46 protein-coding genes and 1 pseudogene (2 of these 47 cut by a window edge) are annotated in these 57,671 nt (G+C 71.9%); 17 read left to right on the top strand and 30 right to left on the bottom strand.

The genetic code is table 11. The features are described 5' to 3' along the window. Positions 1-565 carry the start of a S41 family peptidase gene (locus tag IE178_RS27095; RefSeq protein WP_318280266.1) on the bottom strand. Its footprint begins 1,292 nt before the window's first position, so 565 of the gene's 1,857 nt are visible here — the first part of the coding sequence; it begins with the start codon at positions 563-565; its stop codon lies off the left edge, out of view. 305 nt (positions 566-870) lie between these two features. Then, the gene (locus IE178_RS27100; protein WP_193514109.1) at positions 871-1,572 is read right to left on the bottom strand and encodes a hypothetical protein; all 702 of its coding nucleotides are present in this window, start codon (positions 1,570-1,572) and stop codon (positions 871-873) included. A gap of 517 nt (positions 1,573-2,089) precedes the next feature. Here IE178_RS27100 and IE178_RS27105 point away from each other — a divergent pair. Next, positions 2,090-2,869 carry an AfsR/SARP family transcriptional regulator gene (locus tag IE178_RS27105; RefSeq protein WP_438874416.1) on the top strand — a complete coding sequence of 260 codons (780 nt, stop codon included), beginning with the start codon at positions 2,090-2,092 and terminating at the stop codon, positions 2,867-2,869. Positions 2,870-2,962: 93 nt separating this feature from the next. Here IE178_RS27105 and IE178_RS27110 read toward each other — a convergent pair whose 3' ends face one another. After that, complete coding sequence (locus tag IE178_RS27110; RefSeq protein WP_193514110.1) at positions 2,963-5,161, bottom strand: endonuclease; 2,199 nt, start codon at positions 5,159-5,161, stop codon at positions 2,963-2,965. A gap of 329 nt (positions 5,162-5,490) precedes the next feature. On the opposite strand from IE178_RS27110, the gene IE178_RS27115 reads away from it, so the two are divergent. Further along, positions 5,491-5,676: a hypothetical protein gene (locus tag IE178_RS27115; RefSeq protein WP_193514111.1), complete on the top strand. Its 186-nt coding sequence runs from the start codon at positions 5,491-5,493 to the stop codon at positions 5,674-5,676. Here the strand turns inward: IE178_RS27115 and IE178_RS27120 are convergent, their stop codons facing one another. The 6 genes from IE178_RS27120 to IE178_RS27145 form a co-directional block, all read right to left on the bottom strand. After that, positions 5,677-7,536, bottom strand: a complete 1,860-nt coding sequence (locus IE178_RS27120; protein WP_193514112.1) for a peroxidase family protein — start codon at positions 7,534-7,536, stop codon at positions 5,677-5,679. Positions 7,537-7,582: 46 nt separating this feature from the next. After that, positions 7,583-7,978, bottom strand: coding sequence for a hypothetical protein (locus IE178_RS27125; protein ID WP_318280267.1), 396 nt, complete (start codon positions 7,976-7,978; stop codon positions 7,583-7,585). Positions 7,979-8,070: 92 nt separating this feature from the next. Further along, on the bottom strand, positions 8,071-9,234 hold the full coding sequence (locus IE178_RS27130) for a catalase family protein (protein ID WP_184765771.1): 1,164 nt from the start codon (positions 9,232-9,234) through the stop codon (positions 8,071-8,073). Beyond that, the gene (locus IE178_RS27135; RefSeq protein WP_318280268.1) at positions 9,231-10,658 is read right to left on the bottom strand and encodes a Dyp-type peroxidase; all 1,428 of its coding nucleotides are present in this window, start codon (positions 10,656-10,658) and stop codon (positions 9,231-9,233) included. Before IE178_RS27135 ends, IE178_RS27130 begins: the two co-directional genes overlap by 4 nt. Before the next feature lie 31 nt (positions 10,659-10,689). Then, a complete protein-coding gene (locus IE178_RS27140) occupies positions 10,690-11,961 on the bottom strand; it encodes a hypothetical protein (protein WP_193514149.1) in 1,272 nt (423 codons plus the stop codon). A gap of 65 nt (positions 11,962-12,026) precedes the next feature. Continuing rightward, a complete protein-coding gene (locus tag IE178_RS27145) occupies positions 12,027-12,485 on the bottom strand; it encodes a hypothetical protein (protein WP_184765770.1) in 459 nt (152 codons plus the stop codon). Between the two features lie 402 nt (positions 12,486-12,887). Between IE178_RS27145 and IE178_RS27150 the strand changes: the two genes are divergently transcribed. Further along, positions 12,888-13,139 carry a hypothetical protein gene (locus IE178_RS27150; RefSeq protein ID WP_193514113.1) on the top strand — a complete coding sequence of 84 codons (252 nt, stop codon included), beginning with the start codon at positions 12,888-12,890 and terminating at the stop codon, positions 13,137-13,139. Positions 13,140-13,299: 160 nt separating this feature from the next. On the opposite strand, the pseudogene IE178_RS27155 reads toward IE178_RS27150, so the two are convergent. From IE178_RS27155 to IE178_RS27180, 6 genes and pseudogenes are all read right to left on the bottom strand, one after another. Beyond that, positions 13,300-13,755, bottom strand: a pseudogene (locus tag IE178_RS27155) (TetR/AcrR family transcriptional regulator); the annotation flags it as partial. Positions 13,756-13,786: 31 nt separating this feature from the next. Further along, on the bottom strand, positions 13,787-14,752 hold the full coding sequence (locus IE178_RS27160; protein ID WP_193514114.1) for a YihY/virulence factor BrkB family protein: 966 nt from the start codon (positions 14,750-14,752) through the stop codon (positions 13,787-13,789). Between the two features lie 402 nt (positions 14,753-15,154). Further along, entirely contained in the window at positions 15,155-16,417 is a 1,263-nt protein-coding gene (locus IE178_RS27165; protein WP_193514115.1) for an MFS transporter, read from the bottom strand. 35 nt (positions 16,418-16,452) lie between these two features. Continuing rightward, a complete protein-coding gene (locus IE178_RS27170; protein WP_193514116.1) occupies positions 16,453-16,956 on the bottom strand; it encodes a cyclophilin-like fold protein in 504 nt (167 codons plus the stop codon). Between the two features lie 109 nt (positions 16,957-17,065). Then, positions 17,066-17,476: a (R)-mandelonitrile lyase gene (locus IE178_RS27175; RefSeq protein WP_193514117.1), complete on the bottom strand. Its 411-nt coding sequence runs from the start codon at positions 17,474-17,476 to the stop codon at positions 17,066-17,068. A 71-nt stretch (positions 17,477-17,547) separates the two neighbouring features. Continuing rightward, positions 17,548-18,564: a zinc-dependent alcohol dehydrogenase family protein gene (locus IE178_RS27180; RefSeq protein WP_193514118.1), complete on the bottom strand. Its 1,017-nt coding sequence runs from the start codon at positions 18,562-18,564 to the stop codon at positions 17,548-17,550. 266 nt (positions 18,565-18,830) lie between these two features. Here IE178_RS27180 and IE178_RS27185 point away from each other — a divergent pair, with 266 nt between their 5' ends. The 3 genes from IE178_RS27185 to IE178_RS27195 all read left to right on the top strand — a co-directional run bounded on the left by IE178_RS27185 (position 18,831) and on the right by IE178_RS27195 (position 22,952). After that, the gene (locus tag IE178_RS27185) at positions 18,831-19,724 is read left to right on the top strand and encodes a helix-turn-helix transcriptional regulator (protein ID WP_193514119.1); all 894 of its coding nucleotides are present in this window, start codon (positions 18,831-18,833) and stop codon (positions 19,722-19,724) included. A gap of 534 nt (positions 19,725-20,258) precedes the next feature. Next, on the top strand, positions 20,259-21,128 hold the full coding sequence (locus tag IE178_RS27190; protein WP_193514120.1) for a hypothetical protein: 870 nt from the start codon (positions 20,259-20,261) through the stop codon (positions 21,126-21,128). Positions 21,129-21,218: 90 nt separating this feature from the next. Further along, positions 21,219-22,952: an outer membrane protein assembly factor BamB family protein gene (locus tag IE178_RS27195; protein ID WP_193514121.1), complete on the top strand. Its 1,734-nt coding sequence runs from the start codon at positions 21,219-21,221 to the stop codon at positions 22,950-22,952. A 203-nt stretch (positions 22,953-23,155) separates the two neighbouring features. On the opposite strand, the gene IE178_RS27200 is transcribed toward IE178_RS27195, so the two are convergent. From IE178_RS27200 to IE178_RS27210, 3 genes are read right to left on the bottom strand one after another with little or no spacing between them, the layout of a single operon-like run. Then, on the bottom strand, positions 23,156-24,241 hold the full coding sequence (locus tag IE178_RS27200; RefSeq protein ID WP_193514122.1) for an alkene reductase: 1,086 nt from the start codon (positions 24,239-24,241) through the stop codon (positions 23,156-23,158). Between the two features lie 60 nt (positions 24,242-24,301). After that, on the bottom strand, positions 24,302-24,904 hold the full coding sequence (locus tag IE178_RS27205; RefSeq protein ID WP_193514123.1) for an NADPH-dependent F420 reductase: 603 nt from the start codon (positions 24,902-24,904) through the stop codon (positions 24,302-24,304). Positions 24,905-24,924: 20 nt separating this feature from the next. Continuing rightward, complete coding sequence (locus IE178_RS27210; RefSeq protein WP_193514124.1) at positions 24,925-25,932, bottom strand: zinc-binding dehydrogenase; 1,008 nt, start codon at positions 25,930-25,932, stop codon at positions 24,925-24,927. A gap of 107 nt (positions 25,933-26,039) precedes the next feature. Between IE178_RS27210 and IE178_RS27215 the strand changes: the two genes are divergently transcribed. After that, complete coding sequence (locus tag IE178_RS27215) at positions 26,040-26,648, top strand: TetR/AcrR family transcriptional regulator (RefSeq protein WP_193514125.1); 609 nt, start codon at positions 26,040-26,042, stop codon at positions 26,646-26,648. A gap of 215 nt (positions 26,649-26,863) precedes the next feature. Here the strand turns inward: IE178_RS27215 and IE178_RS27220 are convergent, their stop codons facing one another. Next, complete coding sequence (locus IE178_RS27220; RefSeq protein WP_318280269.1) at positions 26,864-27,196, bottom strand: hypothetical protein; 333 nt, start codon at positions 27,194-27,196, stop codon at positions 26,864-26,866. Positions 27,197-27,646: 450 nt separating this feature from the next. Between IE178_RS27220 and IE178_RS27225 the strand changes: the two genes are divergently transcribed. Beyond that, a complete protein-coding gene (locus IE178_RS27225) occupies positions 27,647-28,195 on the top strand; it encodes a TetR/AcrR family transcriptional regulator (protein ID WP_184765756.1) in 549 nt (182 codons plus the stop codon). A 26-nt stretch (positions 28,196-28,221) separates the two neighbouring features. Then, positions 28,222-30,390, top strand: coding sequence for an MMPL family transporter (locus tag IE178_RS27230; protein ID WP_184765755.1), 2,169 nt, complete (start codon positions 28,222-28,224; stop codon positions 30,388-30,390). Positions 30,391-30,907: 517 nt separating this feature from the next. Here IE178_RS27230 and IE178_RS27235 read toward each other — a convergent pair. After that, positions 30,908-31,525 (bottom strand): TetR/AcrR family transcriptional regulator, encoded by a 618-nt coding sequence (locus tag IE178_RS27235; RefSeq protein WP_184765753.1) that lies wholly within the window; start codon positions 31,523-31,525, stop codon positions 30,908-30,910. Between the two features lie 193 nt (positions 31,526-31,718). Between IE178_RS27235 and IE178_RS27240 the strand changes: the two genes are divergently transcribed. Continuing rightward, on the top strand, positions 31,719-32,297 hold the full coding sequence (locus IE178_RS27240) for a hypothetical protein (RefSeq protein ID WP_193514126.1): 579 nt from the start codon (positions 31,719-31,721) through the stop codon (positions 32,295-32,297). 495 nt (positions 32,298-32,792) lie between these two features. On the opposite strand, the gene IE178_RS27245 is transcribed toward IE178_RS27240, so the two are convergent. After that, positions 32,793-36,077: a GH92 family glycosyl hydrolase gene (locus IE178_RS27245; RefSeq protein ID WP_184765752.1), complete on the bottom strand. Its 3,285-nt coding sequence runs from the start codon at positions 36,075-36,077 to the stop codon at positions 32,793-32,795. 272 nt (positions 36,078-36,349) lie between these two features. Here IE178_RS27245 and IE178_RS36255 point away from each other — a divergent pair, with 272 nt between their 5' ends. After that, complete coding sequence (locus tag IE178_RS36255) at positions 36,350-36,991, top strand: GDP-mannose 4,6-dehydratase (RefSeq protein ID WP_318280270.1); 642 nt, start codon at positions 36,350-36,352, stop codon at positions 36,989-36,991. 306 nt (positions 36,992-37,297) lie between these two features. Here the strand turns inward: IE178_RS36255 and IE178_RS27255 are convergent, their stop codons facing one another. The 5 genes from IE178_RS27255 to IE178_RS27275 form a co-directional block, all read right to left on the bottom strand. Further along, a complete protein-coding gene (locus IE178_RS27255) occupies positions 37,298-39,580 on the bottom strand; it encodes a lantibiotic dehydratase (RefSeq protein WP_193514127.1) in 2,283 nt (760 codons plus the stop codon). A 213-nt stretch (positions 39,581-39,793) separates the two neighbouring features. Beyond that, positions 39,794-40,048 (bottom strand): acyl carrier protein, encoded by a 255-nt coding sequence (locus IE178_RS27260; protein ID WP_184765750.1) that lies wholly within the window; start codon positions 40,046-40,048, stop codon positions 39,794-39,796. After that, positions 40,045-41,055, bottom strand: a complete 1,011-nt coding sequence (locus IE178_RS27265) for a threonine ammonia-lyase (RefSeq protein ID WP_318280271.1) — start codon at positions 41,053-41,055, stop codon at positions 40,045-40,047. The genes IE178_RS27260 and IE178_RS27265 overlap by 4 nt, the downstream gene beginning before the upstream one ends. Further along, the gene (locus tag IE178_RS27270; RefSeq protein WP_193514128.1) at positions 41,052-42,545 is read right to left on the bottom strand and encodes an amino acid adenylation domain-containing protein; all 1,494 of its coding nucleotides are present in this window, start codon (positions 42,543-42,545) and stop codon (positions 41,052-41,054) included. The genes IE178_RS27265 and IE178_RS27270 overlap by 4 nt, the downstream gene beginning before the upstream one ends. Continuing rightward, entirely contained in the window at positions 42,545-44,869 is a 2,325-nt protein-coding gene (locus IE178_RS27275) for a lantibiotic dehydratase (RefSeq protein WP_193514129.1), read from the bottom strand. The genes IE178_RS27270 and IE178_RS27275 overlap by 1 nt, the downstream gene beginning before the upstream one ends. A 261-nt stretch (positions 44,870-45,130) precedes the next feature. On the opposite strand from IE178_RS27275, the gene IE178_RS27280 reads away from it, so the two are divergent. From IE178_RS27280 to IE178_RS27290, 3 genes are all read left to right on the top strand, one after another. After that, complete coding sequence (locus IE178_RS27280; RefSeq protein ID WP_193514130.1) at positions 45,131-45,382, top strand: MbtH family protein; 252 nt, start codon at positions 45,131-45,133, stop codon at positions 45,380-45,382. Then, the gene (locus IE178_RS27285; protein ID WP_193514131.1) at positions 45,375-46,154 is read left to right on the top strand and encodes a 4'-phosphopantetheinyl transferase family protein; all 780 of its coding nucleotides are present in this window, start codon (positions 45,375-45,377) and stop codon (positions 46,152-46,154) included. The genes IE178_RS27280 and IE178_RS27285 overlap by 8 nt, the downstream gene beginning before the upstream one ends. Before the next feature lie 161 nt (positions 46,155-46,315). Beyond that, the gene (locus tag IE178_RS27290) at positions 46,316-47,056 is read left to right on the top strand and encodes a Type 1 glutamine amidotransferase-like domain-containing protein (protein WP_184765745.1); all 741 of its coding nucleotides are present in this window, start codon (positions 46,316-46,318) and stop codon (positions 47,054-47,056) included. Positions 47,057-47,151: 95 nt separating this feature from the next. On the opposite strand, the gene IE178_RS27295 is transcribed toward IE178_RS27290, so the two are convergent. Further along, positions 47,152-47,781 (bottom strand): response regulator transcription factor, encoded by a 630-nt coding sequence (locus IE178_RS27295; RefSeq protein WP_193514132.1) that lies wholly within the window; start codon positions 47,779-47,781, stop codon positions 47,152-47,154. Further along, positions 47,778-48,389: a helix-turn-helix transcriptional regulator gene (locus IE178_RS27300; RefSeq protein WP_184765743.1), complete on the bottom strand. Its 612-nt coding sequence runs from the start codon at positions 48,387-48,389 to the stop codon at positions 47,778-47,780. Before IE178_RS27300 ends, IE178_RS27295 begins: the two co-directional genes overlap by 4 nt. Before the next feature lie 522 nt (positions 48,390-48,911). Between IE178_RS27300 and IE178_RS27305 the strand changes: the two genes are divergently transcribed. The 3 genes from IE178_RS27305 (at position 48,912) to IE178_RS27315 (ending at position 55,406) form a co-directional block, all read left to right on the top strand. Continuing rightward, positions 48,912-52,028 (top strand): type 2 lanthipeptide synthetase LanM family protein, encoded by a 3,117-nt coding sequence (locus tag IE178_RS27305; RefSeq protein ID WP_193514133.1) that lies wholly within the window; start codon positions 48,912-48,914, stop codon positions 52,026-52,028. A gap of 79 nt (positions 52,029-52,107) precedes the next feature. After that, the gene (locus tag IE178_RS27310) at positions 52,108-52,302 is read left to right on the top strand and encodes a hypothetical protein (RefSeq protein WP_193514134.1); all 195 of its coding nucleotides are present in this window, start codon (positions 52,108-52,110) and stop codon (positions 52,300-52,302) included. A gap of 191 nt (positions 52,303-52,493) precedes the next feature. Further along, a complete protein-coding gene (locus IE178_RS27315; protein WP_184765740.1) occupies positions 52,494-55,406 on the top strand; it encodes a helix-turn-helix transcriptional regulator in 2,913 nt (970 codons plus the stop codon). 22 nt (positions 55,407-55,428) lie between these two features. On the opposite strand, the gene IE178_RS27320 is transcribed toward IE178_RS27315, so the two are convergent. Then, the gene (locus IE178_RS27320; protein ID WP_193514135.1) at positions 55,429-56,679 is read right to left on the bottom strand and encodes an MFS transporter; all 1,251 of its coding nucleotides are present in this window, start codon (positions 56,677-56,679) and stop codon (positions 55,429-55,431) included. Positions 56,680-56,709: 30 nt separating this feature from the next. Further along, on the bottom strand, positions 56,710-57,671 hold the 3' portion of the coding sequence (locus IE178_RS27325; RefSeq protein ID WP_193514136.1) for a cytochrome P450. It continues 268 nt past the right edge of the window; the window shows 962 of its 1,230 coding nt (coding positions 269-1,230); its start codon lies beyond the right edge, outside the window; the stop codon is at positions 56,710-56,712.

Here is a 57,671-nt window from a genome sequence, read left to right on the forward strand (position 1 = left end):
CGGTCACCCATTCCTCGAAGGGCGGCAGGTGGATGCGCAGCGGCCGTACAGTCAGCGACTGGATGCCTCGGCTGCGCCGGGCGGGAGTGTTGCTGCCGGCGAACCGGGCCGCGTTCAGGTCGACGGCTGCCGAAATGGGGATGCCGCTCCAGTGGGTGACCTCGACGCCGGGGGCGAAGCCGGGTGCGGAGAAGCCCTCGGCCACGTGAGTGACCATGAAGTGGGGTCCCTGCGCGTCCGTGTACTGCTCGATGAGGAACGGCAGGAAGGCGATTTTGCCCGTGAAAGGTTCGGGGAGCAGGTAGTTGGTGTGAAGGTCTCTGACCGAATGGAAGATCTCCGACATCTCGGCGTGGAAGAGCCACTCCGGTGGCATGGTCTGCTCTGTCTGCCGCTCCAGGCGCCGGCGCAGCACCCGCAGGCGCTGGACCGGGTTCACGGCGTGCATCGCGGTCTTGAGCGGCAGGTGGACGTAGTTCTGATCCAACAGGACGAGTGCCTGATCGACGATGAGGCGGCGCTCCTCCAGAGTCAGCGTGCCCGTCCCTTCGAGGAAGCCGCTCAATGGACGTGCGGCGGTCAGGTGAGAGCGGACCGATTCCGCGGCATGCCGGATGAAAGCGGGTGTCCTGTCTTCGGCCGGGCCCGTCATGTTGTTCCTCCAGGGTGATTCGAACGGAGTTGGAAGGGCCGTGCGACCGGCATCAGCGGCGCACCGTCAGCGGCAGCCGTACAGGGGGAGCGGCACACCCACGCCGATGCCACGACCGGTTTTCCGCGCCTTCGGTGACGAGCGGGCGTCGCTCATCAGCCGCTGCCCGCCCGGGGGTCACTCGTCGGTAGGTGGGTGTCCTCCGGGACGTCGCGTGCTCAGCTCAGGCGGTTCGACGGCAACTGACCGTTCACCGGCAGGAGATCGAAGAAGTCGTGCTCTGCCGTCGGCTCGTACCGCAGGAGGGCCGCGAAGCGGACCACGCGGACGGTCACATGCTCGATCGCCTCGGGTGCGGCCTCGTCCAGGGATTCTTGGACCGTGCCGTGCCAGTAGCCCGCGTCGGTGAGCGGATCGCCGGTCCCGTCCTGAGGGGCTTCGGAGGGGTGCAGGCTCACCGGCAGGTACAGCCGCGTGACGCCCTTGTCCGTACAGGCCCGGGCGAGCAGCCTGCCCGTGAGCCCGTCCCCGCCGCGCTGCCCGGGGGCGAACCGCGCCAGCACCACCAGAAGCGGCCGTTCGCCCACGCATGGCCAGCTCTGCGTGAAGACCTCGCTGTGCTCCTGTCCGCCTTCGCCGCTGTTCTGCGGCTCGTACGGCCCGCCCGCACCCCGGGGATCGGGACGCGAGCCTCCGCCGAAGTACGCCCAGCGCCAGCCCTCGGTCCGCCCGTCGGCGTTGCCTGACGCGGCACCTTCCTCCCAGGCATCCATATAGTCGGGGTTGCGGACACTCGGTGTCGGAGGGGTGTTCGGTGGGGAGCTGATGCCCGCGTCGTAGCCGTCCTGCCAGCCCTTTACCTCGACCGGTATGAATACCCCGGGCTCCTCCGGGACCGGGTAGGGATTGTGCTGAGGCATGGGGAACTCCCTTGTCCGCTCACCAGGTTCGTCGCGCGACTCTCCAGCACACCGACGCCTCGGTCGAGGGTGCTGCCGCCGTGCGGTGTGCCGTGCGTGATGACGGTTATCGACCGTCGCCGATGCAGTGCCGACGCTACGGGGCCGCTGTCAATGCGACGTCATTCCGGCGTCATCGACATGGGGAGACGCGCTCAGGGCGGCGGCTTCCCGGGGTCATGGGAAGCAGTGGGTGCCGCTCGTCGAGCGGAAGCGCGCCGTACCAGGGGGGAGCCGTGTAGCCGTACCGCCCGTGTGCGGCGGTGCGGACCACCATCGTGACCCGTCACGCGTCGCGACGGCAGGCCTGTGACCTGCGTCCCGCGAGGTTGCGAAGGGCGGAGGAGGGACAGAAACTGATAATGAGGGTCTCCTCGGAAAATGAGGTACGTCCTCGCATCGCACCGGGGCCGACGGCGCGACGACGCGCTGTCGGTGAGGCGGGCCGGCCTTCAGAGGTGCGCTCACGCAACACACTGTGAGCGAGGCGATGATGGTGTCTCCTCCACAGCTGCGGTTGCTCGGCCAGTTCCGGCTGGAACTCGGTACCGAGACCGTTGAACTGTGCCGCAATGGCCAGCGGTTGCTGGCGTTCATGGGGTTGAGGGGCCGGGTGTCCCGCACCGTTCTCGCCGGCACGTTGTGGCCCGAGGTGACCGAGGAACACGCCAGGGGAAGTCTGCGCACCACCTTGTGGAAGTTGCCGCGCGGCGAGCCACCCCTGATCGTGTGCTGCGGTGACTCGCTGGTGGTCACCCCGGCCCTGCGTGTCGACGTCCACGTCCTCACGCGAACGGCGCTCGACGTCGTGGAAGACTGCGGCCCACCCTCGCACACCTGGCCACCCCTGGAGCTCCTGACCGGAGAGGATCTGCTGCCGGGGTGGGACGAGGAGTGGGTGCTGGTGGAGCGTGAACGCTTGCGACAACTGAGACTGCACGCGCTCGACACCCTGGCCGAATCCCTGATACGGCAGGGCAGAACGGCCCTGGGGATGGAGGCCGCCTGGGCAGGCGTACGCGCGGAGCCCTTACGGGAGAGTGCGCATCGGGCCATCGTGTCGGCGCATCTCGCGGAGGGAAACATCAGCGAAGCGGTGCGCCACTATGAGGCGTTCCGCCGGTTGTTGCACCAGGAACTGGGCGTCGCGCCCTCGTCGCGGTTCGCCCGGATGCTTCCCGAGCGACTCTCCGAGCGGACCGCGCCACGAAACCGGGACCTGGCTCGCCGGGACTGCCTTCGAGCATGGTTCCGGTGATCGTCAAGAGCCTTCGGCTGCTCCTCCACAGCCCACGGGATGCGCTCCACAGCCCACGGGATGCGAGGGAGCAGCCGGGTCGTCGCGCTGGCTTCAGGGCCAGACGCCGGCGAAGTCGATCCCGCGTGCCCACTCGGGATGGTCTATCAGCGGGTTCCGGTTGCCCTGGATCTCCGCGATGGCCGCATTGCGGTGCAGCTCGTACTCGGTGACCGCCTCGCTCTCGTGCCACCGCAGCAGGACCGGCAGCCGGTCCTCGGGGAACTCGCGCGCCGCGTCGCCGACCCGGCCCGGATAGCGGAGCAGGAAGTACAGGGTGGCACGGGCGACCGCGCCCTTGCCGTCGCGCGGTTCGAATCCCGTGCTCTCGCGCATCCCGCAGGCGTCCCGGACCGTTTCCTCGAAGTCGGGGAAGTCGAAGTACGGGAAGTTGCCGCGGAAACTATTGCAGCCCGCCTCGCACGCGAACAGATGATGCAGGTCGCCCCGCATCGGCTCTTCCTTGGCGAACCACGACTGCGGCACCACGTGCTCGCAGTTGAACGGCAGGGACGCCTCCAGGGCATCGAACTCCGCCTCGAACTCGGCCGGTCCCGCCGTGCTCTCCTGCAACAGCAGTTCCTGTACCTGGGCCAGCCGGGCCTCTGCCACGGCCGCGTCGGCCCGTATGAGCTCCTCGGCGGAGAAGTCCTTGCCCGAGTAGATGCTGCGCAGCCGGCCGTCCTTGTGCAGGTCGACCCACGGGTAGACCAGCCTCATCGGCTTGTACCTGGGCCGAGGCTCGTGGGTCTCCGTCAGCAACGTGGTCAGCGTACGGCGCAGCGCGTCACCGTCGTCGGTGCCGACGTTCGCGTAGTACGCGTCGCGTGCGGCGATGTCAGCGGTCCGAACGTAGTAGGGACGTTCCTGCGTGAGTCGGTGATTGACCAAGGCCGCGTCGACGTCCTTCTCGACCGCTGACACGACGCCCATACGTCCGGGCGGCTGAGGTGCGGCCTTCGGCACCGGCGTGAGCGCGGGCAGCGAGGCGAGGGGGGCGGCCTGCGCAGACGAGGCTGTGTCGAAGCCGAGCGTGAGCCGCAGTGGGATGGTGAGCTGGGCGGTGCCGAAGGCCACGTGCGTCTGTTCCGGTGCCTGTGCTCGTGAGCCGTCGGTCCCCGGCCGGGGGGACTCGCCATGGGCGGAGGGCATCGGAGGGGAGCTCTCCGTGGGGGGCGGAGTGAGCCCTGTGGTGAACACCTCGTCCCGCAGCCGGGCCGCCTCACCGGTCAGCGGCGCCTCGTGCAGCGCCCGCAGCACACGGCTGATCCGTACCCCCTCGTTGGCCCTCCAGGCCAGTTGCTGCTCGCCCATCTCCGGCCGCCACACCGTGCCGTCGACGCTCAGTGGCCGGCCCTCGGCGTCGGTCTTCGGGACAGCCGAGTGGTGGAGGGCGACGACCTCCCACTGATCGTTGAAGACCGCAGAACCCGACGAACCTTCACGAGTGTCGGACTCGTAGTGCAGGAACCGCTCCAACACGTCGACGATCTGGTTCTCGCGCAGTGCGACCTGCTTGGGTTCGCCCCGGGGATGCTGGATGATGTTGACGAACTCCCCGACGACGACCTTCCCCTCGGCCTCGCTGAGGACCAACCGGCCGAAGGACGACAGGGTCTCACCCTGGACACCGCGCGGGGCCACCGCGACGAGGCTGTAGTCCAGTGCCCTGTCGCTGACGAAGAACCGGAGCGGTTCCAACTGGAAGACCGCCGGCAGGAGCGGACTTCCGTCGCTGCCGTCCTGGAACGCGAACGCGACCGTGCTGCGGCTCGCCTCCTCCGTGCCGCGCAGTACGTGGTTGTTGGTGAGCAGCAGGGAGGGGGACACCATGAAGCCGGTGCCATGCCCGCCTCCCGGCCCGCTGATGGTGATCCGGCCGACCGAGCGGGAGACCTGGACGCCTTTCTCCAGGAACGCGACGGGGGTGAGGTTGTTGCGCCCGATGAGGCGCTCCAGCCCCAGCACGTCACTGGTGAAGGTCTCCGGGGGCAGCCGGAGGGTGCTTCCCGCGCTGCTGGCGGGTTCCGTCGGCGTCCGCTCGATCGCCCGGACCAGGGCCCAGTCGGCGCCGAGACGTGCCAGCCGTTTCTCGACTCGCTCCGGGGCGTCCGCGTACAGCGGACCACGCGTTTCGAGAACGGATTGGTTCTTCTCCCGCCGTTCGGTTCGGTTCGCATAGCGCGCCGCGGCCATCGTCAGCTGTGACAGATAGTCCGACTCTCGTTCGGAAGCGAGTTCCGCCGTGGCCATGATCCGCCTCCTGGCCTGATCTGATTGTGGCGGTGGTGTCTGAGACACGGGTTCTTCTAGGGGGCAGGCGGACGGTGCCCGGGTGAAGGCGTCGGCTCTGCCGGGGACGCGCGCGGATGATGTACGGCGCGCTGCTGTCCGTAAAGTGCTCTCCGCTACCGATGTTTGCAGACAGGCGGATGTATGGCAAAGGCGGGGGGACCGCCATGTTGTGGTGGAGTTCGCCCGGTCGAAGCAGCTCCACAGCCGACACCCGGAGACGTGGGCAGATATCGTCGAATCCGCCGGAGCGGGGAATATGCTACCCCGGACTCCTTGGAATGGGAATCGTGGCCAAGCTGTTCGACGTCGTCAATCTGACGACGCTGTATGCCTGGGGTATCGCGAGGCCCCTGGTGCTCGTGCCCGCAGCGATCGACGGGGCATTCGCGATCGCTTTCATGAGGTTCTGGATGCTGAGCGGGCCGCTGACGAAATTGCGAGGCAGCTCAGCATCCGACGGGCACCGGGCGTAATCACCGTGCGGGCGAGGACACCTTCCAGGGAGCGAACGCGTTGTTCACCGACTTCATGGACGAACGCAGCTGGGGGAAGTGCCGCAGCAGCACGCTGGCCATGCTGTTGTTCTCGATCCAGTCCAGTCCGGTCTGCGTGTACACCTGAGGTGTGTAGTCCTTGGTGAGGAAACGGTCGCTGTTGAGCCGGCGGGACGCCATGAGGACGAAGATCCGGAAGGCCGTGTCGCTGAAGGCGAAACCCTTCGGCCGGGGTTCGGCGAACATGCCCACCATGAGGTCGACGCGTTCGATGTCGCCCTCGTACACCCGACGCAGCTCATCGGCCCAGACCGGGTCGTCCGTGAGCGATTCGAAATCCTTCGCCGGAGGAAGATGCAGCAGGCGCCTGAATTCGTTGTACCGCGGCACGCCGAGTTCCCGGATCCGCAGGATGTCGACCGCCCCGAGATCCGTGAGCTTGCCGTCGGGGCGCTGGAACTCCTGCAGGAACTTCGGGTAGTTGTGCAGGGTCACCAGGCCCGGATGCGAAGTGCCGAAAGAGTAGAACAGATCCGGCAGGGTGTGCTTGCCGAGGATCTCGTAGGCATGCCGCCCGGCCAGATCGCGGAACGTCGCCTCCTGCAGGAGGGAGTTGTCCGCGACCGAGCGGAAGCTCCAGTCGTCGGGGACCAGGGGATGCATCCGGTAGACGGCCACGAACTCCTCGGTCAGGGAGAAGGGGACGCCGAAGTGGTCGGTACGCCCACCCACGATACCGCTGAGCACCTCGCTCGAACTGATCCGGCCGAACAGCCGGTGCACTCGCTCACCGAGCACGCCGAACCAGTTGACGCGCATGCCGGTGACCATCGTCGGATGGCTGATGACCGCCGGAGTCCATTCGACGGTGTGGATCTTGGCGATGAGGGCCGCCGTGATCAGGCGCGCCCGCTGGAAGATCTCCTCGTCCGACCAGCCGGGGTATTCGCCGCGCAGCCTGTCGCAGATGGCGTTGTGCTCCAGGATGAACAGGGTGTGCATCATGGCGAGGCCCACCCAGAACCCGGGCACGCTCGCCGGGTCCCGTTCCGGGTCGTCCGAGAACAGTGATCCGTTTCGGGGGACCTTGAGTTTGCCGTCCTCGCCCGTGCGCAGCTGTCGCTGGGCGGCCAGGTCGTCGCCGTAGAGCTGGGACGCGTCCCACCAGTGCGATTTCTCGTTGATGAACGTCGGCGGCAGCCCGTCGTCACCGTCCGGGCGGGTCGGGTCGGCGAGCGTCCGCGGCACGAGCATCGGCCGGACGGGCCACGGGTCGTCGTCGGCCAGCTGGATGTGCCAGGAGCGGTCCACCATGCCCTGCCCATGGCTGACCCAGTCCCGGATCATGAACTGCAACCATGCCGCGACCAGGGCGTTGACGGATTCCGCGGGGACGAACTCATGCCTCGTGAGGACGGCGCGACTCACCTCACGAGGGCTCGGGGTCATGATCTGCGGCTCGGTTTCGGGGAAGCTCCGCTCCGGTGGGGCATTGCGGCCGAAGCGCGAACCGGTCATACCCATACGAGGGTTCGCCAGGTCGTTGTACGTGCCGTCGGCTGTGCGCTCGGTGAGGTGCCGCGGTTCCGGCGGCCCGATCGGCGGCAGGTTCCGTGCCGGGTAGGTGCTGGTGTCGAAGAGGTTCCTCCGGCGCAGGTTGTCACGGAGACCGATGAGGGTCAGCATGCCGAGCGCCTTCGGCAGGTTCTGCCAGCCGATCTTGTGGTCGACAGCCAGCGCCAACTCGTTGTGCAACTGAACGAACCAGGACGCGGTTCCGGTCTTGTCGGCGCTTCGCGGTGTCGTGCGGCCCGCTGAGCCGTTGTGAGCTCTGCCCATCGTGGAATTCCTTCCGGCGTTCGATGCGGGTCTTCTGGAGGCATGGTCAGCGTGTGGCCGGACGGACGCGGTTTCGCCGCTGGGCCAGAAAGGTGAGGGCGACGTTGACCGTCGAGATCACCGTGGCGGCCATCGCCGGCCGTCGGGCAAGCGTCCCTTCCTGCCCGGCCCAGGCGGCTGACATCGCATCGCTCGTATGGATGAGCGTGCCGACGCGCAGTGCCCGGTCGAGCTCGTCCGGGTCCTTGGGGCAGAGCAGCTCGGCACCCAGGACCACGGTTCGCACACCGAACATCCGCAGCACGTAGATCAACGCGGGCCGGCTGGGATCCGCCCCCAGTCGCCGGGCCACCACCTGGGGGGCCAGGAGTGCCGCCACGCCGTTCACCAGCCGGATTCCGGCGAGGCTGTATCGCGCGACTGTGTACCGGTCCATGGTCATCGCCTTTTCCCAAGGGGTGGTGCATACCGCGTCCGACGCTAGGGCCTGTCCCGTCGGTTCGCGCGCCGGCTGCTCCGCTTGGCCGAGCCGTGTCAGGTGCCGTCACCGGGCGCCTCGCGCGGGGTGCCGTTCATCGATTGACGGAGTTCGGAGAGCCGGACGTAAATGGTGCGGCGGGCGCGGTTCTGGTTGCCCAGCGGTCGGTGCTCGGGCAGCGCGTGCCAAGGGTTGAAAGACAGCCGGTCGGCAAGGGCGAACTGTCGCGTCGCGTCGAAATCCTGCCTCGGCAGCCGCAGCGTGGCCACGGGGACGAACGGCGAGAGCCGTTCGGGCCAGAGAACCGAGGCGTTCTCGATCGGCATCCGATGCGGGTCGGTTTGCAGTTGGACGAGGAAGTCGAAGGTGACGTCGCGTTCCCGCAGCGTCGTGGCCAGGGCCTCCCGCAAGTAGTCATCCGGCGGGTTCCACGGCGCCCGAGTGCGGGTTCCGTCACGCGGGACCACGGAGTACTGCATGGCCTGGCCCTCACCGAGCAGATACGGCGTACAGCTCCAGTACCGGGCCTCCAGTGGACTCGAGTGCGTTTTGGCGTACAACCCCTGCATCACCATGTCGCACAGGTGCGGGTCGCGAGGGCCCAGGAAATACAGGAGAGGGGTCCCGTCGAAGACATGCCGCTGCAGCTTGAGGTTCTCCACGACATCCGGGGTGGTGAAGGTCGGCGCGCTGATGCCCGTGAAGTCCTGCGTGTTCCCGTCGTCGTCGAGCAGCTTCTCGCCTTCGACACCGAGCAGCTTGACACCGATGCTGAGGACGCCGTTGTCCTTGATGTCGGGCGGCGACAGGGGTCCCGGTCCGGCGAAGCGGACCCAGGCCCGGAAGGTGGTGGGACGGCTGAAGACACCGTGACGCAGCCGCCCGGGCAAGTCGGCGGACACGGTGAACTCCCCCCGCACGACCCCGTACGTCTTGGTGTTCCCGGCCCGCTGCGCGCATCCCGGCGCATACTCGCGTGCGGTGAAACGGGCCATCCGGCGTGCGATGTCCTCGGCGATCCCGGCCTCCTCGGGCCGGACCGTCTCCTCGGCGAGACGAAGGTGTTCGTCGTGGCGGCGGACGTTGATGAGCCATTGCACCAGGGCCTGTACCGGAGGGCGCAGCAGTCGGTCGAGCAGCGGGCGGATGTAGGGATCGACGCGCCGTTCGAGCTGGACGCACCGCAGGATCGCGTTGTTGACCCGCTGCGCCGCTGTCACCGCTGCTCGCCCTTGCCGGTGGCCGCACAGAGGAACCGCAGCGCCCGCAGCCCGGGGAGGAAGAAGTAGGCGCCACCTCGTACGGAGACGAACTGCGGAAGGCCGACGTGGCGGGTGCGTACGGGCCTTGCCTGTTCGGTGAACGTGGAGCGGTGGTCCCGGTGGGGGGCGACGAGCGGGTCGGGGGAGTCGTAGAGCCCGTTGAAGTTCGGATTGTTCAACCAGGTGTGCTGAATGAACTCGAACTGGCGTGAGATGTTCGCGTTGAGGCAGAGGAAATGCAGCCCGCGTTCACCCCCGCTCCCCGTCCCGCCGTCCGCGTAGGCCCGGCCCCGGCGCAGGATCCGGTGCCGTCTGCCGATCGCGATCGATGCGGCCGATCCGGGCCGGGGGTCCAGTGAGTCCCGCGGGTTGGCGCGTCGGATGTGGGCCCCGAGAGGGCAGCGCAAGCCGTCCCGATCGGTGGAGAAATAGCCGAAGTCGTTGTCCGTGGCAAGGGCAGGGTCGTCCTGCCACGGCGCGCGGATCAGCGGTGCGCCGCCGGGCCAGCGCCCCACCATGCGTGCGGCGAGCGCGTCGCGCGCGGCGGGATCGCCGCTGCCGTCAGGGCGCCTGGTCGCCTCCTCGAGGTAGTCCCAGAACGCGTCGACGTCCTGATGGAGCTGTCGGACAACCAGATAGGTGCCGTTGTACCCGAGATCCGCGTCAGTGCCACCGGGGCCGCGGGGCAGCAGGCCGGCGGAGTCGTGCGGGGGCGGCAGCAGTGGCCGGTCCGTCAGCAGGCCGTACTCGTTGGGGTAGCCGAGGACGAACTCCCCGGCCTTGACCACATCGTCACCGGCTGTGCCGTTGGCGCGAGCGGCCGTGGCCTTGGGCAACCCCTCGATGAGCGGTTGTGAGATGCCGTCCCGGAAGCCGAAGGGTTCGTGATCGGTCAGCTCGTCCGTTCCCAGCCGGACGAGCTCGGTGAGACCACCCGTGGCGAGGACGACCTGGCGCACACCCGCCTCGAGCCGTCCCAGACCCGCCTCGTCGCGCGCGTACAGCAGGGCGAGAACGTGCACCGGAGGGGTGGCCGGGCCGCCCCAGCGCCAGTAGCGCGGGGCGTTCTCCCCGGTGTCGCCGAGCAGGCGACTGCGGTTGGGGTCGGTCATCCCCGAGACGAATTCCTCGGGGAAGCCGTCGAGGCCGCGTGTGTCCAACCCCAGAAGCCGTATGCCGTCCGATGTGAAGGCGAGGTTGATGGCGGTGTCCGAGGGCTCCGCCCGGCCGCTCGTCACCCGGGGGGTCAGCTCACCGAGAGCGGTCCGTGCGCTCGTGGGGTCGTTGATCGTGAGCATCAGAAAGCATGCCCGGCGCAGGGTGCTGTAGCCCCGGGGAATGAGGCCCTGCATGTCGTCGAGTTCCAGAGTCGCCACCGTCACGTCCCCTTCCCCCAGTCGTCCTCGGATGTCCTCAGAGCAGGGCGAGCCAGGCCTCGGTCTCGGCCGGGCTGAGCGTGCCGAACAAGCCCGCGCGTATACGGGCGTTGGTACGGAGGTTGTGCGTGGTCAGGGTGTCGTAAGCGGAGTACCAGACCTGGGTCGGCAGCTGATGGGCGCGGAGGTAGTGCTTGAACGCCAGCTCGTCCTTGGCGCCGTCCAGCACGAGCCACCGAGTGCGTGGATAGCCCAGCCCGTTGCTGAAGACGGCGTTGAGGCCCCAGGCGACCTTGTCGATGAAGTCGTCCATGTAGCTTTCCAGGCTGCCGTCGTAGTTGCTCGCGAAGACCACCCGGCGTTTGCCGTCGATGAACATCCAGCGTGCGAAGTGGATGGTCCTGACCCCGGCGAGATCCCCCCGGTTGAAGAAGTGGCGGACTCCGTAGTCCACGACGAACAGGATCGCGGTCAGAGTGATCCGCCTGAACTGGCCGGGCTTGACCGCGCCGAAGGCGGTGAACGGGTTCTGTACGACGAAGTCCTCGTAGGAAGCGAGCTCGCGCACGTGGGCGCGGTCCGGACGCTCCCGGCTGGGAATGTCATGGCGCTCGTGCCATCTGACCAGCACGGCCCAGACCGGCAGAGCGACCACGAGGAACGGCAAGATGGCCAGTCCGGCCAGCGGGACGCCGACGAGATGGGCCGCCTCGCGGATGCGCCGGCGCAGGGCGGGCCTCGCGGGCCGCGAACGCGCCCAAGCCAGGTCCTGGCGGCCGATGACGTATTCCTGGACGGCGGCGCGTATGCGGGTGGGACTCCTCCCCGACAGTTCGGCGGCGTGCCGGTCGAGGAACTGCTCGATCGCCTCGCGCAGCCTGGCCTCGTCCAGGATCTGCCGCTGCCCCCTGCCGACGGTATTGACGTAGAAGGCCGCGCACGGCACACGGCGCGACCGCAGCCAAGCGACCCGCTCGCCGTCCGAAGCACCCTCCGCCGGGTATCCGTCGCAGTATCCGAACACCTTGTCCAGCTCTTCGCCCGCTCCACGCACCAGGTCGGCGAGGTGGGCGGACGGCGATACGTCCACCTCGCTCATGTAGACGACACCGGCCGGCAGCAACTCGCCGGCGCTGTCGTGCCCCTCCGGAACAAGTACCAACCGTGCGAAATGGACTCCCTCTGCTTCGGCGAACCGGAAAACCTCACCCGCCCCCTTCCGGTTGGCTTCGTCGAGCACCTTCCGCACGTCATCGACGTGGGCCGAGGGCACGGTGGCCAGGACGGTGACTGCCGACTGGTATGGCATGTCCAGCACCTCCCCCTTCCTCGCGGCTGACGGGCCCTCGCCCGCGGTGTGTCAGGACAAACGTCTCAGGTGTGCGGACCGGCGAAGTGCAGAGAGAAATTCAGGATTTTGCGCTGCCCCCAATAGACGACTCCCAGATAGAGATGAGGGCCGATCTGGCGCAACTCGTCGCGTATCCAGTGCGCGACGAGCGAGGTGCGGGAATAGTCCAGGACTATGCATTCGCCGCCGCCCAGCCGGCTCTCGTCCCGGTAGACCTGCGCGCGTATCGCCCGGATCCCGAAGGGCGTGACCCTGTTGCGGAGTCCGCCGCCGTCACGGTCGAAGACCTTGCCCTGCCATGCGAGGAGACGCGCGAGCGTGGCCGCTGCCTTGGACACCTTCGCACCGCGCGCCACCAGCACGGTGCCACGTCCCTCACCTCGAGGTGTCTCCCCGGGATGACTGGCGCGGAACAACCGGTCGAGCTCCGGCCGCGACATGGTCAGCAGCTGGTCGACGTCCGCACCCGTGTCGTGGCTCATCGCACACCTCCAGGGCGGTCCCAGGTGTGACACCATCGTATTTCGGTTCGCCTCGCCCGGCATCTCAGGGTCACGGCACCAGCTGCCGCAAGGCGGCGCGGGCCTCACGGGCGAACCCGGTTATCACCCAGGGTGCGTCGTGGCAGGAGAACCGGCGCCCGCCCGTCAGGTGGCGGCCGGTGCCGCAGGACTGTCTGTGTCCCGTCTGCTCCGAGTGCGGCAGGAGGAGGGGCTTGCCGGTGTCATCGGGTCTGCCGGTGGGTGGGACGGTGCGTTGGCGATCCGATGATGGACGGCGCGTGTCGAGAACACGGATGCGTCGACCACCATCGCGTGTGATGAAGCCGCGTGACGGGGGTACCGGCAGGGCAACGCGTGACGGGACGGCTCAGGAGGGCGACGGTGGAATCGATAAGTCAGTTGCGACAGCTCAGAGTCCTGTATGCGGGCGGTGTGGTTGCCTGGGCTTTCTGCCTGTTGCTGACCCTGCTCCAGGAAAACGGGTCGGTACGGCAGATGATGGTCTTGCTGGGTCTGCTCGCCGTCTTCCTCGTCCTGCTGCTGTGGTCGTCCTGGTGCCTCTGGGAGGCAGGGACGCGTCGTCCGGCGGACCGGGCCGCGAGCACGGCGAGCGCGCGGCTCGAGCAGTCGTAGGCCGTGTATCGAAAGTGGCTCTTTACCTGTGAGCGGCCGGCGAGCGGGAGGCACCCGGCGCTGGCTGTTGATGTCGGGCGAGCGTCACCTGGCTGTAAGTCAGGTGACTCGGACCTTCCCGCCCTCCGGAGGCGACCGGAGGACGCGCGCCGGGCGGTGATCAGGAGAGCGGCCAGTTGCGTAGGGCGGCGTCGGTCATCTCCTGGAGTTCATCGCGACCGACACCGCTCGCGGCTTGCACGGCGATGCCGAAGGCCAAGGTGGTGACGTAGCGGGCCAGTAGCCCCGGATCCGTCTGGGGAGGCAGGTCACCGTCGTTGACGGCTCACTGGAATCGCTCTCGGATGCGGGAGTAGCCGTTGGTGCGCCAGGCGACGAGAAGGTCACGGACTTCCCGCCCGGAGTCGCCGGCGGTCAGGGCGTCTTGGACGCCCAGGTACCCGTGGGGACGGGCCGGGCGGGTGGTGGTTCGAACGGTGCCGACCAGGACGGCGGTGGCGACCCCGAGGGCGGTCGACTCCTCCAGAGTTCGGGTCAGGTATGCGCTCGGGCCTTCGCTGTAGCGCTCCAGGGCCTTGCGGAACAGCGCCTCCTTGGTGCCGAAGGCCGCGTACATGCGCGCCCAAGCGGTGTGTCCTCCTCGACGGTCAGCGGCCGGGTCCGGGGTCCGGCCGTACCGCGGTGTCGATACCGGCACGCGCCGCCTCCAACTGGGCCGCGAACGCGATGCCGAGGAAGAGAGCGACGGCGGTGAGGTTGGCCCACAGCAGAAGGGCGACGAAGGCGGTGAGCGGCCCGTACAGGGCACCGAACGCGCCGCTCCCCTCGACGTAGAGCGCGAGCAGCCACGTCGCCGTGACCCACAGCAGGAGATGAACAGCGGAGCCGAAGGCCAGCCACGTGTAGCCGGGCTGGACCCGCCGGGGCGACCAGCGGAAGATCACCGCGGAGGCGACCCACGCCAGCGCCAGCCCCACCGGCAGGTCGAGCGTGCCCCACCACCCCGTGCCGCTGCCCGGCCCCCCGACCACCCGGGCTACCGCGTCGCCGACGGCGTCGCCGGCGACGAGCACGACGAAACCGAGCACCAGCGGCAGACCGGCCGAGAATGCGAGGAGGATGGCCCTGCCGTATTTGAGAGGAAACGGACGATCGCGTTCGATGCCGTAGATGCGGTTGGCGCCCCGCTCGATCTGGCCCATGGCCGAGGCGAGGTTCAGCAGGGCGAAGCCCAGACCGAGCCACAGGGCCAGCGTGGCCCCGAGGTCGCCGTGGGCACTGCGCCGCGTCCCGTCGAAGGCGTCCTGGACGAGGTCGGTGCTGGCGCCGGGCACGATCCGGCCGAGGGTGAGTTCGATGACCCGGCCCACACTCTCGGTGTGCACCGAGGTCGCCAGGCCCACCAACGCCACGGTGAACGGCACCAGGCCGAGGACGACTTGGAAGGCGAGCGCCCGGGCGTTGGTGAACCCGTCCGCGTAGCGGAAGCGGGCGAAGGAGTCGGTGAGCAGCCGCAGGCTTCCGTAGTGCCGCAGCGCGGCGAACGCCTCGTCGCCGGAGAGTTCTTCCCCGATCATGTCCCGGGTTTGGGGGACGTGGACGACGGTTCCCATAAGCGCGTGCTCCTCGCCTCAAGTGGGTTCTGCTCCAGCTATTGATCGCCCCTTTTTCTGACCTCACACCTCCGGGGTGAGGCGGTGGCCCTGTGCGCCCAATCGAGCAGCACCGCGGGTTTCCGCAGTCCGGGCGGGACACGCCCGCTGCCCGGGCGGGCTGTGGCCCTCTGGTGGTCCTGGAGGGCAGGGAGGTTGCGGATGCCGTCGATGCGGGCCCTGCTGACGAGTTGGTGCGTGACAGCGCGTGAGCCGTAGTGGCGTCTCCGCGGACTTGGCCGGTTTCCGGTCTCCGGGCCCTGACATGTCTTCACCGCTGGCCCTGGGACCAAGCGGCGGCGGGATCAGCGACAGGTAAATGGCCCGCGGCCTTGCGAAAGGTGTGCGATGCGGACGCGGGACTCAGCGTGCGGTCGCCGCCGGTGCGTCGGCCGCATGCCGCTCGGTGGTCTCGGTGGTCTCGGTGCGCTGGGCGACGATGAGCGCCGGGCGGGCTGTGCCGCTGAGCGCGAGGACGATGAGCGGCAGCAGGGTGAGTGCGGCGAAGACGGCGCCGACCAGGGTTGGACCGGTCAGGCCGAGCGAGGAGTCCAGAACCCGGCCGGCGAGGGCCGAGCCCACGGCGATGCCCGTGTTGTACGCGGAGGTGGTCAGTGCCGAGGTGAGGGTCCGGGCGTTGCCGGCGAAGCGGACGGCGAGGGAAGTGACGACCGGGTTGACGGTGAACCCGGTCAGAGCCATGACGAAGACCAGGACCACGGCCGCCACCGCGCTGTTGGAGGCCGGGATCAGGACCAGCAGCGCGACCGCGGTGGCCGCCGCCGCGGTGATCGTCGTGGTCATCGGGCGCCGCTCGCCGAGACGGCCGCCGATGGCGGTACCGGCCAGCGCGCCGACACCGAAGGCAATCAGCACCAGCGGCACGGCGCCCGCGGCGATGCCCGCCCGGTCGGTCAGCAGCGGCGTGATGTACGTGTAGGTCGCCAGGACACCGCCCATGATCAGCACCGCGGCGGCGAGCGCCAGCCACAACCGGCTCTGCCGCAGGGCACGCACCTCGGCCCGCACCGACACCTCGGCGCGCTGCCCGACCCGCGGGACGAACCGGCCGACGAACACGGCGGCCAGGGCAGCCAGGACGGCCAGCGCCCAGAACGGCCCGCGCCAGCCGGTGAACTGGCCGACGAACGAGCCGATCGGCACGCCGACCACGTTGGCCAGGGTCAGCCCGCCCATCATCACGCCGACGGCCCGGGTGGCATGGCTCGGGCCCGCGGCGGTGGTGGCGATCACGAATCCGACGGCCCAGAACGCCCCGGTGGCCAGCGCGGTCACCACACGGGCGGCGAGCACGACGGTGAAGGAGGCGCTGAGCGCGGCGACGACATGCCCGAGCGCGAAGACGGCCAGCGCGCCGTTCAGGGTGTGGCGCTGGGGCAGGCGCAGGGTGGCCATGGCCATGGTCGGCCCGCCGACGATCATGCCGGCGGCGAAGGCGGTGATCAGCAGACCGGCGTGCGCGACGCTCACGTCGAGGTCGGCTGCCATTTCCGGCAGCAGTCCGGCGACGACGAACTCGGTGGTGCCCATCAGGAACGTGCCGGCGGCGAGGACCCAGACGACGAAGGGGAGCTTGCCGGGGGCGGGCCCGGTGGCGGAAGGCATGCGGAGACTTCTTCCCGTACGAGGGGTGGGCGCGGTCAGGAGGCGGCCACGATGGTGATGCGCTCGGCCCCGGCGAGCCGGCCGGGATCGGCGTCGATGTGGCCGAGGATCAGCAGATCGGCGGAGGCGGAGGGGCCGTCCTCGTAGAAGAGGGCGAGGTTGCCCCACGGAGCGAAGTACGCGATGTCCCCGGCCTGGGCCGCGGCCGGTTCGGGTGCTTCGTCGGTGGTCAGCCTGCGCGGCGGATAGCCGATCCGCTCCGTCCCGTGGAAGTCCTCCAGGTCCAGGGTGAGCGGGAGCAGGGAGGCGAGGTCGCGGGCGGCTGGGCTGTCGTTCAAGGTGGCCGCGACGGGACGTCCGTCGAGGGTGACTCGGATGTCCATGGCGGTAGGCCTCTCGGACGGTGCCTCGCGCGGCGCACTCGGCCGGCGGGAGGAAGCGGACGGGACGGGAGACGGCGCCGACGGGCCGCTGCCGCAGGCCGTCACGGCCAGGACCAGCGCCGTCGCGGCGGCGAGGGGGAGGGAGGCACGCAGCATGGCCTGGCCCTGTTCCTTCGGTCGGGCAGCGGCTCGGGGTCGTGCTTGGGGAACGGGAGGAGTCAACCGGTGGCCGGGGCGGCGGCGTACTCCTCGTCGCTGACGGGGGTCAACCGGTGGCCGGGGCGGTGGCGTACTCCTCGTCGCTGACCGGGGTCAGCCAGTGCACGACGTCGTGGTCGGCGTCGCCCTCGTTGATGGCCAGGTGAACCATGAGCCGGTTGGGCGCGGCGCCGTGCCAGTGCTCCTCGTCGGCCTCGAACAGCACGCGGTCACCGGGCCGGATGACCTCGACCGGCCCGCCTCGGCGCTGGCACAGGCCCACCCCTTCGGTGACGAAGACGGTCTGGCCCAGCGGGTGGCGGTGCCAGTGGGTACGCGCTCCGGGCATGAAGTGCACCAGGTTGGCGGTGACCCGGGACGGAGCGGGAGCCGCGGCGACGGCGTCGATGTAGACGTCGCCGGTGAACCAGTCGGCGGAACCCTTGACGGTGTCGATCGAGCTTCGGGTGATCTGCATGGTCGTTCCTTGTCTGTGCGCGTCATGGAGCAGGCCCATGGCTGTCAGGTCATGGGCCTGCCCGTGGGGGGTCAGGGCTTGAGGAGGGCCTTGATGGCGCGGCGCTCGTCCATCGCCTTGTAGCCCTCGGCGACCTGGTCCAGGGGGAGGGTGAGGTCGAAGACCTTGCCGGGTTCGATGCGGCCGCTCAGGACGCGGTCGATGAGGTCGGGCAGGTAGCGGCGTACGGGGGCGGGGCCGCCGCGCAGGCCGACATGGGAGAAGAACAGTTCCTGGCCGTCGACGGCGACGTCGTGGGGGACGCCGACGAAGCCGACGTTTCCGCCGGGCCGGGCCGAGTGCAGGGCCTGCCGCATGGCCTGGGCGGTGCCGACGCACTCCAGGACACTGTCGGCACCGATGCCGCCGGTCAGCTCCTTGACGCGGGCGACGCCTTCCTCGCCGCGCTCGGTGACGATGTCGGTGGCGCCGAACTCCCGGGCGAGCTTCTGCCGGGACTCGTGGCGGGACATGGCGATGATGCGCTCCGCCCCCATTTCCTTGGCTGCGATCACCGCGCACAGGCCGACCGCCCCGTCTCCGACGACGACGGCGGTGGAGCCGGGCTTCACCTCGGCGGCGTCGGCGGCCCACCAGCCGGTGCCCATGACGTCGGAGACGGCCAGCAGCCCGGGCCAGAACCGCTCGTCAGGGGACTCCTCGGTGGCGACCAGGGTGCCCTGGGCGTTGGGGATGCGTACGTACTCGGCCTGGCAGGTGCTCATGAACTCGCGGTTCAGGCAGTTGGACTGGAAGCCGTTGCGGCAGTTCGCGCACGTGTTGTCCGAGGTCGCGAAGGAGCCGACGACGAACTGGCCCGGCCTGACCGCGGTGACCTCGGAGCCGACCTCCTCCACGAAGCCGACGTACTCGTGCCCCATGGGGTGGGCGTGCTCGGTAGGCTCCGCGCCGCGGTAGGGCCACAGGTCGGAGCCGCACACGCAGGTCACAGCCGTGCGGATGACCGCGTCGGTCGGCTTGATGATCGTGGCATCGTCCACGGTCTCGAAGCGCACATCGCCGGGGGCGTGGATCACTGCTCCGCGCATGAGAAGGATTCCTTACGTACTGGGCGTCCGGTACACGGGGTGTACCGCTGTCCGCCGGATGCGTTTTCCCGGCCCGGGACGGCGGGCGGCGACGCGGCCGCCCGCCCTCCCGGGCCCGGCGCCCTCGCCGGCCTCTGGGAGTCGGGCCGAACGTGAAGCGCCACGTCATCCAGAAGAACCCAATCTCGCGCGGGTAGCGAGTTACCGATGAGGGGTGTACTGGCAGTGCATCCCTCACGCGCCGCAGGGGCCGTACCGTCGGAAGTGTGGACAATCGTGAAGAGGTCCGCGAGTTCCTCACCTCGCGGCGCGCAAAGATCACCCCCGATCAGGCCGGAATGCCCACCGGCCCCCGGCGCCGCGTGCCGGGCCTGCGCCGCAGCGAGGTTGCGGCCCTGGCCGACATGAGCGTCGAGTACTACGCGAAACTCGAACGGGGAAACCTCGCCGGCGTCTCCCCGGCCGTCCTCGAAGCCCTGGCCCGCGCCCTCCGGCTCGACGACGCCGAACGAGCCCACCTGCTGAACCTGGCCCAGGTCGCAGACGGCTCCGACGCCCTCACCCGGCCCCGCCGCCGACGTATCAAGGACCAGTGGACACCGCACCGCAGCCTGCAGTGGACGCTGGACGCCGTGACCGCCGGCCCTGCCTTCGTCCGCAACGGCCGCATGGACATCCTGGCCGCCAACCAGCTCGGCCGCGCCTTCTACGCCGACATCCATGCCACTCCCGGCAACCAGGCGAACCTGGCCCGCTTCAACTTCCTCGACCCCGCTTCCCGCCGTTTCTACCCGGACTGGGACCTCTTCGCCGACATGGCCGTCGCCATCCTGCGTACCGAAGCGGGCCGCAACCCGCACGACAAGGACCTGCACGACCTCGTGGGCGAGCTCTCCACCCGCAGCGACGAGTTCCGCACCCGCTGGGGCGCCCACGACGTCCGCCACCACGGCACCGGCACCAAGCGCTTCCACCACCAGGCCGTCGGCGACCTCACCCTCGCCTTCGAGGGCCTCGAGATGGCCGCCGAACCCGGCCTCACCCTCACCATCTACACCGCCGAACCCGGCTCACCCTCCGAAGAGGGGCTACGCCTCCTCGCCTCGCTGGCTGCCACACAAGCAGCCGACTCGGCTTCGGAGCCATCGACAACCAGCTGACCATGGGTTATGCGAGCCCAGTCGTCCGGCCCTCGCGTCGGCGGCGGTCGAGCCTCACGGCTGCCGCCCGACCTCTCGAGAGGTCGGAGTGACCAGTTCGACGGACACGGTGCGGTCATGCGAGCCGGGGCAGCGCGCCGTGTCGAGGTGCCGGACGCGGCGGACTTGCCGGGCCTCGTGCCTGCTGCTGACGAGGTTCCGTCGCTGGATGTTGGGGGAGGCAGGCGCGTGTCCGCGAGGAGGACCTTCACCTTTCCCGCACTCGGCACCGGGCAGGCGACGCGGATTCAGTACGTCTTGTGAGCAGGGGCTGGGGACGCGGTAGAGGGTACGGAGCAGTACCTGGAAACGGTACGCGCGAATGCCGGACCGGCCGTTACGCTCGATCTCACCCGGGGCTCGTGCAGCAGGAGTACGTGTACGGGACGCCGGGCCGGGGCCTGGGAGCGGTGCCGGTCGGCCTGACCGTGGCCACCAGGGATGCGTGAGCCACCGAGGGGTGGGGGACGGGTGAGGAATCGGACCACGTTGCGGGTGGGTTCGCGTACGTCACGGCCCGGTACGTCACGCGGGACACCGGATACCGCCGCCGAGCCGTGGTGGAGGAAGCACGGACGGCTGCTCTATCTCGGGGTCGGCATACCTGTGATCGGCGCGGTGCTGACCGCCCTCGCCCTCAACGGCCTGGGCCTGGGCGGCGAGTCCGAACCTGCCGCGCCCGCCGCTACAGGCAGCCCCTCGGCGAGCCCGCCGTCCGCGCCGTTCACCGTGTCCGCCCGGCAGGACGGCGATGACGGCGGCTGCACGGCCCTGGAGGACAGGATCTCCTCGCCGCGGGATCGGGCGGAGATCGTGACCGGCGGTGACGTGGCCGGGGTCGTCCGGCGCCATCGTGGCGCACGGGCCGGTGAACTCGCCACCGAACTCACGATCGAAGGCGGTACGCAGCCCCTCACCATCACCTCGATCGATATCGAGCCCGAACAGCCGCGTCCCGCACCGCCGTTCGCCGGAACGCTGCTGTGCGAGGCGAGCGCCGGAGGTGAGCCGAAGATCCAGCTGTACGCGGACCTGGACAGCACCCGGCCGGTGTTCTTGACCGGGAAGGGCTCGGCCGATCGATACTTCGACGAGCACGTCGTCACGCTCGCGCCGGGCGAGCAGGTCAACCTGTCGGCGACCTTCGTGGCCGTGAAGGGGTCCCGCGAGTTCCGGCTGGTCGTCCGCTATGTGCGGAACGGCAAGGAGGGCGCGGTCTCCGTGCCTGCCCCGAGCGGGAGCCGGTATGCAGTGACCGGATACGCCGCGGAGTACGGGGCCGTGTACTCGGGGTCGCCGAACGGAGGGTTCCGGCTCGAGGACGGCTCCCGGCCCTGCCGATGGTCGCCCGCGGCGCCGTGCTGACCGGCGCGTTGCTCACCGCTCCGGGGAAGGCCCGCAAGAACCTGGGAAGACCCGCAAAGTTTCGGCAAGTTCTGGGAGACGGGGAGTGGGATGGCACGTCTGAGTTCGCGTACGGACCTGCGTGCGGCGGGAGCGGGCCTGCTGGTCATCGTCCTGCTGGTGCTGCTGGTCGGCGACGGGAGGACCGTCGGCAGGCCGTCCGGGCCTCCGAACACCCTGGAGGTGGCCTGGTCGTATGTGACCACCGGGCGGGCGCTGGACGCACGCGACGTGCCACCAGCCCTCAGCGACGAGGCGTTGGCGATTCCCGTAGGCCGCTCCGTCCGCGTCGTGGAAACCCGGAGCGGCCAGCTCCTCTCCATCGTGGACGGCTTCGCGGAGGAGGCCCCCGACCTGGGGCTGTCGGGCGGTGTGCTCTTCCTCGTGGACACGCAGGACCACTTCAAGGACACCTTGCGTGCGTACGATCCCGCGACCGGGCGCGAGCTGTGGCACCGCAGGGCGGCCCCTAGGCCGGATGGGAAGGGGGCCGGTGACTTCGTCGCCGGAGGCGTTCTCCTGGCGGACTGGGGACCGGTGGTCATGGACGGCGACCGAGTACTGGCCCTTGAGCCGCGTACCGGCGCGGTCCGGTGGAACGTCCGGTTGGACACCCACTGCGCCAACCCCCACCCCTACGTGGACGTGCCCTACCGCATGGCGGAGACGTCGGCCCGTCTTCTCCTGCTCCGCCACTGCACGGGCGAGACTGCGGAACTCCAGGCGGTGGACGAGCGGGACGGAAGGTCCGTATGGCGAAAGCGGCTGGGGCCTGGGAAGAACATCAGTGTCAGTGCGGCGGACGGGGCCATTGGTGTACGCATGGACGACGAGTTCCGGTTGCTTACGGAGCCGGGTGAGGAGATCCTGCGGCAGGCGGGGTTCGGATATCCGCTGGGGGAGGAACAGGGAGTCGTGTACGCGGGCGTCGGCCAGAATCTGCGGGCCTTCCGGGCGGACACCGGGAAGCCCGCCTGGAAACGTGCCCGCCCTACGACCGGCTTCGCCTTCATGAAGGACGGGCTGATCGTGGAAGACACGAGCACGGACGGCTCGTACTCCGGAGACGGACGCTGGTCCGCCGGGGACGCCGCCGGGCAGGGGCCCGGAGCCAGCACCTTCGTGGCTCTTGACGGCCGCCGGACCGCCTCGGTGCCCTGGCCGGTCGCCGGGACGCTGCTGGGGGCGAGCGGGGAACTGCTCGTGGTCCGCAGTGAGGAAGCGAAGGGAACTCGCTATACCGGACTGCGGCCGGGGCATCGCGCCAAGGACGCGGCCCGGCCCGTCGCACTGGGGGGATCGGAACCGCGACACTGGCCCGACGCCTGCGGTCTGGTGGACGCCGGACTCCTCTCGGAACTCGCCCCGGACTATCTCGCGCTGCCGGGGAAGCAGAGTCGCACCCTTCGCGGAGTCCGGCTGCCGCACCCGAGTGTGTGCCGCTTCGCCACGGAGTCCGGTGACGGCAGCGACGTCTTCTCCGTCACTGTGCGCTGGGTTGCGCCCGATGCGACGGCCGCCCGGACGTACGCGGCCAGCGCAATGCCTTGGGGCTGCGCCCCGTCACTCGGCGGGTGCGTGACTGCCGAGATCGAGAAGCCGCGGAGCGGGGCCTGGCTGTACACCTACCGGACGGGCCTGGAGTCGAGACCTGTGGCCCACGCCACCGTGGTGTCCGGCCGGTACGTCCTCGGGGTCGCCGCGGGCGAGGACGAACCGGCGCACAGGGCGCTGGTCCGACGGGTCGCCCTGCACCTGTCCGAGCGGGGCGGGCACCGGGAATGAGACACGAGGATCTGGGACGCGAGTTCTGCTTGCATAACGCGGCTCGGGCAGAAGCCGCGCTTCGCCTCGCCTTCGAAGGTCTCGTACCAGGTTGGCTCGCCGCCCTCACCTACTGATGAAAGGTGTGCGAACGCCGAGGCTCCGGAACGTGCGAGGGCTCTGCACGCGTCTGGCATGCTGCGGGCACTTCACTCGTTCCTTGCTCAGCCGGCGGTGAAGGCGGGGTAGTCGGTGTAGCCCTCGCTGTGACCGGCGTAGTGGGTGTCCCGGTCGCCGTCGGCCAGTGGGTGGCCCTGCGCGAAGCGCTCGACCAGGTCGGGGTTGGCGATGAAGAGGGCGCCGAAGGAGACCGCGTCGACTGTTCCGTGGTCGAGGATCTCGTTGCCGAGGGCCTGGGTGAAGCCGAGGTTGGCGACGATGTTGCCCTGGTAGTGGGCGCGGTAGCGGGAGAAGAGGGCGATGCGCTCCTCGATGGTGCCGGGGGCGCCCACGAGGTGCAGGTAGGCCAGGTTGCTGTCGTTGAGCTTCTTGAGCAGCTGGTCGTAGTCGGCGAGTGTCTCCTCGTCCGCGGTGAACGCGGTTCCGCTGGTCCAGCCCGGGGACATTTTCACGGCGATGCGGTCGCTGCCCCACACGTCACTGACGGCGTCGAGGATGTCGAGGAGGAACCGGGCACGATTCTCGCTGCTGCCTCCGTAGGCGTCGGTGCGCTGGTTGAGACGGGGGTTGAGGAACTGCGGGATCAAGTGGGATACCTGGGCGTGGAGTTCCACGCCGTCGAAACCGGCGCGGCGGGCGTTCTCGGCCGCATGGCGGTAGTCGGCGATGGTGTCGGCGATCTCGGCGGCGGTGTAGGCGCGCGGGGTGAGGGTGTCCTTCGGGCCGGAGGGGGTGAAGGACATCTCGCCGGGGTTGATGGCCGAGGGTCCTGCGGGCAGACGGCCGCCAAGGTGGTCGGGGTGGGAGGCCGCTCCGGCGTGGCCGAGCTGGGAGATGATCCGTCCGCCCGCCTCGTGGACGGCTTCGGTGACCTTCGTCCAGCCGGCGGTCTGCGTGTCGGTGTAGATGCCGGGGACGTTGATGAAGCCGATCGCGTCGGGGCTGACCCAGGTTCCCTCGGTGACGATCAGTCCGGCGGTGGCGCGCTGTGCGTAGTAGGTCGCGTGCAGGTCGGTGGGGGCCAGCTCGGCGTTGTGAGCGCGGGCGCGGGTCATGGGGGCCATGACGACGCTGTTGGGGAGCTCCAGCGCGCCGAGGCGGACGGGCTGCAACAGGGGTTGGGTGGTCATGAGTGACTTCCTTGTGCCGAGGGGCGGATGAGGAGGGCGAGGAATGGGCGGGGGCCCGGCTCAGTCCTGTTTGAGAGCGTGGAGGGCGGAGAGTGGGCCGCCGAGTTGCATGAGGCGTCCGCCCTCGCGCAAGGAGCCGAGGTCGACGGGGGCGAAGCCGAAGGCGGCGGTGAGGTCCTTGACGGTCGTCTTGGCGTCGGCGTCGTCACCCGCGAGGAACAGCACCTGGCGTCCGGCCTGGTGGCGCGGGTCGGCGGCGATGTACTGGCCGTAGAGGGTGTTGAACGCCTTGACGACGCGGGCTCCGGGCAGCAGTGAGGCGACGTATTCGCTGCCGGTCAGGCCGCCCAGGTCAGCGATCTTCGTGTGCGGGGGCGGGGAGGCGAACTGGTTGGTGGCGTCGATGACGATGCGTCCGTCGAAAGGCGGCAGGCCGGCTGTCGCGTCCGGGATCTGGGGCCAGCCGACCGCGAGGAGTACGAGGTCCGCCGCGGCGGCTTCCTCCGGAGTGCCGGCGTGGGCGAGCGGTCCGAGTTCGTCGGCGAGCCCGGCCAGGGAGGCGGGGCCGCGGCTGTTGCTCAGTACGACCTGGTGGCCGTGGGCCACGGCGTGATGGGCGATGGCCTGGGCGACGGTTCCGGAGCCTAGGGTTCCGATCTTCATGGCAGTGCCCTTCGTGGGGTTCAGGATGCGGGGCTGGTGAGCAGGACGGTTCCGCTCTTGCCGGGGCGGCGGACATGGTCGACGGCCTTCGCGAAGTCGGCGAGGTCGTAGCTGGCTGCGACCTCGAAGAGTTCCGGGTCGGTCGCGGCCAGGCGGGCGGCTAAGGCGACGTCCTCGGCCCGTTCCTCAGGCGTGCGGGTCATCCACTGGCCGATGGATACGCCCCGCACGGTCAGGGCCCGCGGTGTCAGCGCGAGCGATTCCAGCGGCGTGCTGCCGGAACCGAGCTGTCCGTAGGTGATCAGCGTGCCGCCGTCGTCGAGCAGCCCGGCCAGCTCACCGGTCAGGGATCCGCCCACCGCGTCCAGTACGACCTGAGCACCCCGGCCGCCGGTCGCGTCCCGGACCTGGGTGCGCCAGTCCGCGTCGGCCGTCGAGATGGTCGTCAGTGCGGGGAAACGCTGCCGCAAGGTCTGCGCCCCCGTGGCACTGCGTACCAGGTTGACCAGCGGGATGCCGTGCTTGAGCGCTGCGGCGCTGACCAGTTTTCCCACCGACGAACCGGCGGCTGTCTGCACCACCGCACCTGCCTGGCTGCGCTGGGCGTCCTCGACCGCCCGCAGCAAGGTGAGCGTGGTGAGCGGGTTGACCAGCATCAGGGCCGCGGTCTCGTCGCTGACGCCCTCGGGTACCGGCACCACCAGATCGGTCGGTGCCGTGAGGAGTTCGCTCCACGCGGCCGGCACCGGGAAGAACGCAACCCGCTGACCGGGCCGCAGATCCTGCACGCCCTCGCCGACGGTCTCGATGACGCCCATTCCCTCCACGCCGGGAATCCGTGGCGTGGCGAACCGCTGTCGCGACTCACCCGGAAAGCCCTCCACTACCGCCAGGTCGCCGGGGTGGATGGGCCGGGACAGCACCCGCACCCGCACCTGCCCGGCCGCGGGCGCGGCAGGGGGCGGCTGCTCGCTCAGGCGTAGTACCTGTCCGGCTTGTCCGTGCTGGTCATAGGTGAGGGCACGCATGACGCTCCCGTTCCGTGAACTATTGATGATGGTCATCATTGGAACCCCCGCTATGATGAGAGGTATCATCAAAAAGGTCAAACGGAGAGCGACGCGAGAGGACGGCCATGCCGCGGATCACCAAGGAGGACAAGGCCCGCAACCGGCAGAACATCCTCGACGCGGCGGGCCGCCTCTTTCGCTCGCAGGGCACCGACGCGGTCGGGATCGCCGAGCTGATGAAGGAGGCCGGACTCACCCACGGCGGCTTCTACAACCACTTCGCCTCCAAGAACGACCTGGTCGTGGAGGTGTACGGCGCCTCCTTCGCCGCCTCACTCGGGAGCCTGGCCCGGACGATCGAGGACGGACCGGACGAGGACAGCCCTCCACTGAAGCGGGTCGTGGCCGGATACCTGTCCACCGCACACCGTGACGCCCCGGACGGCGGCTGCCCTTCCGCCTCCCTGGTCGCCGACGCCGGACGGCACAGCGAAGCCGAGCAGAGCGCGTACGCCGAAGGGCTCAAGGGTTATCTCACCGGCTTCGCCGCCGAGTTCCTGCGCGAAGCCGAGGAGAAGGGTCAAGAACTCGACCCGGGCGAGGCCCGCCGCAGGGCCATCCGCCTGCTCAGCGAAATGGTCGGCGCGCTGATGCTCGCCCGGGCCGTACGCCACGTCGAACCCGAGCTCTCCGACGAGATCCTGCAGACCGGCCGCAGCCAGGCCCTCGACTGATGCGACTCGGCTTGACTTCTGTCTACCAGGACGGGGAGCACGGTCGGGCAGGGGAGGTGCGAGCCAATGCTCACGATCGACATCGGCGAGCGTATGCAGGGCGTGCCGGTCCAGTCGGCGGGGCCCAGCGCAGCCACATCAAGATCCCTTAAGACGTCCGGACAGTACCGGCTCGAGAGACCTGTCCGCGGGTCTGCACGGAGGTCGGGCGGCGTTCACCGTTCACCAGAGTCCACACCGAGGTGATCAGTTCGCTCCGCAGCGACGTCGGGCAGTCCTTCCCGGGTCTTTTTCGAGCGGGTCAGCGCCCAGGGGGCCGTGCCGTGCGAGTACAGGCCCCGGCCCAGCTTCTGCGTCGGCAGTTCGAGTGTCAGCAGTCCTCCGCCCTCCTGCCGGCGCAGCCCCGAGCTCAGCTGCAACTGCACGAACGCGGTGTTCCGCAGCTCGGTCCGCCCGTCCCGGCCCGGCCGCGGTGACCCGTCCGACCGAAGGCCCCGCAGCCCCAGGTCCATCCACCAGCGCCACGCCCGCGGCGTCAGCCACCGCACGTTGCGCCGCCGCGCGTCTGCCGCCCGGTCTGACCGCCGGCCCGTATCCACTGGCAGCGGACGCACCTTCCCCCAGGTGAACAGCTTTGTCGGCGCGGCTGCCTCACGATCCCACGTGGCACCGCCGATGCGCGTGCCGCGGAATCGCGGGCTCCAGCCCACCGGGCACCGAGGCGGCAGGTGGATGACGGCGCGCATGAGAACGGCCACGCGCCGGGCGTCGCCGACGGCGACGCAGGTCTGCGGGTGCCGACACGGTGACATACCGCGCAGCGCCGCACTCGCCGCGCACCGGCGCTGCCGTGCCTGAGCCGACGGAACCGGCCGCGTGAGCCGTACGAGGATCGGCCGCGTGAGCCGTACGAGGATCGGGCGGGGGAGTGATGCAAGCCACAGCGACACGCTGTCCGATCGGTCAGTTCTGACCGATCGGACAGTTATGGTGGGGGCATGGCACGTTCCGCCTCCGCCATGCGCGGCCAGATCCTGGAGTCGGCGCTGCGGCTGTTCGCAGTGCACGGCTTCCGCGGCACCTCGCTGCAGGACATCGCCTCCGACGCGGGCTGCTCGAAGGCGTCACTCCTCTACCACTTCGCCGGCAAGGAAAAGATCCTCACCGAGCTGCTGACCCCGGCTCAGGATGCCGTCGCCGCGCTGCTCGACCGCGTGGCCGGGCTGGAGGGCGGCCGGTTGGTGGAGGAGACCGTCGTCGGATACGTCGATGTGGCTCTGCTGTTCCGCCGTCAGATCCGGCTCCTCTTCGAGGACATCGCCGAGATGTCCTGCCACCAGGACCTCAGCGTCATGGAATTGGCGGACGGGCTGCTGGACGCGCTGGCCGGCCGCTCGCAGCGGGCCCCGGCCCGGGTGGCGGCGTGGATGGTGCTGGGCGCCGTCTTCATCACCAGTGCCACCGATGACGAGGTGGTGCCGGACGACGTGCTGCGCGCCGAAATGATCCGCAGTGCGCTGCGGACGCTCGACCACCCCCCCAGTTGACCCCCAAACGGAAAGACCCCTTCTCCATGGCGACCTTGCTGTACCGGCTCGGGCGGTTCTCCTTCCGCAGAAGAGGCCGAATAGCCGCTCTCTGGCTGCTCCTGCTGACCCTGCTGGGTGTCGGAGCCGCCACCCTGATGGGCCCGACAAGCGACAAGTTCTCCATGCCCGGCACCGAGTCCCAGCGGGCGCTGGACGACCTCGACCGGCAGTTCCCGCAGGCCGGCGGAGCCACCGGCACCATCGTCGTCGCCGCGTCCGAGGGCGAGAAGCTGAACCCCGCCGCGGTGGCACCCGTGGTGAAGGAAGCCTCCGGGATCCACGGCGTCACTGCCGCCATGGACCCGTTCCGGACCGGTGCCGTCTCCCCGGACGGCCGCTACGCCCTCATCCAGGTGCAGTTCGACAAGGCCGCCGACGAGGTCACCGACGAGACGAAGGCGGACTACCAGGCCGTCGGTGACGACGTCGAGGGCCTGCGGGTCGAGCACGGCGGCGAGGTGATGGGCGGTGAGGTGGAGATCGGCTCCACCGAGGCGCTCGGCGTCCTGGTCGCCGCGGTGGTCCTGGTCATCACCTTCGGCTCGCTGGTCGCCGCCGGGATGACCCTGCTGAACGCGCTGATCGGCGTCGCGGTGGGCATGGCCGGCCTCTTCTCCCTGACCAGTGTCATCGAACTGACCTCCACCGCCCCCATCCTGGCGCTGATGCTGGGCCTGGCCGTCGGCATCGACTACTCGCTCTTCATCACCTCCCGCTACCGCCAGTACCTCGCCGAGGGCCTTCAGCCCGAGGAGGCCGCCGGCCGCGCGACCGGCACCGCCGGCTCCGCCGTCGTCTTCGCCGGTGCCACCGTCGTCATCGCCCTGGCCGGCCTCTCCGTCGTCGGTATTCCCTTCCTGAGCGTGATGGGCCTGGCCGCGGCGGGCACCGTCGCCGTCGCCGTGCTGGTCGCCCTCACCCTGCTGCCGGCCTTCCTCTCCTTCGCCGGCAAGAGGATCCTCTCGCGCAAGCAGCGCCACGCGGGCGGGTACACCGCCGGGGACGGCACCGTCGCCGAGGGCTTCGGCTTCACCTGGGGCCGGCTCGTCGTCAAGCTGCGTGTCCCGCTCCTGGTCGTCGGCATCCTCGGGCTGGGCGCTCTCACCCTCCCGGCCCAGGACATGCGCATAGCCCTGCCGGACGCGGGCACCGCCGCCGAGGGCTCCCCCGCACGCGAGGCGTACGACCTGACGTCCGAGGGCTTCGGCGAGGGCTTCAACGGCCGTCTCATCGCCGTCGTCAACGGTGAGGACGTACCGTCAACTCGGGCGGCCGCCGAGAAGGCCACCGCCCTCATCAAGGACACCGACGGCATCCTGACCGTGGCCCCGCCGCAGCTGAACGAGCAGGGCACCACCGCTCTGCTGGCCATCATCCCCGAGGCCGGCCCGACCGCCGCCGCCACCGAGGACGCCGTCCACGACATCCGCGCCCGGGTCACGGACGTCGAGGGCGCCGACATCGCACTCACCGGCGCGACCGCCCTGGGGATCGATGTCTCGGAGAAGCTCGCCGATGCCCTGCCGGTGTATCTGCTCCTCGTGGTGGGCCTGTCCATCCTGCTGCTCATGCTGGTCTTCCGGTCGGTCCTGGTACCGCTGAAGGCAGCCCTGGGCTTCCTGCTCACCGTGGGCGCGACCTTCGGCATCACCGTCGCCATCTTCCAGGAGGGCCACCTCGCCGGCCTGGTGGGCGTCGACACCCCCGGCCCGCTGGTGAGCTTCCTGCCGATCCTGCTCATCGGCATCCTGTTCGGCCTCGCCATGGACTACGAGGTCTTCCTCGTCTCCCGCATGCGCGAGGACTTCGTCCACGGCGCCGACCCGCAGGCGGCCATGGTCAGCGGTATGGGCCACAACGCCCGCGTCGTCACGGCCGCCGCCCTCATCATGACGTCCGTGTTCGGAGGCTTCGTCCTGATGGACGACCCGATCATCAAGTCCATCGGATTCGCCCTCGCCGTCGGCGTGGTCATTGACGCCTTCGTTGTCCGCATGGCGCTGGTCCCGGCGGTGATGTCGCTGCTCGGCCGTGCCGCCTGGTGGCTGCCCAAGCCAGTCGACAAGGCCCTGCCCGACCTCGACATCGAAGGCGAGAAGCTGAACCGGCAGCTGGCCGCGGAGACGCGCGAGGAGATTCCCGTCTCGGTCTGACCCGCGCACCGGCCGGACCGGACCGCACCCCGGAGGACGGGACCCGCACCAGCGGTCCCGTCCTCCTCCGTTCTCCGCGTCCTTTCCGGCCGCCGCGGCGCGTCGTCACCCCATCGGACCGCGGGTCCAGGAAGAACGACCCGGACCGTGCGAGGAAAGGGACGGACAGCGCACCCTGAGCTCCCACGACACGGTCGGGCCGGCCGTCGCCCGGGGCCGTTGCCCGTACCGCGTCAGGCGGCACCGGGCGATCTCGTCCGCACGCAAGGCCGGGTCCGCGTCCCGTACGGTCTGCCGGGCACGCGCCGGTTGGTGGATGTGACCGTGCACAACGCCGGAGGCCGGGCGGTGCCGTACCGGTACGGCGATCGGGCGGATGTGTGCGACTCGACGCTCGCCCGCACCTCGATCCGGCTGCGGCTCGGCCAATGAGCCGTACTCGCTCCCTGCGTCCCGTGCGGTCGCGGCCGATGCCGTCGTCCGTGACCAGCCGAGGGCCGCATGCGCGGGAAACCGCTCAACTCGTCGTGTCAGCACCCGATGCGGTGCCCGGGGCGGTGCGCCCCTGCAGTATTCCCTCGACACCGTGCAGGAACGTTTCGGAGATCAGCTCGGGGTCGAAGAGGCAGCCGGCCGCCATGGCGCCGTCCCGGAGCATGACGAGATGCCGGCCGGCCGCGTCGGCGGGTGCGTCGCCGGTCTGTGCCAGCAGGTCCGTGACGGTGTCGAGGAACCATTGCCGGTGGGCCAGGACGGCCTGGTGGATCGGGTGGGTGGCATCGGGGTATTCGGCCGCCGCGTTGAGGAAGGCGCAGCCCCGGAAACCGGGGGACCGGATGCCATCGGTGATGGACCTGCCGACGGCTCGGACCTTGTCGACGGCCGACTCGCTGCTGGCCTGTGCGGCGGCGATCTGTCCCCGGATGCCCCGGTCGGCCAGATCGAGATACGCGAGGACGAGTTCTTCCTTGCCCGAGAAGTGTCGGTACAGCGTGGCACGCGTCACCCGGGCCTCTGCGGTGATCCGGTCGATGCCGACGGAGTGGATCCCCTCCGCGTAGAAGATTCTGGTCGCCGTGTTGAGCAGCCGCGCTCGGGCTTCGGATGTGCTGCCGACGTCTGGGCTCCGACTCATGCACACCACCTTACCAAAATGGCGAGGTAGAACGTTCGGTCTTGACAGCCCTCGTACCGGTCCCCTTAGATTTCAAGGAGACCGAACGTTCTCCCTCTCGAACGGGTGGGCCCCCGATCACTCTCCGCCGCACGATGCCCACGCGATGACCAGGGCATTCCGTATCACCACCCTGTCACTGAAAGGCACACCCATGGACACCCTCACTACCGCCACCGCCACCGCCACCGCTTCCGTCGGCGTTCCTGCGACCTTGCGCAAGCTGTACTTCCTGCGCTTCGCATTCGCCGCCGTCTGGGCCGGCCTGATGTTCGCGACCGCCGGCACACTGGATCCGCTGAGTGGGACACTGCTGCTGATCTATCCCCTGTTCGACGTCGCGGCCGCGGTTGTCGACGTCCGGTCCGCCAGGGCGAGCGGCCGTACCACCCCGGTCCTGTACGCGAACATCGCGATCAGCTCGCTGGCAGTCGTCGGCCTGGCCGTCGCCGCCACGTCCGGCATCCCGGCCGTTCTGCGGATCTGGGGAGCCTGGGCCGTCGTCTCAGGGCTCGTCCAACTCCTCGCGGGTGCCGCCCGCCGGCAACTGGGCGGCCAGTGGGCGATGATCATCAGCGGCGCCATCTCCACCGTCGCCGGTGCCTCGTTCTTCGCCCAGGCCGCAAGCGACGATCCCGCGCTGGCGAATCTCGCCGGGTACGCCTTCCTCGGGGGCGTCTTCTTCCTCATCTCGGCGTTCCGCCTGAACCGCGCCGCCCGCCGGAACGCCTGACCCCCACTGCGCCGAGCCGCGCTTGCCAGAGGCTGTCGTCACACGACGTGGTGGGTGACGGGGCCGCAACCGCAACCGCTTCCGGCGCGGCAGTCAGAGGGGCCGGCCCCCGGGCCTTCGACCGGCAGCCCTACACGCAAGCCGATACGGGGAGCGGTGCCGGCTGCCGGCGCCGGAGGCGGGCAAGTGCATCGCGGAGGCCCTGGTCCGCTCCTGGCCGGACGCGATCGAACACATCGCCACGAGAGGGGGCTGTTGCGCCGCCTCCACCGGCCGTCCGGCGGAGCGGGCTTGCCCGGCGGTGGCGTCGGTGTTCGCGGACAACGGCCGCGAAGGCCGACGACACGGTCGCCGCGCTGGAAAGCGTGGCTCGCCTCGAACCGGGGCGGCGCCGCTTCGCAGCAGCCCGTACGCGGGTGGCGGTGTGACCGCAGCGGTCACACCGCCACCGAGCGACCCCGATCGAGAGGCCAGGGCCGACGAGCGTATGGAGTCCTACGTGAGAGTGATCGCGTAGACCTGCACCCGAGGATCGTTCTGCAGGCCGATGGACCGCACCGTCTTCGACGCGTCGAGGTCCGCGGAGGCACCGAACAGACGCACCGGCGGGCCGTCCACGCCCTGCCCACGCTTGATCCGGTGCGGCATCTCCAGTGCCACGGAGCTGCCCTGCGGTGCCGCTCCCGCCCAGTCGCCCACCGGAACCGGCAGTTCGGCGGTGGTTCCGTCGGTGTAGCGGACGGTGAGCATCGTCGTCACCGGGCCGTGGTGGGCCGCGGCGACCAGGCGCAGCGCGCCGTACGACCCGGCCGGGAGCAGCATGGCCTGGCCGCGGGCCTCGACGAAGTTCGCAGCCGTCCCGGACGGGTCGGGAGCGTCGTAGGTCACGCCGTCCCAGACGACCGGACCCGCCGCGGGCAGCAGATCACCGTCGTAGCTCCATCCCGCTCCGTCGAAGTCGCCCTCGTCGGAGGCTGCGACGGTCGCGGCTCCGTCGTGGTTCATCTCCTTGCCGAGGTCGACGGCACACTGCTCATCGGTGTCCGCCGCGCAGCGGGCCGCGGCGCGCACCTCGATGGTCGCGATGCGCTCCACGCCCTTCACGCCCTTCGCGGTGGCCGTGACCCGCACGGTGTACGAACCCGGCGCGGTTCCGGCCGGCACGCCCACGTCCACCGCCGCGGTCCGCTGGACCGGCAGCCGGTGGGAGGTGAGCGAGAAGGGCTCGGAGGTCTTCACGGTCCAGCCGCTGGGCGCCTTCGCGTCGATGCCCACCCGCAGCGTGCCGGGGGACTGGCCCAGTACGTCCAGCTTCAGACGGACGCTCTGGGCGCTGTCGGACGTCGGCAGGACGTCGGAGCTGGTGCGCAGTGACGCGTCGAGGTGCCGGCGGGAGTCGGCTGCCGCGCGGTTCACGGACGGCGGCTCCGCGCCCTTGCCGGTGCCCCATGCCGATGGCTTGCCGGTCATCTCGAAGGCGAGGTTTCCACCCTTGGCGACCGCGTCCCAGTCCAGCCAGGTGGCGCGCAGGTCCTTCCCGCCGAACTTCGCCTGCTTCACGTAGCGTTGGGTGTCGCTCGTACCGGGTGCCTTGACGGTCAGGGTGCCGCCCTGCTCGTTGCCGTAGGCGCCGATGCGAATGACCGCCGACGGGAACTGGGGGCTGGAGACGGCGAGGAAGTCGCCACCGTTCGTCGTCGGGTACAGGCCCAGGGAGGAGAAGACGTACCAGGCCGACATGGTGCCCAGGTCGTCATTGCCGGTCATGCCGTCGGGCCCGTCCGTGAAGAGCGTCATCGCGGCGCGGACCACGGTGGCCGTCTTGGCGGGTGCGCCGGCCCACAAGTACATGTACGGGGAGTGCAGGTCGGGCTCGTTGTTGGGGTTGTAGGTCGGCTTCCCGTAGTAGTCGTACGGAGCCGAGATCCAGTCCTTGCGAGCGGTTCCGGCAGGGTCATCGAGGAGCTTGTCGTACGCGAAGAAGGCGTCGAGCCGCTTCTCCGTCTCCCGCTTGCCGCCCATCAGGGACACGAGCCCGGCCGGGTCCTGGGGTACCAGCCACTGGTACTGGTAGGCGCCGCCCTCATGGAACTGGTGACCTGCTTCGACGGGGTCGTAGGGCGTCAGCCAGGTGCCGTCGGTCGTGCGCGGCCGGAACTGCTGGATGGAGGAATCCCACAGGTTCCGGTACCACTGGCCGCGCGCCGCGAACATGCGGGCGTCCGCGGTGTGCCCCAGTCCCTTGGCCATCAGGGCCAGCGACGCGTCCGCCGCCGCGTACTCCAGGGTCGCCGAAGCGGGATGACGGCAGTCGTTGTCGCCGCCCTTGTCCGGACAGTCCTTCCCCGGTTCGAGCCCGCTGGGGATGTAGCCACGCTCCTGGTAGTCGGCGACTCCCGCACGGCCGTTGTAGGGGGAATCGTCCGGCGGCGTACTGAGGGCGTTCTTCCGCAGAAGCGCGTACGCCTCCTTCTCGTGACCCGCGAGCAGGCCCTTGGACCACGCCTCGACGAGGAAGGGAGTCACCGGGTCGCCGGTCATGATGTTGGTCTCGCTGTTGGCGAGCGACCAGCGCGGCAGCCAGCCGCCGTCCCGTCCGATCGCGACGACCGACAGCGCGACATCGCGGGCGACCTTCGGCTGCAGCATCTGGAGCAGTTGGTTCTGCGGCCGGTGGGTGTCCCACAGCGACAGGTTCTGGTAGGGCGTGTACCCGGACGCGGTATGGGTCTTCCCGTCGAAGCCCGCGTACCGGCCGTCGACGTCTCCGGCGAGGTTCGGGTGCAGTTGCGCGTGGTAGAGGGCCGTGTAGAACGCGCGTTGCCGCTCGGTGGACCCGCCGCCGATCTTGACGGCGGCGAGCTGCCGCTCCCAGGTCGCGTGCAGCGCGGCGCGGGTGGCGTCGAAGTCGTAGGAGTCGTCCGTCTCCGCCTTGAGGTTCTTCCGGGCGCCCTCGATGCCCGTGTAGGACAGGCCCACCTTGACGACGACGTCACGGTCGGTGCCGGCGTCGAAGGTCACCCAGGCACCGTTCCCGCCCTCGCCGGCCGCGTCCCGCTCACCGGGAGCGGGGGTGGAACCCCGCCAGGTGCCGTGCGAGGCGAACGGCCTGTCGAAGGTCGCTGTGAAGTAGACGGTGTGCCGGTCCTTGCCCGCGCAGAAGTTGCCCGCCTCGACACGGCCCTCGACCGTCCGGTCGCCGACGACATGCACCTCCGAGCTGTACACCCTCTGGTTGGCCTTGCCCGTGTTGAACAGGACGTTGGCGCGGTCGGTCGAGGGGAAGGTGTAGCGCTGCCATCCCGTGCGGGGTGTGGCGGTCAGCTCGGCGTCGATGTCGTACGTCTTCAGCCCGACGCGGTAATAGCCGGGTTCGGCGTCCTCGTCGTCATGCGAGTAGGCCGAGCGGTAGGCATCGGGGTCGACGCTGTCGACCGCTCCGGTCGTCGGCATGAGCGGCAGCTCACCCATGACGGAGCAGCCGACGCCGGAGAGGTGGGTCTGGCTGAATCCGTGAATCTTGTCCTGCTGGTAGTCGTAGCCTCCCTGGCCGCCGGTGTCCGGGCTGACCTGGACCATGCCGAAGGGGGCACTCGCTCCGGGAAAGGTGTTGCCGAAGTTCTGCGTGCCGATGAACGGGTTGACCAGGGAGGTGAGGCGGGGCGCGGCCGCGGGGGACTGGGCGATGGCCGGCGCCGGGCCCAGGGCACCGCCGGCAACGAGCAGTGCGGCGAGGACTGTCGATGCGCGGTTACGCCATCGGCGGAGGGGTCTGTGCATGGAAGCGGTCTCCTGTTCCTCACCCGTCATGTGCTGCGCGACATGAGAGGTGATCTTCAAGCGACGGACGGAGTGGGCACATTGAATCGGTCGCACGTGCGGTGCTCGGGTGAGGGTGTGCGATACGGGCTGATCGGTCTGTGTGCAGGTGGTCGCCGGGGATACGGCTCCTGCACGGCCTCGGTGTGCGCGATGCGCTCGCAGGCGCCGGACGCGCAACGCCTGCGCGTCACCGGTGACGGCCCGTCGTCGAGGGGTTCCGTCGTGGGCGAATGGGCGAGGCGCACCCGAGGGAGCGCCGGCCCGAGGGGCCCGGCGCTCGTACATCTACCTGGTCTCATGCGCGGGGAGGCGGTGGTGTACAGGTCATCGCGGTGAACCTCCCTCTGCAGCACGATCAGCGGCCCTGGCTGGATGGAAGCGGACTAGATCACGCGCCTGACATCGTTGTCAAGACCTCTGGAGCCGACTGGTACCGGCACATCATCACGGCTGGCGGCACCACCCGAGATGGCGCGGCGGTCGGGCTTCGGCGAGCCCACGCTCCGGTCCCACGAGAAGGTCGGTCCGCTGGGAACGGTCGCCCGGGAGTTGACAGGGTGCTCGTCACGGGTGGTACCGGGTTCGTCGGCAGTCACTCGGTGGCTCGGCTGGTGCGTGAGGGCTACCGGGTCCGTGTGACGGTGCGGGAGCCGGGACAAGAGATTGAGGTACCCGCGGCGCGCCGGCAGGCCGAGACCGATCCTGCCGGCCGGCTGGAGTTCGCTGTCGCCGACCTCGGCGCTGACCGCGGGCGGGCTGACCGCGGTGGGGCTGACCGGGGTGGACGGTATCGGCCACGTGTTTCACCATGCGTCGCCGTTCCCGCGCCCTCCGCCCACGTCGGAGGACGACGTCGTCCTGCCCGCCCGTGACGGCGCGCTGAGCGTATCTCCGCGGCCCGAAGGGCGGGGGGCCGAGGGTCGTGATGGCCTCCTCCTGTGGTGTGGGTGGGCCGCAGGGTCGCGCGGCCCTTGGGGTGGTGGCGCCGGACGACGCAGGCGGCTGCGGCGCGGCGGAGAGTGGAGCCCGCCTGCGAGCCGACGGCCGAACAGCTCCGCTCCGAAGGCCCCACAGTCCTTTCGCCTTCCGGCTCGGCTCGGCTCGGCTCCGCCGCTCCGTGAACGGCAGCAGTTGACGTATCCGCCGACGGGGCGGGCCACCAAGGCGGCAGCCTCGGGTCAGCCCGTTCGCGTGTCGAACGCGACGAAGCGCAGTTCCGAGGTGTACCGCCTGCCTTCGTCGTCGCGGAGCCAGGTCTGTTCCGGAGTGGGCAGCATCTCCGTGAACGTGACCAGGCCTTGCTGATCCTGACGGCCCAGTCGGCGCAGCGCCTTGGCGAGGATCGTCACGTAGACAGGACTGTCGAAGTCGACGTAGAACGGCCGGGACTCGGCCGGCGAGACGACGAAGACGTAACGGGGCAGGCCGAGTCGGGCGCGCCACCGGCGGGCGCGGACGAAGCGGCGCGCCTCGTCCTTGTCGTCGGTGAAGTCGGCTTCGGCCGCGGGCAGTCGCCAGGTCTCCCGGGCCACCACCAGCCGGTCGAGGGTGACGCGCGGAGTGTGGTCGTCTTCCGGCAGGAGCCGGAAGAGATCCATCGACAGGGTGGTCAGGACGTGCGAGAAGACGTCCGCCACCGGGAACCTCGCACCGTCCGGGAGCCGGACGACGAGGTCATCTCCGTGCTCCTCGACGACGGCGTCGGCGCTGCGCACGGCCCGGGGACGGGTGGGGTCCGCGGTGAAGTCGGTCAGGGCGACCTGGTAGTCCCGGGGCCGTATCAGCGTGTGCCGGACCCGGGTGGACAGGCGCGCACGGTGCTCCTTGGGGAGCAGCGGCAGCAGACGTGGGCCGGGGTGGTCCCGGTCGGTGAGACGGACCAGTTCGCCGACGTCCGGGTGCTGGTGGGTGAAGAGGGAGGCGCCCAGCGTGTTGGCGGCCAGGTGGAGCTCACCGAGAACGAGGGTGAAGTCGCCGCGGGCCACCGCCTCGGCGCCATCCGCGGCGATCATGATGTCCGGACTGAGGTAGCGGGCCGCCGTCCAGCCGCCCGAACCGGGGAACTCCTCCCGCACCGCCGCCTCGATGTCCGCGGAACGGACGTCCACACGGCGGGCGCCCGCGGGGACCGCGAGGATCCGCCGCCAGATGGCGGCGAACTCCTCCTGGAGTTCGCCGGCGGTGGCGCGCACGGTGCCGTGCAGCACCGGCAGACAGGCGAACCAGAAGGCGGCCAGGTCCACCGTGCCCTCGGACGCGAGGCGTTCGTACACCGGACGCATACCGGTCCGCAGCGCGGCGGCGAGCCGTGAGGTGAGCCATCCGGCACTGTCCATCAGCAGCCGCAGCGGACGCAGCGCCTCCAGCACCTCGGGGCCGAGGCGGGCCGTGGCGGACCGGCGGGAGTCGTGGTAGACGAGCGCCCGGCACGGCGCCGTCGACGCGGACTTCTCCCGTACGGCGGCGGTGTCGGTCAGCTCGGTGAAGTCCCGCTCCAGATCGGTCAGCGCGCCGACCAGCGCGTCCACGTCGCGGGCGGCCGCCACCGCCGCGCGCCCCTGCTCCAGCCGGTCCAGCGCGGCGAGCCCCCGCCGGCGCGGTCCGGGCGCGCCGACGGTCTCCAGCCAGGTCCGCAGGTCCCGGTCCGGGTGGGTGCCCGCAGGGACCTCCAGGCGCCACGCCACCCAGCGGCGGGCGACCAGGTCGGTGAGGACCGCGGGCACGTCGTGGTCCGGGAGCGCGGCGGCGATCGCCCGCGCCGGGCGGACGCCGTCGCAGAGGGCGAGGACGGCCGCGGTCTCCGCGGGGACCGTCACCGGCCGCCTGCCGGGCACGCACACCCGGTCGCCGTCCACCGTGACGAAGGGCACCCGGCGGGGAGCGACCCACTCCCGCAGGCCGGGGTCGGCGTCCAGCGTCCTGGCAAGCGCGTCGATGCCCCAGCTCGCCCAGTAGACGGTGGACTCGGCGACCAGCCCGGAGCCCGTGCCGAGGGCGACACCGGACGTCGCGGCGTCCCAGCGGCCCCAGCCGACGGGGCCGAAGAAGCCGATGGTGTCGTTCTTCACGCAGAACCGCTGCCAGTAGTGGGCCACCAGTTCCTCGCGCTGTCGGGGCATGCTGCTGCGCTTGTCCACGCCCGGCGTCCAGCGCAGGAACGGCGCGATGCCGGAGACGAGCACCGGGCGGTTCTGCCAGGCCACGGCCTCCCGGAAGGACGGCATGCGGGCGATGTCCTGGAGGGTGTGCGCGGTCTCCACGGCGGCATCGGCGAAGAGGCGGGCGAAATCCTCCCAGCGGACGCCGTCGAGGGGGGCGTCCACATCGAACGTGTCGGCGGCCTCGGCCAGTCCGGGCGGGGCCAGGCGCAGCACGCCGTCGGCGGGGAAGCCGGGGCCGCGCAGAGCGAACTGCTCCCACAGGCGCCAGCGGCCGAGGGACGGTACGAGGTCTTCGGTCATGGCAGGGCTCTCCTTGCGAGCGCGGGGGACGGACGGGCGGAGGGACACGGGCCCGCCGGGTGGACGACGGGCGGGGTGGGGGCGGGTGGAGACCTCGTGCGGGCGGACGGGAGAACAGTCCGGCGGCCGGCGTGGAGGGGCGGCGGCCCGCATCGGGCCGCCGCCCTCGTGGGGGGTGGGGCGCACGGTGGGTGCGCGGTGGTGGCCGCGGGGTCAGGCGCGGCCGTAGTCGGTGTCGACGACCTCGGCCAGGTCCCGCGGTGTGGGGTAGGCGAAGACCAGGGAGACCGGCACCTCCGCGCCGAGGACCTCCTCGAGGCGGCCGGTGATCTGGAAGGCGGTGAGCGAGTCGCCGCCCGCCTCGTAGAAGTCGGTGTCCTCGGTCAGGTCGGGCAGGCCGAGCACCTCGCGGAAGATGTCGACGAGCAGGTCGGCGGTGCGGGTGGCGGTCGCGGCGTTCTCGGTCATGATGTGTGTCCCTCGGTGGTTGCCACGGTTGTCTCCGTGGGGTGGACGGTGTCTGTGCGGTGCAGGGCGTGCAGGCGGGCGGGTGTGTTGCCGCCGGAGACGACGGCCACGGCCCGTTCGCGGCGGCCGGCCCGCAGGGCTCCGGCCAGCGCGACGGCTCCGCTGGGTTCGGCGTCGACGCCGAGGCGGTGCAGCAGGGCGGCGGCGGCGAGGATCTCGGTGTCGCCGACGGCGATCAGGTCGTCGGCGCGGTCGCGGATGATCGGGTAGGGGACGCGCCCCGGCCGCTGGCCGCGCAGTCCGTCGGCGACGGTGGTGCAGGGCGGCAGCTGGACCGGGTGCCCGGCGGCCAGGGAGCGGGCGTAGCGGGGTGTGCGGGCCGGTTCGACGCCGACGACCCGGACCGGGTGGCCCGCGGCGGCGAGGCAGACACCGGCGAGGAGCCCGCCGCCGCCGGTCGGGACGTACACCGTCTCCATGTCGGGGGCGTCGGCGAGGATTTCGGTGCCGACCGTGCCCTGCCCGGCGACCACCAGGGGGTGGTCCGAGGAGGGCACGAGGGTGGCGCCGGTCTCCCGCGCGAGCGCGCCGGCCCGTTCCTCCCGCTCGGCCACTCCTCCGCCCACGCGGACGGTCTCGGCGCCCAGCGCGCGGATGGCGGCGGTCTTGGCGGGGTCCGCGCCCGCCGCGAGGACGACGGTCAGGCGGATGCCGAGGGAGCGGGCGAGCCGGGCGAGGGCGATGCCGTGGTTGCCGGACGAGCCGGTGACGACCCGCTCGGCCTCGAGCGCCAGGAGGGCGTTGGCGGCTCCGCGCGTCTTGAACGAGCCGCCGTGCTGGAGGTGTTCGGCCTTCAGCAGCAGTTCCGTGCCGTGCGCCGCGGGCACCGGGCCGCTCAGCAGGGGCGTGCGGCGGACGTGCGGGGCGATGCGGGCGGCAGCCGCGGTGACGTCGGCGGGACCGGGCAGGGTGCCGGGCGTGGCCGGCCGCAGCCCGGTGGCGGTCACGGGGCGCTCCCCGCGACCAGCCGGCGGCGGTCCGCCTTGCCGCCGCGGGTGGTGGGCAGCGCGTCGTGGCGCCGGAAGTGCCGGGGCATCAGGTGCGGCGGCAGCGAGCGGGCCAAGTGGGCGCGCAGTTCCGCGTCCGTGGCGGCCGGGTCGCCAGTCAGGTGGGCCGCCAGGTACGTACGTCCCCGGTCGTCGGTGTGCGCGGTGACCACGGCGCCGCTGACGCGGGGGTGGGCGAGCAGGGCTCCCTCTATCTCGGCGGGGTCGACGCGGTAGCCGCGGATCTTGACCTGCCGGTCGGTGCGCCCCGCGTAGGTGAGGCCCTCAGGGCCCCACCGTCCGAGGTCGCCGGTGCGGTAGAGGCGGGCGCCCGGCGGACCGTAGGGGTCGGGCACGAAGCACGCGGCGGTGCGGGCCGGGAGCCCGCCGTAGCCCCGGGCGAGGCCCGCGCCGCCGATGTACACCTCGCCCACGGTGCCCTCGGGAACGGGCGCGAGGTCGGCGTCGAGCACCCGGACGACCGTGCCGGGGCGGGGTACTCCGACCACGTCTGCGGCCGTGTCGGGATCGGCGGGGACACGGTGGCGGGTGGTGGTCATGGTGCACTCGGTCGGGCCGTACTGGTTGACGAGCGCGCCCGGGACCGCCCGCCGTCCGCCGGCGGCGAGGAACGGGCGCAGGGACTCGCCGCTGGAGGCGACCAGGGTGACGCCGCCCAGCGGGTCGGGCAGATCTGGTTGCCCGGCCAGGTGGGCCAGGAAGGACGGGGTGGTGCTGAGCAGCGCGGTCACCCGGTGCGCGCGCACGGTGCCGGCGAAGTCCGCGGGCCGCAGCAGCCGGGAGCGTTCCACGATCACCAGTCGCGCTCCGGCCAGCAGCGGGGCGAAGGTGTCCCGGATGGAGGCGTCGTAGCCCAGCGGTGCCGTCTGCAGGGCCACGGTGTCCGGGCCGAGCCCGAAGGCGCGGGCGGTGTCGCGCAGGTAGGCGTCGAGGGCGTGGTGCTCGACGAGGACGGGGCTGGGTTCGCCGGTGCTGCCGGAGGTGTGGCTGACGTAGGCCAGGGCGCGCGGGTCGACCCGGGCGGGCGGTTCCGGGGTCGTTCCTGGCCGGGTGGCGGGGCCGTCCAGCAGGATCGTGGGCAGGCCGGGGTCCAGGGCGCGGGTGTGCGCGGAGGTGGTCAGCAGCAGCCGGGTGCCCGCGCTCTTGACGAAGGCCGCGAGCCGGTCGCGGGGTTGGGTCACGTCCAGGGTGAGGAAGGCGGCTCCGCAGCGCAGGACCGCCGCCATGGCGGCCACCGCGTCGGCGCCGTGCTCGACGGCGACGGCGCACACCGTCTCCGGTCGGGCGCCGTGGGCGCGCAGCAGCCGGGTCAGCTCGTCGGTACGGGCGGCGAGGCGGCCGTAGGTGACCTGCCCCGTGGGAGTGTCCAGCGCGATGCGGGCCGGGTGGCGGGCGGCGTGCGCGGCGAGGTCGTCGGCGACGGTGCGCATCACGCCTCCTGGGTGCCGGTGACGGTCAGGTCGACGGCCACGAAGCGGAGTTCGGAGGTGTAGCGGTGCCCGTCGGCGTCGGTGAGCCAGGCCTGTTCGGGGGTGGGCAGCATCTCGCTGACCTTCAGGCGGGCCCCGGGGTCCTTGCGGGCGAGCCGGCGGGCGGCCTTGGCGAGGATGGTGACGTACACGGGGCTGTCGAAGTCGACGTAGAACGGGCGCGGTTCGGCCGGGGAGACGACGAACACGAAGCGGGGCAGGTCGTGGCGGCGCTGCCAGTGCCGGGCGCGGACGAACCGGGCGGCCTCGTCCTTGTCGTCGGCGAAGTCGACGCCGGACACGGGCAGGCGCCAGGTCTCCCGGGCCACGGTCATGCGGTCGATGGTGATGCGCGGGGTGTGCTCGCCCTCGGGGGTGAGCGTGAAGCGGTCCATGACGCGCTGGGTGAGGGTGTTGGCGTAGGCGTCGAGGACGTCGTGGACGGTGCCGTCGGGCAGGACGGCCGTCAGCCGGCCGTCCCGGTCCTCGACGCGGACGTCCGCGCTGGGCACCGAGTTCGGGCGGTGAGGGTCGCCGGTCTGGTCGACCAGGGTCACGTAGTGGTCCTCGGGCCGGTCCAGGGAGGGCCGGCTGCGGGTGGACCACTTCAGGGGGAGCTCCTTGGGCAGCGTGGGCAGCAGGCGGGGGCCGGGGAAGTCGCGGGTGGTCTCGGCGATGAGCCGGTCGCGGTCGGGGTGCTGGTGGACGAAGAGGGAGGCGCCCATGGTGTTCAGCGCGCAGTGCATCTCGCCGAGGACGAGGTCGACGTCGCCACGGGCGAGGGCGTCCGCGTCGTCGGCGACGACCAGGACGTCGGGACTGAAGTAGCGGGCGAGGGACCAGCCGTCGCCGGGCTCGTCGAACTCGCGGCGCACGCGGTCGGCCAGCTCGGCCGTGGCCAGGCGGACGCGGCGGGCGTCCGCCGGAAGGTCGAGGATCCGGGCCCACTTGGCGCGCAGTTCGGCCTGGGCGGCGTCGATCAGGTCGCCGGCGTCGGGGTGCGGGGAGGGCAGGGTGTTCATCCACAGGGTGGCGAGGTCCACCGGGGCGCCGTCGGCGCTCAGGCGGGCGTGGACGCCGCGCAGCCGGGCGCGGACGGCGTCGGCGAAGCGGTTCGTCATCCATCGGGCGGCCGTCAGGCACAGCTGGAGGGGTTCCAGGTGTTCCAGCAGGGCGGGCCCGGCCGTGGCGGTGGCGGACCGCCGGGAGTCGGAGTACACCAGTCCGCGGCAGGGGGCGGTGCGTGCGCCCTTGGCGCGCTGGGCCTCGCTGTCGGTGAGAGCGGCGAAGTCGGCCTCCAGGGCGCCGATCGCGGCGGTCAGCGCGGCGGCGTCGGCGCCGGCGGCGCGTACGGCCTCCCGGCCGCGCTCCAGCACGGCGAGCCTGTCCAGGGCCCGGTCGCGGGCGGCCTCGTCGGGGACGCGCTCGAGGATCCGGCGCAGGGCCAGATCGGGGTGGGTGGCGGCGGGCACCTCCAGACGCCGGGCCACCCAGCGCCGGCGCACCAGTTCCCCCACGGTGTCGGCGACCTCGTCGGGGTCCAGACCCAGTTCGGCGGCGATGGCGGCCGTGTGCCGGGTGCCGTCGCAGTGCCGGAGGACGGCTTCCTGGAGCTCACCGACGGGCTGGGCCGGCCGCCCCGGGACCCGCACCGTGCCGTCCTCGCAGCGCACGAAGGACATCCGGCGCGGCGGGATCCACCGCATCAGTTCGGCGTCCTCGGCGAGCACCTTGGCCAGGGCGTCGACGGCCCAGCCGGAGAAGTAGACCTCCTGCGCGGCGAGGAAGCCCCGGCCGGCGTCCACGGTGACGGCGTGCGGCGCGGACGGGTCCCAGCGGCCCCAGCCGACGGGGCCGAAGAAGCCGATGGTGTCGTTCTTCACGCAGAACCGCTGCCAGTAGTGGGCGACCAGTTCCTCGCGCTGGCGGGGCATGCTGCTGCGCTTGTCCACGCCCGGCGTCCAGCGCAGGAACGGCGCGATGCCGGTACGCAGCACGGCCGGGTTCTGCCAGGCGAGGGCCGCCTGGAAACGGGGCCGGCCGGCGATCTGCTGGAGGTGGCGGGCGGTGTCCACGGCAGCAGCCGACAGCTCCTCGGCGAAGGCCTGCCACTCGGGTCCGGACCGATCGGTGCCGGGGCCGAACTTGTCGGCGGCCCCGGCCAGTCCGGGCGGGGCCAGGCGCAGCACGCCGTCGGCGGGGAAGCCGGGGCCGCGCAGCGCGAACTCCTCCCAGAGCCGCCAGCCTCCGCCCGGCAGCAGGACCGGTGCGTGCTCGTCCGACATCACGTGCTCCTTCCAAAAAAAGGGGGTGCGCGGGGAGGCCGCACGGCACTCGGCCGGGCCGTGGCCGCCGCCGGTACGCCGGGCTCCCCGGCAGGACAGCACCGTCCCGCGCCGGTGCGGCACGGCACCAGAGAAGATCCGGCAGCAACACGCGCCGCGGGCCCGGCGCGTTCGTCCCTGCCCCCGGCGTGCGGGCGCCCGGCACGCTGTCGGCGTCGGCCCCGACCTGCGGCCGGCCCCACCACCTGCGGGAGGTTCACCATGACGCAACCCGACTCCACGACCGGCGCGGGCGCCGACGAGGCCCGTGCGGACACCGACGAGGTGTACCTCGTGGTGCGCAACGACGAGGAGCAGTACTCGATCTGGCGGGCGGACCGCGAGGTGCCCGCCGGCTGGCACCCGGAGGGCACACGGGGCAGCCGGCAGGAGTGCCTGGACCACATCGACGTGGTCTGGACGGACATGCGCCCGCTCAGCCTGCGCCGCCGGCTGGCCGGGGCAGATGTCTGATCCACGGGCCGGCCGGCTCCTGGACCCGCCGGCGCACGCCCCGCCGCCGACGGCGTCCGGGCTGCTGTCACCGGCCGTGCTGGACCTGTCCGGGCTCCGGCACCGGACGCGGGCGCCGGGCCCCCGCCTCCTGCGGGGGCCGCTGGAGCTGTACCTGGCCCATGTCGGAGCCCAGGACGAGCGGACGCTGCGGGACGCGCGGGAGCTGCTGGACGCGGAGGAACGGGCCCGGGCCCGCGCGTTCCGGCACGACCGAGACCGTGCCGCGTACGTGGTCGCGCACGCGGCGCTGCGCGACGTACTGAGCGTGCTGCTCGGCGTGCGCGCCGAGGAGCTGCCGCTGGCCCGGGAGCCGTGCGCGGGCTGCGGCGGGCCGCACGGGCGGCCGGTCCTGCGCACGCCGGGTGTGCACTTCTCCCTGTCGCACAGCGGGGACATGGTGCTGGTGGCGCTCGCCCCGGCACCGGTCGGCGTCGACGTGGAGGGGCTGGCCACGAACCGGGCGGTGCTCGACGCCCAGTCGGCGCTGCACCCGGCGGAGGCGGACGAACTGGCGCTGCTGCCCGCGCACGAGCGTCCGGCCGCGTTCACCCGTGCCTGGGTGCGCAAAGAGGCCTACCTGAAGGGCCTGGGCACGGGTCTGGTGCGCGTTCCGGCGCTGGACTACGTGGGCACCGGGCCTTCGCCGACCGCCCCGGCACCGGGGTGGAGCGTACGGGACGTCCTGGTCCCGGCGGGGTACGCGGCGGCGGTGGCCCTGCGGACGCCCTGACGGCGTACGGGCGAACACGGCGGGGACCGGTCCACCGGACCGGTCCCCGCCGTGGTGTCGCGGCGTCCTCGCACGGTCCGGTGTCGCGAGGGGCCGGGGAACGCGACGCCTTCACCAATGACTCACCGACACCGGGCAGTTGTCGCGCTACGATCATCAGCGTGACCGCTCCGGAACCGACCATCGTCGCCACCTCCGGAGGTCATCGCGTCGGCGCACGCACCCGGGTCCTCTTCGATGCCCTGGTCCACCACGCGGTCGATCTCTCCGGTGTGCACGGCAGACGCCCCCGCGTCCTCTACCTGGGCACGGCGGTGGGCGACGCCGAGCACGTCACGGCACGGGTGAGCGAGGCCGCCCGGGTGGCGGGCTTCGACCTCACCCCGCTCCACCTCTTCCCGATGCCGAACGTGGACGACGTCGAGGGCACGGTGCTCGGCCACGACGTGGTCTGGGTGATGGGCGGCTCGGTGGCCAACCTGCTCGCCGTGTGGCGGGCGCACCGGCTGGACGAGATCCTGCGGCGCGCCTGGCGCGCCGGTGTGGTGCTCGCCGGGGTGAGCGCGGGTTCCCTCTGCTGGTACGAGGGCGGCACCACGGACTCCTTCGGCCCCGAACTCCGCCCGGTCACCAACGGGCTGGGGCTGCTGCCGTACGGCAACGGGGTGCACTACGACAGCGACGGAGGCCGGCGTCCGCTGACCCACCGGCTGGTCGCCGAGGGCGTCTTCGCGACGGCGCACTGCACCGACGACGGTGTGGGGCTGGTCTACCGCGGCATCGAGCTGGTCGAGGCGGTGGCGGAGCAGCGGGGCAAGGGCGCCTACGTGGTGGTCCGGGACGGCGACGGGGTCGTGGAGGAGCGGATCGAGCCGCGGCTGCTGCCCGCGCCCCCCGGCTGACCCCGGCCGCGGGGGAGGAGGGCGCCTGCGGCCGACGCGGCCTCGTGCCCACGGCTCCCGCCTCCGCGTCTTCGGGTTCTTCGGCATCAGCCGGGTCACACCAGGCCGTGGCGCACGGCGTGGGCGACGGCGTGGGCCCTGTTGCGGGCCTGTAGCCGGGCCATGATCTCGTAGACGACATTCTTGACGGTGTGTTCGGAGCAGCGCAGCAGCAGGGCGATGTCCGCGTTGCCGTGGCCCTCGGCCATGAGGCGCAGCACCGAGGCCTGACGTGCGGTCAGGGTGGGCCGACCGCCGCCGGTCGGGTCCCCGGGGCGTGGACCACTGGTCAGCAGGTGGGAGAGCTCCGGGTAGGGGATGCTCGGGTGCGGGTGGGCCGCGCGGCGCACCGCGGCCACCAGGTTCTCCTCGGTGAGGTCGGCGGCCCGCAGGACGACCGCCCCGGCCCGCAGCGCGAGCCGCAGGTCCGTCCGGCCGACGGTGTCGCACACGAGGACCAGTGGACCGGTGTCCCGCCGGCCGCGCAGGGCCCGGGCGGCGTCGGCGGTGGCGACCACGGTGACGGTCCCGGGCCCGGCGTGCTCCGGCGCGCAGGCCAGCCCGGCGCGGCGGGCCACGCTGCGGACGCGGTCCGCGCCGGGCGAGGGCGTGATGCGCAGGACGAAGGGTGGGGACGTCGTGCCGGCACCGGGCACGGGGGGCGCGGCGGCCAGGGTCGCGGTCACAGCAGGCCCGCCCGGAGCGCGTAGGCCACCGCGTGGGCGCGGTTGCGCAGCCGGAACCGCTGGGTGATGTCGTGGACCACGGTGGTCACGGTGCGCGGCGAGTAGGCGAGCCGCTGGGCGATCTCGGCCGTCTCGTGGCCGTCGGCGAGCAGCCGCAGCACCGAGCGTTCCCGGTCGGACAGCATGCCGTCGGTCCAGCCCCCGGTTCCGTGCCGGGCGTCGGCCGGGCGGTCCAGGAGCTGTTCGAGCAGGCGGGGTGGCAGGGTGCAGTCGTCGCGGGAGGCGGCCAGCACCGCGTGGGCGAGGCGGGGCGCGTCGGCGTCCCGGCGCGGCAGCAGGCCGCGGGCACCGGCGGCGAGGGCGTGCAGGGCGTCGCCGGAGGCGAGGGCGCCCGCCACCAGGACGACGGCGGGACTGTGCGGCAGGGCGCGGGTGGCGCGCACCATGTCGAGTTCGGCCGGTCCGGTGCGGTCCACGGTGAGGACGGCGACCCGCGCGTCCGCGGGCTCGCACACGGTCAGGTCCGGGCAGGCCAGCAGGGTGGTGCGCGTTCCGGCCTCCAGTACCGGGTCGAGGGCGACCACGCCGACGGTTACGGGTGCTCCCATCTGCTACTCCTAGGAAGTTCGTCCGCCCGGTCGTGCGCGCTCCGGGCCGGTTCTGCGGTGGGGACTGCGCACCACCGTGCCGTGGGCGGGGGGCGTCGGCATCGGTAACCGGTCCCCACCTTTCCGGCCGGCGGGGCCGCCCCCGTCGGTGGCGGTTGCCCCACGACCGCCTCGCCGCCCGTCGCACGGAGTCCGCCGGCGGGCCGGCGCGGCGGCGGTGATCTGCGGGCGGGGGTCCGGGGGCCGGTGCGGGGGCGGGCGCGAGCGGGCCCTGGGGGTCCGTGTCCCCAAGAGCGGGGGCACGGGGGTGTCGACGCACACGCCGGGGGCCGGCACCAGGGCCGAACGCGCAGAACCGCGTTTCCCCGCGGCGTCCGGGTACCCATGCGCACCAAGCGGGTGACCAGGCCGGTGACCTACGACTTCCCTGACCGGGGGCGGGCCGGCGGGCCGGGGGCCGCGCAGAATATGGGGGACGCTTACCCATGTGGGGGCCACCGGGGGTCTGCGACCTTCTTCCTCGTGACTGAGACCGCCAGCCTCCCCACTCTCCGGAGCGCCGATCTCCCGCCCTCGTGGTGGGCGCCGGCACTGTCCCTCGCGGAACGGCTCGACGCCCCCGGCCTTTCCGGGGCGTCCGCCGAAGCCGCCGACAGCCCCGCCCCGTGGGCCGTCGGGGACGCCGGGGGCTTCGCCCTGCGGCTGGCCCATCTCGGTGTGGACCGGGCCACGGCCGCGGCGCTGGCCGCCGAGCCCGCCGAGCGGCTGGCCGCCCGCGCCGCCAAGCCCGACTGGGCGCGGTACGCCGAAGCCGTCCTGGCCGGCGCCTCCCGGGAGCCGGCGGAGCCGGTCGGCCGAGGGGGCGAGGGGCCCGACGCCTTCGCCCCGGTCGTACGGCCGCTCGTCGCCGCCGCCACCGCGCGGCTGGCCGAGCGGCTGCCCGCGGACCGCGAACTCACCGTGTGGCGGGAGGCGCTCGCCTGCCGCCTGACGCACCAGCTGGTCCGTCAGGCGGCGCGGACCCTGGTCCACGAACTCGACACGGCACGGCGCGGCGGACGACTGGCCGGTGCCGGCCCCCGTGAGCGGTTCGACGCCTTCGTCGCCGCCACGGGCACCCGGCAGGGCCTCGGCGCACTGTTCGCCTCCCGCCCGGTACTGGCCCGGATGCTCGCGCAGACCGCACTGGACGCGACCGTGGCCACCGCCGAGCTGGCGGCCCGTTTCGCGGCCGACCGGGAGGACCTGTCCGCCGGGCTCCTCGGCGGACGCGACCCGGGACCGCTCACCGGCGTGGATCTCGGCCGCGGGGACGCCCACGAGGGCAACCGGTCCGTCGCGGTCCTGCACTTCGCCGGCGAGCGGCTGGTCTACAAGCCGCGTCCGCTCGGCCAGCACGCCCTCCTCGACGACCTGGTGGGCTGGCTCAACGCCAAGGTGCCGGGGCTGGACCTGCGCACCCCGCGCAGTCTGCGCCGCGCGGCGTACGGCTGGCTGGAGTTCGTCGAGCACCGCTGGTGCCGGTCGGTGACCGAGACCGACTCCTTCTACCGGCGCCAGGGCGCGCTGCTGGCCCTGCTGTACGCCGTGGACGGCGCCGACATGCACTACGAGAACGTCATCGCCTGCGGCGACCAGCCGGTCCTGGTGGACGCCGAGACGCTGCTGCACACCGGGCTCGCGCAGTCCATGACGGCGGGCCCCGATCCGGCGGCGGACGCGCTGCAGGCATCCGTGCACCGCACCTGTCTGCTGCCGCACCTGCTGATCGGCGAGCACGGGGCTCTGGACATCTCCGCGCTCGGCCGGTCCACCGACGGCACCTACCCGAGCGAGGGCCTGCACTGGCGGGACAGCGGCCTGGACACCATGCGGGCCGTGCGCGGACCGCTGCTCAGCCCCGCGGCGCACAACCAGCCGCTGCCCGCCGGCCGCCTCCTGGAGGGCGCCGACCACCGGGCCGCGCTGCTGGAGGGCTTCCGTACCGCGTACACGGCACTCGCCGCCGACGGGCACGAACTCCTCGGCGAGGACGGCCCGTTGATGTCCGGTGCGGACCGTCCCGCACGGCTCGTCGCCCGCGCCACCCGCCTGTACGCCACACTCCTTGAGGAGTCCGCCCACCCGTCGCTGCTCGGCAACGCGCTCGCCCGGGAGGGGGTCTTCGCGGTGCTGTGGACGGAGTCCGAGCACGACGAGGCGCGCCGGCGGCTGATCGAGCACGAGACGGCGGCGCTGTGGCGCGGCGACGTCCCGCTGTTCACACACCGGCCGTCGGGGACCGCGGTGCGGGCCGACGACGGCACGTGGCTGCCCGGCCTGCTGCCGGTGGCGGGCGTGGACTCGGTGCGGGAGAAGATCGCCCGGATGGACGAGGTCGACTGCCACGACCAGGAGTGGATCATCGCGGCCACGCTCGCGGCACGGGGCGCGGGGTCCCCGCTGGACCGGCCCCGGTCCGAACTGGCGGTGGAGCCGGTGCCGGCCGTCGCGCCCGACGCCTCCCGGCTGCTCGCCGCCGCGTGCGGGATCGCCGACGAGATCGCCGCCCGCGCGGTGCGGGACGGGGGCCGGACCAACTGGCTCGGCCTGGAGCGGGTGTCCGGCCCGCACTGGGCGGTGCTGCCGATGGGCGCCGGACTCGCGCAGGGCTACTGCGGAGTGGCGCTCTTCCTGGCGCACACGGACGCGCTCGCCGGAGCGGGCCGGTACGCCGCGCTCGCCCGGGAGGCGGTCCGCCCGCTGCCCGCCCTGCTGAAGGCCCTGGCGGACGATCCCGAACTGAGCGCGGCGGCCGGGCCGGGCGCGTACGACGGTCTCGGCGGCATCGTGTACGCGGTGCTGCGGCTGTCGGCGCTGCTCGGCCCGGAGCCGGCGGACTGCCTGCCCGACGCGCTCACCGCCCTCGGACACGCCGCGTCCGCCTCACCCGATCCGGGCTTCGCCGGCGGCACGGCCGGAGCCCTGACCGCCGCCGTCGCCGTGCACGAGGCGACCGGCGACCCGGCGGCGCTGCGGCTGGCGGCCGCCCTGGCGGACCGGCTGCTCGGCGCGGTGTCCGGCCCCGACAGGGGCCCGGCGCCGGGGGCCATCGCCGCGAACGGCCTCCCCGCCGGTTTCGCCGACGGTGCCGCGGGCATCGCGTGGGCCCTGCTGCGGTACGCCGCCCGCCGCCCCCGGGAGACCGCCGCGCACACGGCCGCCGCCCGGGCGCTGCTGGACACCGCGCTGCGGGGAACCGGGGCGGCCCCCGCGGACGCGTCCTGGTCCCGCGGGCTCTCCGGGGCGGTGGCCGTCGCCGCACACCTGCCCCCCGTACCCGGCCCGCCCGCCGCGGCCCGGCCGGCGGACCCCCACGTGCGACCCGACCTCAGCCTCGGGCACGGCACGCTCGGCACGCTGGAAGCCCTGGTCGTGAGCGCCGGACGGGGCGACCCGGCCGCCGCCGGAACGCTCGCCCGGCACGCCGGCCGGACACTCGCCCTCGTCGAGGCGCAGAACCACCGCTGCGCCACCCCCGACCACGTTCCCTCCCCCGGACTGCTCGACGGGCTGTCCGGCATCGGGTACGGGCTGCTGCGCCTCGCCCACCCCGGCACCGTCCCGTCCGTCCTGCTCCTGTCCCACCCCGGCCACTGACCGGCCAGGCACCCCAGAACCACGGCACTTCCACCTCCACCCCAGTACCCCCCGTACGGACACCAGAAGGGGATCACCGATGGACCAGCACCTGAACACCGCCGCCGACTCCGCCGCGAACGCCGCCGAGGAGCAGGACGCGGCGGGCGGGATCATGCTCACCGGCCGCAACCGCGCCTGCGCCCGCGCCCGCGTCCTGGCCGGGATGGTGCTGACCAGCGGCGTCGTCATCACGCTGACCTCGGTGGACACCTCGGTCTCCGTGCCGAACTGACCCCGCGCGGTCGTCACTTCGCGTGAGGGCGCGGGCCCGCCGGGCGGGCCCGCGCCGCGGTGCGTCCGGCGGGATATCCGCTTCCGCTCCGGTGTACGCCGGTTCGCGTCGCGGCCGGGCGGGAGCACGGTGCGTGACCCCGCCGATGCGGTCTGCCCCGTATCCCGACATCCTGATTATCATCTGCGTTCATGCGTTCCCATGCGCCTTCCCTCGTCGGGCGGGACCTCCAACTCAGCCTGCTCGACAGCGCCTTGGCCGAGGCGCGTCAGGGACGGGGCGGCGTCGTCTTCCTGGTCGGTGAGGCCGGGGTGGGCAAGTCGCGGCTCGCGGCGGAGGCCGTGGGCGGCGCGCTCGGCTCCGGGATGCGGGTACTGCGCGGCCGCAGCAGCACCACCGGGCCCGCGGTGCCGTTCCGTCCGCTGACCGAGGCGCTGATGCCGCTGTTCCGCGGCGGCGAGCCCCTGGACGACGTGGCCCTCGGCCCGTACCGGCCGGTTCTGGGACGGCTCATACCCGAGTGGGACACCGGCGAGCGTGAGAGCAGCTCCATGGTGATCCTGGGCGAGGCGGTGCTGCGGCTGCTGCTGGCCGCCGGGCGCGGGCAGGGGCAGTTGCTGCTGCTGGAGGACCTGCACGACGCCGACCCCGAGACCCTCGGCGTCCTCGAGTACCTGGTGGACAACCTGGAGTACACGCCGGTCCTGCTACTGGCCACCGTGCGGACCGATTTGAGCGACGCGCTGGACCTGGCGCAGTCCGCCCGCCGCCGGGGCGTCGCCACCCTCGCCGAACTCCCGCCGCTGACCCGCTCCCAGGTGGAGGAGATGACGGCGGCGCATCTGGGGGTGGACGGCCCGCACCAGGTGCCGCCGGAGGTCCCGGACCGCCTGTGGGAGGACAGCGCAGGCAGTCCCTACCTGGTCGAGGAGCTGCTGCAGTCCATGATCGGGGCGGGCACCCTGGTGCAGGGCGGTGACGGCTGGCGCACGGTCGGCGATCTGCGGCGCGACGTCTCCTCCACGCTGGCCCGGGGCATCCTGCGTCGCATCGACCGGCTGGGCGCGCAGGGCCTGACGCTGCTGTCGGCCGCCGCGGTGCTGGGCCGCCGCTTCTCGCTCACCGTGCTTCAGCACATGACCGGCGTCGAGGACCGGACCCTGCTGAGCCATCTGCACGCGGGCGTCGCCGCCCGGCTGGTCATTCCCGACGAGCCCGCCCCCGACTGGTACTCCTTCCGCCACTCCCCGACCGTCGAGGCGCTGTTCACGCAGATGACGCCGGGGCAGCGCGCGGAACTGGCACGGCGCGGCGCGCAGGCCGTCGAGGAGCTGCACCCGGGCCTCGACGGCGACTGGTGCGCGCTGGCGGCCGGGCTGCGCTGCGAGGCCGGGGACCGGGTGGAGGCGGGGCTGCTCTACGCGGACGCCGGCGGGCGGGCCCTGGCGGCGGGCGCCCTGGGCTCGGCGGTAACACTGCTCAGCCGGGCTGAGGGGCTGCTGGCCGAGGCCGGTGATCCGCAGGCCCGGGCCTCGGTACTGGAGGACCTGCTGCCCGCGCTCGCGGAGGCCGGTGACTTCGCCCGCGCCTTCGACCTGGCCGAGGACCTGCACGCGCTGGGCGGGGCCGGGCTGAACGCCGTACGGCTGGCCACGCTGCACACCCGGCTGGCCAAGGTGGCCCACACCGCGGGCCGGTGGAGCGACGGCAACCGGCAGGTCGCCCGGGCCCGCGAGGTCCTGGCGACGGCCCCGGACGAGGCGACGGCCGCGGCCGTCGACGTCACGGCCGCCTACCTCGCCCTGGACACCCCGGGTCCGGACCGCACCCAGCACGCGGAGAAGCTGGCCCGCTCGGCGGCCGACACCGCCGAGCGGCACGGTCTGCCGGTCGTCGCCTGCCAGGCGCGGGAGCTGCTGGCCACCGTCGCCCGCGAGCGGGACCCCGAGGAGTCCGCGGACATGCTCCGGCAGGCCCTGGAGACGGCGGAGCGGCACCGGCTGCCCCTGCAGCGCATGTACGCGGCCACCCGCATGAGCGGCAATGCCTGGCTCGCCGAGGGCGACACCTCCGGCCTGCTGGCGGCCCGCGAGGAGGCGCTGCGGCTCGGCTCGGTGAACATCGTGCACACGGTGGACGGCATCCTCGTCCTGGACGCGGTACTGCGCGGTGACCACGGGACCGCCCGGTCGGCCGCGGAGGACTGCCTGGCGGTGGCGCGGCGGCTGCGCCTGGCGCCCGTCGTGCGGTACGTCCTGATGGCGCGGGCCGCCCTGGAGGCGCACCGCGCGGACCGGGCGGCGATGGAGGCGACGCTGGCGGCGTTCACCGAGTGGGACGGAGCGGGTTCGCAGGAGGAGCCGCTGAGCCTCGGCCTGGCCCGCGCCTTCTGCGCGCTGCTGGAGGAGGACCGCGACCTGGCGCGCGCCGAACTGCGAGCGGTGCAGGCGCTGGAGGCGGACAACCCCTCCACCTACCACCTCGGCGGCATCCACGGCCTCGTCCTGCTGCTGGACGTGCTCGCCGGTGACGCGGACCGGACCCGGCACGAGGAGATCACCGCCACCGCGATGGCCCGGATGCGATGGAACCGCCAGTTCGTACTGTTCGCCGACGCCGTGCTGCTGGGCCGGGAAGGCGCGGGGCCGCACGCCGTCGCGGCGGTGGAGGCGGCGCTGGCGGCAGCGGAACCGTATCCGCTCGCCCGGCACCTGGGGCTGCGGCTGATCGCGGACGCGGCGCACCAGGACGGCTGGGGTGATGCGGTGGGCTGGCTGCGGCAGGCCGAGCACTACTTCCACGAGCGGGACGTCGCGGCCGTCACCGGCGCCTGCCGGGCGGCGCTGCGCCGCTTCGGCGCCCCGGTGCACCAGCACCGCTCCGGCACCCTCTTGATCCCGCGGGAACTGCGCGCCAAGGGCGTGACCGTGCGGGAGTTCGACGTGTTCCGGCTGCTCGCGGAACGGCTCAGCAACAAAGACATCGCCGCCCGGCTGTTCATCTCGCCCCGCACGGCGGAGAAGCACATCGCGAGCCTGATCACCAAGACCGGGGCGGCCAACCGCGCGGACCTGTGCGCGCGGTCGGCCGCCTTGCGGGAGTAGGGCCCGGCCGGCGACGGGCCGCCTACCGCATCTCGCGCACCGCCCTGGACGCCAGCACCGCCAGTCCGGTCGCGGCGAGCACCGCGACCGCCACCCCGAACAGGGCGGAGATGTCCTTGCCGGCCAGCGCCCCGCACACGATCAGCGACAGCGGGGCGACGGCGTAACCGAGGACCATGTCGACGGAGACGACACGGCCGAGCACGTCCTGCGGGATGTTCCGCTGGATCCAGCTCAGCCCGAACACGCCCTGGAAGCCGATGGCGAAGCCCATGGCGAGGACGGTCGCCACGACGACCGGGGTGCTGTGTACCAGACCGAGGACGGCCATTCCCGCGCCGAGCCAGCCGGCCAGGGCGGCCACCAGCAGGCCGACCCTGGGCCGCCCGCCGAGGGCGCCGCCGGCGAGCGTGCCGAGCACGGCTCCCGCGGCGAGGGAGCCGTTGAGCATGCCGAGCGTGGCCGAGCCGCCGCGCAGCACCTGGTCGGCGAGGGTGACGAAGCCGACCGTGAAGGGCCCGGCGTAGCAGAAGTTGACAGCCGTGTCGAGGGCGACGATGGTCCGCAGCCGCGGGTCGCGGGCGGTGTACGTGATGCCCTCGCGGATGCGGGCGACGAGCGACGCCTGCTTCCCGGGAGAGCCGCCCGTGTCGGTGCGGGACGCCCGGGGGCGGGTGCGTACGCGGGCCACGCACAGGCCGCACAGGGCGAAGCAGACGGCGTCGACGAGGAAGGCGACAGGCGCCTGGGTCAGCGCGATGACCAGACCGCCGACGGCCGGGCCGACGACGGCGGCCGTCCGCGCGCCGGCCCCCATCAGCGCGTTGGCCGGGGTGAGCAGGTCGTCGTCGACCACCGAGGGCAGGATGGAGACGCGCGCGGGCTGGAAGAAGGCGTCGACGGTGCCGAAGGCGGCGGCCGCGGCGCACAGCATCCACACCGTCAGGTTCCCGGACAGCCCGGCCAGTCCGACGGCCGCCATCAGGACGGCGCGTGTCCAGCTGGAGGCGACCATGAGGGCGCGTGGGGACATCGAGTCGCCGAGGCTGCCGCCGACCAGGGTGAACAGGGCGCGGGTGACGGCCTGGAAGGCCAGGACGTAACCGAGGGTGAGGGTGGAGCCGGTCAGGTCGAGGGTGATCCAGGAGAACGCGACGACGCTGAAGCCGTCGCCCAGCAGGGACAGTGCCTGCCCCGTCCACAGGAGCCGGAAGGACCGGTGCAGGGCGGGGGCCCACAGGCGTGGGCCGGCGCCGGCGAGGGTGGTGGCCATGGGGGTGCCTTTCGTCGGACCGGGGTCCGGTCAGTAGCGGACGGGCAGGGCGGTGAGGCCCCGGTTGAGCAGGGAGGGCTGCCAGGCCGGCCGGCCGGGGTCGGCGAGGATCAGACCGGTGTGGTCGCACACCAGCGTGCGGACGGCGGCCACGGCGACCAGGCGGGCCAGGGCGGCGCCGATGCAGAAGTGGGCGCCGAAGCCGAATCCGAGATGGGTGGCGCCGGAGCGGCGGACGTCGAACCGGCCGGGGTCGGGGAAGCGGGCCGGGTCGCGGTTGGCGGCGGCGGTGACGAGGAAGATGCGGTCCCCGGCGCGCAGGGTGCGGCCGTCGAGGTCGAGGTCGCGTGCGGCGGTGCGGATGGACATCTTGGACGGGCCGTCCAGGCGCAGGGTCTCCTCCACCGCCCCCTGCGCCAGGTCGGGTTCGGCCCGGACGGCGGCCAGCTGGTCGGGGCGGGTGTGCAGGGCCAGGACGGTGTTGGCGATGAGGTTGCTGGTGGTCTCCCCGCCGGCGAACGCCATCTGGGTGAGCATCCCGACGAACTCCTCCTCGGTGACCGAGTCGCCGACCCGGCCCTCCCGGAGCACCTGGCTGATCAGGTCGTCACCCGGTTCGGCGCGGCGCCGGGCGACGAGGGCGCCGAGGTAGTCGTCGAGGCTCACCAGCGCCTGGAGGGAGGCCCGGTACTCGCTCTCCTCCTGGGCGGTGCCGAGGACGAGGTCGGCGACGCGGGTGTTCCAGTACCAGAAGGAGGGCCCGTCGGTGGGCGGGATGCCGAGCCAGCGGGCGAACACCAGGGCGGGCAGCGGTTTGGCGACGTCGGCCAGGAGGTCGCCGGTGCGGCCGGGCGTCGCCCTGCGGGCGAGGACGGCCCGGGTCGCCTTCTCGGTGAAGGCGCGGTAGCGGGCCACGGCACGCGCGGAGAACGACTCCTGGAAGACCTGGCGGAGCCTGCGGTGCTGGGGCGGGTCGTTGAAGACCATCCAGC

The organism is Streptomyces griseoloalbus (genome assembly GCA_014650015.1).
Lineage (GTDB): Bacteria > Actinomycetota > Actinomycetes > Streptomycetales > Streptomycetaceae > Streptomyces > Streptomyces griseoloalbus.

What these genes read in the sequence shown, in the direction of transcription:
- IE178_RS27100 (WP_193514109.1), bottom strand. Translation starts at nt 1,572, where the DNA reads ATGCCTCAGCACAATCCCTACCCGGTCCCGGAGGAGCCCGGGGTATTC.
- IE178_RS27110 (WP_193514110.1), bottom strand. Translation starts at nt 5,161, where the DNA reads ATGGCCACGGCGGAACTCGCTTCCGAACGAGAGTCGGACTATCTGTCA.
- IE178_RS27120 (WP_193514112.1), bottom strand. Translation starts at nt 7,536, where the DNA reads ATGGGCAGAGCTCACAACGGCTCAGCGGGCCGCACGACACCGCGAAGC.
- IE178_RS27125 (WP_318280267.1), bottom strand. Translation starts at nt 7,978, where the DNA reads ATGACCATGGACCGGTACACAGTCGCGCGATACAGCCTCGCCGGAATC.
- IE178_RS27140 (WP_193514149.1), bottom strand. Translation starts at nt 11,961, where the DNA reads ATGCCATACCAGTCGGCAGTCACCGTCCTGGCCACCGTGCCCTCGGCC.
- IE178_RS27145 (WP_184765770.1), bottom strand. Translation starts at nt 12,485, where the DNA reads ATGAGCCACGACACGGGTGCGGACGTCGACCAGCTGCTGACCATGTCG.
- IE178_RS27160 (WP_193514114.1), bottom strand. Translation starts at nt 14,752, where the DNA reads ATGGGAACCGTCGTCCACGTCCCCCAAACCCGGGACATGATCGGGGAA.
- IE178_RS27165 (WP_193514115.1), bottom strand. Translation starts at nt 16,417, where the DNA reads ATGCCTTCCGCCACCGGGCCCGCCCCCGGCAAGCTCCCCTTCGTCGTC.
- IE178_RS27170 (WP_193514116.1), bottom strand. Translation starts at nt 16,956, where the DNA reads ATGCTGCGTGCCTCCCTCCCCCTCGCCGCCGCGACGGCGCTGGTCCTG.
- IE178_RS27175 (WP_193514117.1), bottom strand. Translation starts at nt 17,476, where the DNA reads ATGCAGATCACCCGAAGCTCGATCGACACCGTCAAGGGTTCCGCCGAC.
- IE178_RS27180 (WP_193514118.1), bottom strand. Translation starts at nt 18,564, where the DNA reads ATGCGCGGAGCAGTGATCCACGCCCCCGGCGATGTGCGCTTCGAGACC.
- IE178_RS27195 (WP_193514121.1), top strand. Translation starts at nt 21,219, where the DNA reads ATGGCACGTCTGAGTTCGCGTACGGACCTGCGTGCGGCGGGAGCGGGC.
- IE178_RS27200 (WP_193514122.1), bottom strand. Translation starts at nt 24,241, where the DNA reads ATGACCACCCAACCCCTGTTGCAGCCCGTCCGCCTCGGCGCGCTGGAG.
- IE178_RS27205 (WP_193514123.1), bottom strand. Translation starts at nt 24,904, where the DNA reads ATGAAGATCGGAACCCTAGGCTCCGGAACCGTCGCCCAGGCCATCGCC.
- IE178_RS27210 (WP_193514124.1), bottom strand. Translation starts at nt 25,932, where the DNA reads ATGCGTGCCCTCACCTATGACCAGCACGGACAAGCCGGACAGGTACTA.
- IE178_RS27215 (WP_193514125.1), top strand. Translation starts at nt 26,040, where the DNA reads ATGCCGCGGATCACCAAGGAGGACAAGGCCCGCAACCGGCAGAACATC.
- IE178_RS27225 (WP_184765756.1), top strand. Translation starts at nt 27,647, where the DNA reads ATGGCACGTTCCGCCTCCGCCATGCGCGGCCAGATCCTGGAGTCGGCG.
- IE178_RS27230 (WP_184765755.1), top strand. Translation starts at nt 28,222, where the DNA reads ATGGCGACCTTGCTGTACCGGCTCGGGCGGTTCTCCTTCCGCAGAAGA.
- IE178_RS27235 (WP_184765753.1), bottom strand. Translation starts at nt 31,525, where the DNA reads ATGAGTCGGAGCCCAGACGTCGGCAGCACATCCGAAGCCCGAGCGCGG.
- IE178_RS27240 (WP_193514126.1), top strand. Translation starts at nt 31,719, where the DNA reads ATGGACACCCTCACTACCGCCACCGCCACCGCCACCGCTTCCGTCGGC.
- IE178_RS27245 (WP_184765752.1), bottom strand. Translation starts at nt 36,077, where the DNA reads ATGCACAGACCCCTCCGCCGATGGCGTAACCGCGCATCGACAGTCCTC.
- IE178_RS36255 (WP_318280270.1), top strand. Translation starts at nt 36,350, where the DNA reads ATGGGCGAGGCGCACCCGAGGGAGCGCCGGCCCGAGGGGCCCGGCGCT.
- IE178_RS27255 (WP_193514127.1), bottom strand. Translation starts at nt 39,580, where the DNA reads ATGACCGAAGACCTCGTACCGTCCCTCGGCCGCTGGCGCCTGTGGGAG.
- IE178_RS27260 (WP_184765750.1), bottom strand. Translation starts at nt 40,048, where the DNA reads ATGACCGAGAACGCCGCGACCGCCACCCGCACCGCCGACCTGCTCGTC.
- IE178_RS27270 (WP_193514128.1), bottom strand. Translation starts at nt 42,545, where the DNA reads ATGCGCACCGTCGCCGACGACCTCGCCGCGCACGCCGCCCGCCACCCG.
- IE178_RS27275 (WP_193514129.1), bottom strand. Translation starts at nt 44,869, where the DNA reads ATGTCGGACGAGCACGCACCGGTCCTGCTGCCGGGCGGAGGCTGGCGG.
- IE178_RS27280 (WP_193514130.1), top strand. Translation starts at nt 45,131, where the DNA reads ATGACGCAACCCGACTCCACGACCGGCGCGGGCGCCGACGAGGCCCGT.
- IE178_RS27285 (WP_193514131.1), top strand. Translation starts at nt 45,375, where the DNA reads ATGTCTGATCCACGGGCCGGCCGGCTCCTGGACCCGCCGGCGCACGCC.
- IE178_RS27300 (WP_184765743.1), bottom strand. Translation starts at nt 48,389, where the DNA reads ATGGGAGCACCCGTAACCGTCGGCGTGGTCGCCCTCGACCCGGTACTG.
- IE178_RS27310 (WP_193514134.1), top strand. Translation starts at nt 52,108, where the DNA reads ATGGACCAGCACCTGAACACCGCCGCCGACTCCGCCGCGAACGCCGCC.
- IE178_RS27315 (WP_184765740.1), top strand. Translation starts at nt 52,494, where the DNA reads ATGCGTTCCCATGCGCCTTCCCTCGTCGGGCGGGACCTCCAACTCAGC.
- IE178_RS27320 (WP_193514135.1), bottom strand. Translation starts at nt 56,679, where the DNA reads ATGGCCACCACCCTCGCCGGCGCCGGCCCACGCCTGTGGGCCCCCGCC.